The sequence below is a fragment of the Phormidesmis sp. 146-20 genome (assembly GCF_052939475.1).
Window position 1 is genome coordinate 1 of sequence record NZ_JBJPHT010000011.1, and the last position, 57,671, is coordinate 57,671.

Sequence of the window (57,671 nt, forward strand, 5' to 3'; positions counted from 1 at the left end):
GGGGCAGAAGTGCTGAATAACGAAGCGAGAAAACTCCATCGAATTCACGTTAATTCAGGCAGCCCCCTAAATCTCGCACGAGTGAGGTTTGAATCAAAATCTTGTCTGAAAATCACCCAGAATTGGCAACTTGGGGGCAGAAGCATTGAACATCGAAGCGAAAAACTTCTATGGAATTGCCCATTGTTTTATGACAAGTAGCTTCTCAGTTGTTGGGCTAAGGTCTGAACATGGGGCGGTTTTAGTAGAGATAGATGATTGCCCGGTACTTGGTGTAGTTGAATATTATTTGTCAATGCACTCCAGCCTAGTGTAGGGTCTTGTCCCATCGCATCCGAGTTCTCAACCGCTTTGAATAAGATAATGCGATCGCGATAAGATCGCGGCGTATAGCGGTAGGCAGCTTGAGCGTTGGCATAGACAATCTTTAGGATAGAAGCGATCGCAGATTCGTCTAGTAGCTGTAATCGGGCTGCTTCGGGGATCTGACGGGCGATCGATGACCACTGCCAGCGAGCAAACCGGGGGTTGCGGGAATGAAGCCAATTAGTCGCCAATGCACCATAGTCGAGTAAAAACGGCAGCGTAGACCAGAGGGCAGTTCCAAAAAGAAACTTGAGACTCTGATAGAGCGATAGTTTGTTGCAAGGAGCGGGAGTATCGAGCATCGCTAATAAACTAATCTGATGGCCTGCCTGAGTGAGTTGTTGCGCCATCTCAAAGGCAACCAGCCCACCAAATGACCAACCCCCCAAAAAATAGGGCCCTCGCGGCTGGAGTGTCTGAATCGCTCGAATATAGTAAGCCGCGATCGCTTCGATTTGATTCAGGGGAGAAGATTTTCCATCTAGTCCCAGCGGTTGAAGTCCGTAGAAGCTGCGATGACTGCCCAAATGATGCGCTAGTTCGAGATAGGGAAACACAACCCCAAACATAGGATGAACACAGAAAAAAGGCTGTTCACTGTCACCCAACGTTAGCGGAACAAGGGGCGATCGAGCTTCTGTGAAGGATTGTGCGATTGTTGGATCAGAGGGTGATTCATTCAATTGGTCGAGGTGGTGAGCAGTGTGGGGTGTAGATTCTGGAGCCAAGCGTTTGCGCCGATAAGCAGACCGATTAAGCTGAACTAAGGGAGGGATTTTAGTTTCTAAAGCACTGTCGCGCAAGGTTTCTAGAATGGGAGCAAGTTGAGCGATCGTGGGAGCTTCAAACACAGTCTTTAAGGGCAGTTCTAGACCCAGAGCATCGCGTACACGAGAGGTCATCTGGGTGGCTAGTAGGGAGTGTCCCCCTAGTTCAAAAAAGTTGTCGTGTGGGTTGACTTGCTTGAGCCGCAGGAGTTCTTGCCAAATGTCAATCAGGGTTGATTCTGTTTGAGTTGAGGGCGCGTTTGATGGTCTTGCTGTTACTTTACTTAGCGGTGGAAGGGCGCGGCGATCGACTTTACTACTAGCCGTGAGAGGCAGCGTTTCTAATGGCACAAAGGCAGAAGGCACCATGTAGTCAGGTAGCGTCTGTCTCAGATATTGACGGAGATCAGGAATGAGTTGACGAGCAAATTGAGACTGAAGTGGGTAGTTAGTGTAGTGGCTCCAGGATTGGTCAACCTGCTGAGAAGTAGATAAGTTGATTAACGCAGTAACGCCGTGCCGAACTAGCAGAACATCATAATCCCCAGCCTGAGATTGTCTTGACCAGGTAATCTCGACAGTGTAGGGTAGTACTGTTTCTAAGTCCCACCATTGTTGGGGGTCGATCGTCGTAGCGTTTTGCAACTCGTCGCGGAGTCGTCCCACGGTTTTTGGGGCTGATTGAGTGCGTAACCAGTTGGCAGCTTTGACCGCAGCATTGACTCGACTATTCGCAACATTCGTAATTAGCAGAATTTCTGGTTTAGTTTCTACTAGCTGCTTTTGAATGTCTTCAACCGTAATTGCATCGATCCAACTAATTTTTTGGATGGGAGGCAGCGGTGTTTGCGGCTTGTCTTGTGCGTCTATATGCAGCAAAACGTTATAGCGAAACTGGGTCATCTCATTGTGGCTACGACCGCGTGAGAGACGAATTTGTACTTGTCGAACTTGAGGAAATTTGTCTTGCAGCGCATCAAATAGCTTGGGGTCGATCGCGAGTTCAGGTTCTTCAAAGCATGATCGATTCACAAGCTGTTGAAGTTGAGTGCGATCCATTGCTGCATCTGCCTGACAAAATTGCGCCCAGGTATGAAACGCCGTTAGTAAAGGGAGACTTCGCACATCGCCCACAAACAATACACCGCCCGGAGCTATAGTCTGAATGGCTTTCTCTAACACCTGCATTAGATAGTCGGCGCTGGGAAAGTACTGCACGATCGAGTTCAAGATCACTACGTCAAACGATGCAGCATCAAGGTTCTCAAAGTTAGTTGCAGTTCGCTGGAGTAGTTCTACTTGAGGAAGCGTTTCTAGTTGCTTTTGAATCGACTCTAGCGCTACTTTCGAGAAATCTGTTCCCACATACTTCTGGCAGTGCGGGGCAATTTGAAACAGCAGTAGGCCCGTACCACAGCCAATTTCTAACACTCGTTTGGGATTGAGCGCAAGTATTTGCTGAACGCGATCGCTCACCCACTCATGCATCTGATCAGAGGGAATCGGCTTGCCTGTGTAGCTGCTGTTCCAGCCTGTCAGGTTGAATTGGGAAGTAGAAGTTGGGGATTGATAGGTTTGGTTGTAGAGGGCTTGCCAGTGTTGAAGGTGTTGGGTTTGTAAAGCTTGCTGAATATGGGAGCGATCGAGGCTAAAGTAAGCAATCAACCGTCCATCAGATGGCTCTTTGGAAGCGACAACTACCGCCTCTCGAATCGCTGGATGACGCTGTAATGTGGCTTCGATTTCACCGAGTTCTACTCGAAAACCTCGGATTTTGATCTGGTGATCAACTCGACCCAAAAACTCAATGGTTCCGTCAGAATGGTAGCAGGCACGATCGCCCGTTCTGTAAAGAGTCGAGTATTGGGTACGAATAAATCGCTCGGCGGTTAGTTCGGGTCGATTGAGATAGCCACGAGCAAGCCCTGCACCTCCAACATATAGTTCCCCTGGAATGCCGACGGGGACAGGATTTAAGTTAGCATCGAGAATATAGACCTGAGTGTTCAAAACGGGATGACCGATCGTTAGGGGACAATCACCTGGATTCAGCTTGGCAACAGTTGCCCAGATAGTTGTCTCAGTTGGGCCATAGGCATTAAAAAAGTGGCGATCGACTGCCCAGCGATCGACGACCTGACTAGAACAAGCTTCTCCACCTGTGATCAACACTTGAAGAGCAGGAAGCTTTGCCGCTGGTAAAACAGCCAATACGGCTGGAGTGAGTAAGGCATGAGTGATCGCATTGTCTTCTAAAAATTGCACCAGAGCGGCTTCTGGTAACTGTGTAGGAGAAAGATACAAGGTAGCACCAGAGCCAAGAGCTAGGACTATCTCAAACACAGAAGCATCAAAGCTCAGAGAACTCAATTGGAGAACTCGACTACCACGAGACGGGTGAAAGAGAAGCTGTTGGGCGGCAACCACATTACACAAGCCACGATGAGATAAAAGAACGCCTTTGGGAGTGCCTGTAGAACCAGATGTGTAGATGACATAGGCAAGCTGATCAGGACTTGAAGAGACTACTTCACAAGGTTTGAGGTTAGTAGGTGACGGCTGATCTAAACAAATAATTTTTGCTTGTAACGGCGGCAAAGATTGAACTAACCAGGATTGAGTCAGCAAGATCGCCACCTGAGTATCAGACAACATAAAGTGAAGTCGATCGCTCGGATAAGTTGGATCAAGCGGCACATAAGCTCCCCCGGCTTTGAGGATGGCTAAAATTCCGACTATCATATCCAGCGATCGATCGACACACAGCCCAACGAGAGAATTCGCCTGAACTCCCAGGTGTTGCAGTGTTTGTGCGAGAAGGTTGACTTGTTGATTGAGTGCTTGATAGGTGAGCGATCCTTGTGCAGATACAACGGCGATCGCGTCTGGGGCTTGTTCTACCTGTGTCTCAAAGATTTGATGGAAACAGCAATCGGGGATAGCTTTCGAGGGGATTTGGTTCCATTGGACAATTTGCTGCCGTTCTGGGAATGTGAGTAAGGGAAGGTCTAGCAGTCGATCGTCTGGGTTGGCAACAATGCCTTCTAGTAGCGTTTGATAATGTCCAATTAGGCGGCTGATTCTGTCACCCTTAAACAAATCAGTACTGTAGGAAATAAAGCCACCTAAGCCTTCCTGAGATTGCCACAAACTTCCCAACCCGTGAGCAGGTTCCCAAAGATGTACTTCTAGGTCAAATCGAGTGCTAGTGGATTCTAAGGGGGCAGGTTCCAAGCTTAATCCAGGTAGTTGCAGAGATTGCATCGGGGCATTCTGAAGCGCAAAAGCTACTTGAAATAGAGGATTGCGGCTGAGATCTCGATCTGGCTCAAGTTCTTCTACTAACTTCTCAAAGGGTAGATCTTGATGGTCATAAGCTTCTAGGGCAGCCTCCTTAACCCGTCCCAGCAATTCCCGAAAGGTTGGATCTCCTGATAGACTCGATCGCATCACCAAACTATTCACAAAAAAGCCAATCAGCCCCTCTAATTCGCTGCGATGACGGTTAGCAATGGGAGAGCCGATCGCAATGTCTTCCTGCCCCGTGTAACGGTATAACAGCGTTTGAAAAGCTGCCAGTAAAGTCATAAATAGAGAAGCGCCGGATTGTTGGCTAAGGTCTATTAGCTTTTGAGTGAGAGTCGGTGAAAGTTGTAGTGGATAAGTTGCGCCTCGATAGGTTGGGACAGCAGGACGTTGAGCAGTTCCGCCAATCGAGTAATCATTGGGCAACTGTAACTCTGGCAGATCATCTAGTTGCTTGCGCCAGTAGGCTAGTTGTTTCTCTAAAATTTCGCCCTGTAACCAGGTGCGCTGCCAGCAGGCAAAGTCAGTGTATTGAATCGGTAGCGGTGGTAAATCAGGCGATCGCTCTTCAACAAATGCTGTGTAGCAACAAGCTAGTTCTCGAACTAAAACTCCTAATGACCAACCATCAGCAACAATGTGATGCAGCGTTAATAATAAAATCGACTCAGTTGAACTAAGCTGCAATAAGGTTACCCGCAACAGTGGGTCGGTCGTTAAGTTAAACGGATGTTGAGCTTCGATCGCTGCTAATTGCTGGCAGATATGTTCTCGATCGCTGACCGCCACAGTCTGCAAGTTAACCACTGATAACTTAACTTTTCCATCAGGCTCGACGACTTGAACTGTTTGCCCGTCTACAATTGTGAAGGTTGTCCGAAGGGCGGTATGACGGCGCACAATTTCACAAAACGATCGCTCTAATGCAATTTGATCGAGGGTTCCAGTGAGGCGAATGGCAGCAGGCACATTGTAAAAAGGATTATCGGGTGTGAGTTGGTGCAAAAACCATAGCCGCTGTTGAGCAAAAGATAGCGGAAACACACTTCCCTGAGAGGTTGGTTGGATTGTGATTGGTTGAAGCGCACGCGATCGCAGGTATGCAATTAGTTCAGCTTTGCGATCGACTAACGCTTGGCGCAAATCGGCCGTCAGAGTTCCTTCGGGCGCATTACAGCGCAGCCGCATTTGGTCTGAATCCTGGTCGATCGAGATTTGCACATCCAGGCTTTCTAAATAGGAAATAAACTCAGCGATCGATGTCATAGTTCTATTTCCTCACGTCGTTGCGCTGGGGTCTGGGTTGGTTTGAGAGCTTCAATTTTGTGGGCTAATTCGACGATCGTGGGAGTTTCAAACACAGTGCGAAGCGGCAATTCTATCTGAAATCGATCGCGGATGCGGGAGACAAGCTGGGTGGCTAGTAGAGAGTGTCCGCCTAGTTCAAAAAAGTTATCGTGAATGCCAACTGATCGACCTAGTAGTTGAGTCCAAAGTTCGATTAAGGAGGCTTCTAGCGAGTTAGTTGGTGCGAGAGTTGAATGCGGTTCAGCGATCGGAGGAGGAGGAAGCGCTTTGTGGTCTACTTTGCCATTGGCAGTTAGCGGAAGCGTGTCTAACGTGACAAAGGCCGCAGGCAACATATAAGTAGGGAGTTTTGTTTTAAGAAACGATCGTAGTTCCCGTTCAGCCAACATCTCTAAGCCTTTGGGAACTACATAAGCAACTAGCTGTCGATCAAGGTCTATTTCACGCACAACAACTACAGCAGACTGTACGAGCGAATGCTCCATGAGAACTGTCTCAATCTCGCCTAACTCCACCCGAAAGCCACGAATTTTGATCTGATGGTCTGTTCGTTCCAAAAATTCGAGATTGCCATCCGCTCGATAAAGGGCACGATCGCCAGTTTTATAGAGCCGTGAGAAGGGGTTAATAAACCTTTCTATTGTCAACTCCGGACGATTTAGATATCCCTGTGCTAGTCCATCTCCACCTAGATAAATTTCGCCGCTCACCCCCGCTGGCACTGGATTCAGACTGTCATCTAATAGATAAACCTGAGTGTTAGCAACCGCTTGACCAATCGGAATCGTTGTTGCATTCTCCAAAATAGCCTCGACTTCATACCAGGTAGAAAAGGTTGTATTTTCGGTTGGCCCGTAGACATGAATTAGATGTTGAGGCTTGCCTTGTTGTACGACCGATCGCACTCGATCAACATTCACCATCTCGCCACCAAATAGCAGGTACTTCAGCGATCGAAAGGCCGTCGGAATCTGGCTCACCGTTTGATTGAACAAGGCTGTCGTTAGAAACAGTGTGTTAATCTGCTGCTGCTGCAATTGGGCGACAAACTTAGTTGGCGAAAGCGTAGTTTCTCGTTCAATCCCAATTAGTTGTCCTCCGTTGAGCAATGCGCCCCACACTTCAAAGGTGGCTGCATCAAACGCGAGATTAGCTACCTGAGCAATACGATCGCCCGGTTCTATCTGTATATAGTTGGTTTCACACACCAGCCGATTGACGGCTTGATGCGGCACCATGACTCCTTTGGGCGCTCCTGTTGAACCAGACGTGTAGGTCACATAAGCAAGCTGACTTGCGGTGCAGGGAACAGACAAATTCTCATCCGACTCTTGAGCGATCGCATCCCATTCTTGCTCCAGACAAATGATCTTGGTTCTATCAGTTTGTACTAACTCTACCCAGTCTGATTGAGTCAGAACTACCAAAATTTCGGCATCCTCTATCATAAAATGCAGGCGTTCTGGAGGATAGCTGGAGTCCAACGGAACATAAGCGCCTCCTACTTTTAGAACTGCCAGCATTGCAGCGATCGCTTCGACCCCTCGCGCTAGACAAATTCCTACCCGCATTCCCGCACTAACTCCCAGTCGCTGCAAATATCGCGCTAGTTGGTTACTGCCCTGATTTAACTGTTGGTAAGTGAATGATTGATGGTATTGAACAGCGATCGCACTGGGTCTTTGCTGAACCTGCGCCTCAAATAGTTGATGAATTCCCACAGTCGGATAACTGGATTGATTACTAGCCCACTGCTGTAACAAAGTCTGTTGTTCTGTAGGAGTTAATAAAGGAAGCGCAGAGAGAGGGGTGTCTGGGTTGGCAACAATGCTTTGTAGTAAAGTTTGAAAGTGCTGTCGTAGCGCTGCGATCATCGTTGAATCAAACAAATCAGTGTTGTAGACAATTACGCCACGCAATCCGTCTGACTGCTGCCAACCTTCGCCCCAGAGGTTTCTGAAGTTGTCTGCACACTTCCAAACATATAGCTCCAGATCAAAGCGAGAAGTTTTAGTTTCTAATGCGACTGGACTCAGCACTAATCCAGGTAATACAAGCTGCTCGATCGGGGTATTTTGTAAAGCAAAGACCACCTGAAAGAGCGGATTTTGACCCAGACTACGAACGGGCTGCAAACCTTCTACTAGCTTCTCAAAGGGTAAATCCTGGTGATCGTAGGCTGCCAGGGTAACCTCTCGCACTCGGTCTAACAGTTGCCGAAAGGTTGGATCGCCGACTAGATTAGTTCGCAGTACCAGACTGTTGACGAGAAACCCAATTAATCCTTCTAGTTCGCTACGGTGACGGTTAGCAATGGGAGACCCGATCGCGATATCTGTTTGTCCCGTATAGCGATGCAATAACGTCTGAAAGGCTGCCAACAGTGTCATAAACAGCGTTACGCCCTCTTGGTGGCTTAGGGCTTCTAGTGCAGTGAGTAATGACTGTGGCAGTTCTAGTAGCTGGCTGGCTCCCTGATGGGGTGACAATGAAGGGGCGCGCGATCGAGAAACAACACCGGGCAAATTTAGAATCGAGACATCCTTTAATTGCTGTTTCCAGTAGCGTAGTTGGCTGTTCAAAACTTCTCCCTGTAGCCATTCTCGCTGCCAGTGGGCAAAATCTGCGTATTGAATGGGTAAGGGTGGCAACAAAACCGATTTGCCCTCGGATGCATACAGTTCTCCTAATTCTTGAATCAACACCCCACTTGACCACTCATCAAAAATGACGTGATGCAATGCTATTAGCAGCAAATGTTCTGTCTCCTGCAACTGCCATAATTGCACGCGAAACAGGGGGCCTTGATCAAGTTGAAAAGGCTGCTCAATCTCCTGCCAGATCTGCTCTAGAGCAATGCCTTCGCGAGTGTTAGTAGGTAATTCTTGTAGATCAACAAACCTGAGCGGCACAGTCAAAGGAGCAACGACCTGAACTAACTGTCCATCAACAACTTCAAACGTCGTACGGAGGGTTTCGTGACGGTTAACGATCGCTTGAATGCTCTGGTAGAGGTGCGATCGCTTCAGCAACCCTGTCAGCCGAAATACAAGCGGAATAATATAGAGAGAATTTCCAGGAAGCAGTTGTTCGATAAACCACAACCGTTGTTGAGCAAACGAAGCGGGAAAGATCAAGACATCTTCCTCAAGCTCCTGGTTTGTTTGATCTAAAATCATTCACACCTACATCGGGCAACCTCACTCTGTTGTAGAAGGAAAAGCGGCTCAGGAGTTATGCTCTAAGGTAGATTTTGACGAGAGGATGTGTATTTTTTTGTTGCATTCCTGAGAACAACCTTGCATTTCAAATGCTTCTGTAAACAGCTTGTAACAACTTCTTAGGCTCGAAAGTTAAATAACTTGCAATCTTGGCTGGCGGTTCAAACCGCGCTTACCAGAACGAAGTCTGCACAGACTAGAAGAGATGAGATCTAACGAACTACTGTTTAAGGAATGAGAATTAAATAAACGTGAATTCGATGGAGTTTTCTCGCTTCGTTATTCAGCACTTCTGCCCCCCAACCCCCCAATTTTGGGGACTTTGAGACAATATTTCTCGTTCAAAGTCCCTCACTTGTGGGGGATCTAGGGGGCGAAGGATTACGGCAAGTACAGATCAATTGACTTATGTATACACGGTAGATCCTAACGCTAGGGGATGATACTGTAACGTTTCTGCACAATTGATCACGATTTTTTGCTGCTTACTGAATTTTAATCGTCCTGATCATCAGATGGCTCCATGCCCATGATTCTCGGCGTACGCCCATAGAGGCGGTCTAAGACTCGCTTAACTGAAATGCGCTGCCACTGTTGTCCCCGTTTAGTCTGATAGCCATTTTGATTGAGCCAGTCCGCAACCTGCTGGAGTGATTTTCCAGATTTGTGATGTCGGCGAATCAACTCCACAATCTGCTGTTCGTCAGGATTCTCGACCAGTTCTCCGTTGAGCGATCGCTGTCCAAAGGCAGGAGATCCGTAGCCAGCATAGCCACCCTGAGCCGCTTTTGCGCGTCGTCCTTGTTCTAGCCGTTCCCAGATCTCACGGTCTTGAAAATTCTCGGCAACCATCGTTTCTAGTAAGATTTACTAAAGTTGCATCTCAAAGCAGTTTCAGATTGCTCTCTAAGTTGAGATAGCAGCTTTTGCAGTCTATGACATTCTTACTAAAATAGAGTGTTCTAAACAACGGATTTTTTAAGTAATTGTTGGGCCCGATCGATCTCTTGCGCCGTTCCTTCGACTATCAGGAGAATATTGCCGTTGGCGACCTGTTGGCTGTACTTTTTGGCTTGTTCAGAAGTGAGTCCCAACCCAATTAAGGCACCGACTAAACCACCCGCCGCCGTACAAATGCCACCACTTAGCAATGTGAATGCGATCGCTGACGATAAGACCACTTGACCCACACCCGGAAGCGCCAGCAGTCCTGCTCCCAACAACAGTCCGGATGTTCCGCCAATCAGATTGCCTAATACAAACCCTTTTTTTAATCCGGTTGCGGTGCCTGTGATCGCTCCAATGGGGGAAGCAGCAAGGTCAGATGAGACAGTACTCTCAGTGTATTCTCCATCGTGACCGATTAAGAACGCTTGTGCGATCGGGAAGCCAGAGAGAACCAGGCGATCGAGTGCTTTTCCGGCTGTCTCGCGGTTAGAAAACAATCCAATGACTCGCCGACGCTGATTTAACACATCCCTAAACATTGCTTTTTCCTAACAGCTAAGAATTTTCTGTATCTTTAACTACAGTTTATCTGTTTTTCAGGAAAAAACTAGGGCTTAATAAGCGAGTGTCATCAAACTTTAACAACAAGACTCCTGCTAGAAGAACGAAATCTACTTCCCCTGATCGACGAGACCCTTAAAAGTTTCAGTCTGCTTTCGCAGACTTCGTTCTCCTAGGCGCGAATTCAATTCGCCAGCCTGTCACTCCCATTAAAAAAACGTCAGTTCGATAGAATTTTTCGCTTCGTTATTTTGCACTTCTGCCCCCCAACCCCCCAATTTTGGGAGACTTTAAGACAAGAATTCCAGTTCAAAGTCCCTCACTTGTGGGGGATTTAGTGGGCGTTCCCGAATTTGCAGTCGGAGCGAAGTATTTCGTCGAATTCACATTAAAAAAACGATCGCAGATTCTACACTACGATCGCCGCAAGACAGATTAGACAATCAAGGGTTCAGTGTCGCGGGGCGTACATCATGACTAAAACGCCTAGAAGCGCAATCCAGCCGCCCAGCCAGTCAAACTTGTCGGGAGGCACTCGATCGACCAGCCAGCCCCACAAAAGGGACAACACAACAAAAACCCCACCATAAGCAGCGTAGGCGCGTCCAAAACTGACGGGTTGTAGCGTGGGAACTACGCCATAGATAGCCAGAATGATCACACCTAACACCGCAAGCCAGATGCTTTTTCCTTCGCGTAACCATAGCCAAAACAAGTAGCCGCCGCCAATTTCGCACAAACCTGCAACGACAAAGAACACCAGAGACTGAATCATTATTTTTTGCGAGAATCGCTGAGCGTGGCAGGTTCTTCGATCGTCAAAGCCGCTTCATTTTCTTCGCTGGTGCGAATGCGGACGGCTCGACTCACTGGAATCACAAACAATTTACCATCTCCGATCGTTCCTGTTTTGGCGGTTGAGACAATCGTATCAACGACCTGATCAGTGATGTCATCATTCACAACCATTTCGATTCTGACTTTGGGGATGAAGTCGATCGTAAACGGCTTTCCTTCCATGTCGAGCAGTCCCAAAAAAGCGAGTGGTCGTCCTTTTTGTCGCCCAAATCCTTTGGCACCTGTGACCGTCATTCCCTGGATTCCTAACTTAACTAAGGCTTCTTTCACCGCATCAAGCTTAGAAGGCTGAATGATTGCGAGAACTAAATTCATGGGTGGCTCCCCTTATTGGTTTTGCGGATTGTTTAGACATTAGTTCAATGAGGTGATTTTGCTTCGTTGTGAAGCGCTTCTGCCCCCAAGCTGCCAATTCTGAGGGACTTTAGAGCTTGCAAAACGTACTACTAACATTTGAAGAATCGGTACATTTCGCGTAGCTCAACACACTCTACAGACAGTTACTTGAGACAGTTACTTGAGACAGTTACTTGGAACTTACTCGATCGCGCAGTGGATGTCTCACATCAGAAGGGAGAAACAACGGTTTGCCTTTGAGTAAGCTATCGCCAATCAGGTAAGCAAATCCAGCGACAAAGAAAGCGATCGCAATGCCGATCGCAGTGATCGAATTAACTTGGGCATTCCCAGATCCGGTCAAGCCGTAGTAAAAAATGCCGCAAACCATCGCCAGATTCATCACCAAACCCAGGATGGGAATCACGATCGTTTTGATGGGATTGTTTTCGCCATCGAGCAGATGTTCAAGCGTTGCAACTAGCGTGACTCCGCAGGTAATGCCATACAGCATAAAGGTGCCAATGTTGGAGACCAAAGTCACGATCGTCACGTTATCGACACTCTGAACTGCATAGGCCCCAATTAACGCAGAGAGTCCTGTCAAAAAGTAGATGCCCAAAAATGGCGTGTTGTAGCGACCATGCAAAAAGCCGAATACAGCGGGGAGTTCTCGATCGGCTCCCATTGCGTAGCTGATTCTGACTCCGGTAGACAGGGAGGAAAGCCCGGTGCCAATCAGAGCCATCACCACAGTACTTGCCATGATGATCTGCAACAGAAACCCATTACCAAACAACAGTGTGTCACCGAGAATTTTGGCAATATCTCCGATCGGGGCCCCTGATGCCAGCGCAGCCGCAAACCCAGTCACCGTCTTGCCGTCTACAACAGCCGTAAATTGATCTCCAATAAAAAAGTTAGCTGCAAAATACTCAAAAAAGTAGCAGATACAAGCCTGAATAAACAACGATAAAATGACACCCCTAGGAATATCTCGCCGAGGATCAACGGACTCTCCAGCCATCGCAGTCGCTGACTCAAAGCCAACGAGCAGGAGAATGGCGATCGTCGCCTGATAAATTAGTCCAACCAAATCATGGGGAACTACAACGCTAACCGCATTCGCATGTTCATAATTCACATTGGGATGACCCAGGCGATACACAATCATCAACAGTCCTAAGAATGTCAATGATGCAATTTGAACGACGTTAATGATGATGTTGATCAACGTAGAACCTGTCACGCCCACTAAAGCAATGCTGCCAATCAGACCCGCAAAGACAACGCAAATCAGCGCCTTACTGAACCAATCTGAGGCAAAATTGGGGTTAAACAGTTGCCCAATATAAACGACCAAGGTTCCCATAAAGCTGACCATAATGCCGGGATACACCCAGTAGTAGAGGTGCGCTGCCCATCCCGTGACAAACTTAGCCAGTCGCGCTAACCGAAAATGCTTATGTTCTTCCTTGGCTAAAATCGCCGCCTCTGCGTAAAAGTAAGAACTTCCGGCCCCAGCTTCTGGATAAGCCTTAGAGAGCGTTGCATAACAGCTTGCCGTCAGCATGGCGATGATTGTAGCGAGCGCGATCGCTGCCCACATGTTTTTAGCAGAATCGGGAGGCGCTTGCAGTTGGTAGGTTGTCCATAAAAAAGCGCCTGGTGCAATCAGGGCCATTGCGTTGATGGTGATCCCCACCAGACCGAGGGTTGGCTTGAGTTCGCCACCTGTTGAGTTAGTCATAGTTCGCTGTTACATCCGTCTGGAAGTTGCACAGACAATCTTTGGGGGTGACGCAGTTTGAATCAGTATTGCTCGCTACAAGAAATAATTTTATTTTTTCCTGATTCTCCTAAAAATGAGTTGGTGCATAGGTTTGGAGAGAATATTAAATTTATCCTGAGTGTTATTTGTTACAGCATCCTTCCAAAAGATTAATTTGTAAGAAGTTTTCAGTTTTTCCTATATTTCTCGACAGATAGTGATGTGCGATACAAAAACCTGAGAGTTCTGTTTCTACTATGTATCGAGTACAAAGACCTTCACAAGTCTGTAGCATTGATTGGATGAGAGTTTGAAAGTCAGGTTTGTTACAGTTGTCTAGCTTATTGGTCTAGATCATTCTCAGAACTGTTAAATTGTTGCTAAACAGAGCGGGTGTTGATCGACTGTACCCGTTGTGAGTTGAAGCATCCAGTCGTGTCTGGAAAGTGCTTTCTGCCAGTCTGAAGGAATGGGCGCGATCGCAAGAACTTTCCCTAATTTGGGGTTGCCAGGTTCTCGTAGTGCGCTTAGTAAATTCAGGTTGACCGTTGGCGAATACTTCTCAGACCTTTCCTAAGCGGGAAGTGTACGAGAGGGAGGACTCAGAGGTGCTATTTTCTTCCTTTTGTGCCCTAGTTTACCAGGAGATTTTAGTGCATGGAACAACAGCCTAATGGTTTGGGAGTCCAAGAAACTCTTCAATCTTCTGAAGAGAAGCACCCCAAAAAACACAAGAAACACAAAAAACACAAGGAGCCAGCGATCGGAGCCTCGATCGAGCCGTCCCCAACTTCAAGCGAGCCGCCCAAACTCAGCACAAAAGCATACGAAATTGAGCTTGTTCGCCTGCAAACCGAACTGGTGAAGATGCAATACTGGATCAAACATACAGGCTATCGCCTGATGATTTTGTTTGAAGGACGCGACGCAGCCGGAAAAGGAGGCACCATCAAGCGCATCGCCGAGCCGCTCAACCCGCGTGGGTGTAGAGTTGTCGCTTTAGGAACGCCGTCCGATCGCGAGAAAACCCAGTGGTACTTTCAGCGCTATGTCGAACATTTGCCCGCCGCAGGTGAGATTGTTTTGTTCGATCGCAGTTGGTACAACCGGGCTGGTGTTGAACATGTCATGGGCTTTTGTACCGATCAGCAATACAGCGAGTTTATGCAGTCGTGCCCTGAGTTTGAGCGAATGTTGGTCAGGTCTGGCATCATGTTGCTCAAGTATTGGTTTTCGGTGAGCGATGACGAACAAGAGCGACGGTTTCAGTCTCGCACCATTGATCCCGCTCGTCGCTGGAAACTCAGCCCAATGGATTTAGAATCGCGCGATCGCTGGATGGAGTTTTCTAAAGCCAAGGATACAATGTTCGCTCATACCAATATTCCCGAAGCGCCGTGGTTTACTGTAGAAGCCAACGACAAAAAACGCGCCCGATTGAATTGTGTGAGCCACCTTTTGAGCAAAGTTCCTTACACCGATATGACTCCCGAAGCGATGGAGTTACCGCCTCGCCGTGTCGCGCCTGATGACTATGTTCGTCCCCCTCGGAATGAGCAGTTTTTTGTGCCCCAGACCTACTAGTTTTTACCCCCAAGGACAATCATTATGAGTCATGAATTGCGTGTTAAGGCGATCTCTCAAGTGACCGATCGTACGCCTCTGCCGTCGAAGGTGCCGTCTCGTCTAGAAGCGATTTGGGCAACGGATGTCTTTACGTTGAGCAAAATGCAGGCGTGTCTTCCCAAGGATGTGTTTAAGTCGGTACAAAAAACGCTGAAGACAGGCGGCAAGCTCGATATTTCGGTCGCGGGAATCATTGCTTCTGCGATGAAAGATTGGGCCATTTCTAAAGGCGCACTCTACTACGCTCACGTCTTTTACCCACTGACCAATGCGACTGCCGAAAAGCATGATGGCTTTATCTCGGTACAAAGTGATGGCTCGGTAATCTCTGAATTTGCCGGAAAGGTGTTAGTCCAGGGTGAACCGGATGGCTCATCGTTTCCCAACGGGGGTCTGCGGGCGACGAATGCGGCTCGTGGCTACACCGCTTGGGATGTGACCAGTCCCGCCTATGTGATGGAAACCGACAACGGGATGACCTTGTGCATTCCCACCGTGTTTGTCTCCTGGACTGGAGAAGCGTTGGATAAGAAAACGCCGCTTTTGCGCTCCAATTCAGCGATGAATAAAGCTGCAACTCGTGTGCTAAAGCTATTGGGATACGCCGATGTAGCCACGGTCAACTCAAGCTGTGGAGCCGAGCAGGAATACTTTTTAGTGGATTCTCACTTTGCTCACAATCGCCCTGATTTGTTGCTGACAGGTCGCACCCTGTTTGGCAAATCGGCCGCCAAAGGTCAACAGTTTGACGATCACTACTTTGGAGCAATTCCTGAGCGCGTTCAGGTCTTTATGCAGGATGTTGAAGAACGGCTGTATCGGTTGGGCATTCCGGCAAAAACCAGACACAACGAAGTGGCTCCCGGACAGTTTGAAATCGCCCCATTTTTTGAAGCGGCGAACGTTGCCAGCGATCACCAACAGTTGCTGATGACGATTCTCAAAATCACTGCCAAGAAGCATGGGTTTGTTTGCTTACTGCACGAAAAGCCGTTTGCGGGCATCAATGGGTCTGGTAAGCACGTCAACTGGTCGGTGGGCAATCCGACTCAGGGCAATCTGCTTGATCCTGGTGACACACCTCACAAAAACCTTCAGTTTCTCTTGTTCTGTGGGGCAGTGATTCGCGGCGTTCATACCTACGGTTCACTGTTGCGGGCGGTGGTTGCAACGGCAAGTAACGATCACCGATTGGGGGCTAACGAAGCGCCTCCTGCAATCATTTCGGTCTATCTAGGATCTCAACTTGAAGAAGTGTTTGAGCAGATCGCCAAAGGAGACGTTAAAGATTCTGCTCACGGTGGAATGATGGATCTCGGTGTGGATACTCTGCCCATTTTTGTCAAAGATCCGGGAGACAGAAACCGGACTTCACCCTTTGCTTTTACGGGTAACCGCTTTGAGTTTCGGGCGGTTGGCTCTGGTCAGTCTGTTTCGGGGCCGCTGGTGGCGATGAATACGATTTTGGCTGATTCGCTCACCTGGGTAGCTGACAAGCTAGAAGCCGAACTGTCTAAAGGCGCAGAGATGAGTGCTGCGGTGTTTGCTGTCCTCAAAGAAGTGATGGAGAAGCACAGCGCGGTAGTCTTTGGGGGCGATGGCTACTCTGAAGAATGGCACAAACTGGCTGAGGAGCGGGGTCTTCCTAACCTTCGCACGACGGCGGATGCGTTACCTGTGTTGAAAGACAAGGCGATCGAAGAACTGTTTGATCGCATCGGAGTTCTCACCCCGGTTGAGTTGGAAAGCCGCTTTGATGTCTATGCAGAGCAGTACGTTCAGACGATCGAGGTCGAGGCAAAACTGGTTGTCAGCATGGCAAAAACCATCATCTATCCAGCGGCGATGCGCTATTTGTCGGATGTGGCCAGCACGATCGCTAACTTGAGCGGAATTGGGATTGCGATCGAGAAGGAACCCGCCGAAAAAGTGGCTTCTCTGATGCAGTCGATGATCGATAATGTCAGCAAACTCAGTGCAGCGATGGGCAAACACGATTTTGCAAGTTCAGAAGAACATATGCAGTACTGTGCGAAAACCATTCGTCCTTTAATGGATAAGGTGCGCGAGTATGCAGATGCGCTAGAAGGTGAAGTCGCAGATGATCTGTGGCCGATTCCTACTTATCAAGAAATGCTGTTTGTCAAGTAAGGAACTGTACGCCTCTCTTTAATGAGTGTGGTAGCGGTTCAGGTCACTCGATCGATTCGGTGGCTTGGGCCGCTTTTTTGGGGCTGCGTTGATTTCTGGTCAGGATTCATCTTTTCTCACTGGGCATTGCTGATTGGAGGGATGAATCTGTGAGAAGTGTCAAGCTTTTCGCCCCCTAAATCCTCCATTCTGGGGGACTTTGAACCTTGGGTTCCCCTCCGCTTTGGGGCAATTCATCCCCTGATTCAGCAACGCCATTTTTTACTCCCAATCCCATCCAACAGAAATTTTAGCCTTTAGCTTGCTTAGGGGGTACAATCGATGACCACACATAAAAGCTAAGTCAAAATCTACTACTAGAAGTTCAGCGAAACGACAACATACAAATTGAGATCCGAGCAAATCATTAAATAATTATGTCTTCAGTCAAAAGTCCGTTGCGCTATCCGGGTGGTAAATCAAAAGCGATCGCTCAGATTCTCCCCCACATTCCCTTGACCTTAAAGGAATATCGAGAACCATTTGTAGGAGGCGGCTCTGTTTTTTTGGCTATAAGACAGTTATTAAATAGTCAAGTCAAACAGTACTGGATCAATGACTTAAATTTCGATTTATATTGCTTTTGGGTTTATGCAAAAGATGAGATCGAATCGCTAGTAAATGAAGTCGATCGTATCAAGGAAAAATATACCAACGGTCGAGAGTTGTATGAGTACTATACCCGTGACGACTTGAAGCTGAGTGAGTTCGATCGAGCCGTGCGTTTCTTTGTGCTCAATCGTATTACCTTTTCGGGGACAGTTGATTCGGGGGGCTACTCTCAGCAGGCGTTTGAGCGCAGATTTACAGCGTCGTCTATTCACCGATTACAAAAGCTTTCTTTCTATTTATCGTCAGTTCAGATTACACATGGCGACTATGAAACGTTATTGTTTCAACCTGGAGAAGACGTGTTTATTTTCCTTGATCCGCCCTATTTGAGCGCTACAAAATCCAAACTTTATGGAATCAAAGGCAAACTGCACACCGGGTTTGAGCATGAGCGATTTGCAGACAATATGCGCCAATGTCCGCACAAGTGGTTAATTACCTATGACGATTCTCCTGATATTAGACAACTGTTTAGCTTTGCCAACATTACTGAATGGACACTGCAATATGGCATGAATAACTACAAACAGGAAGTCGCCATTGCAGGTCGAGAACTCTTGATCAAAAACTATAGCAATCCTAAATGAGTCATGAACAGATTTTTGTCGCTCCGTTCCAGTCCGCTTCGCCCCCTAAATCCCCCATTCTGGGGGACTTTGAAACTGGGGAATGGGTCTTGAAATCTAGGAAGTCTCTCGGCTCAAAGTCCCCCAACTTTGGGGGATTTAGGGGGCACGATCAAGTCTGCATTTCACGAGTGATTTAGGATTGCTATATTAACCAAAATCTATTAACCAAAACCTATTGATCTCGCTCAACTCCCACCTGACGCAAAACCTCCATTGGGCTGTGCTGCTTTAAGATCTGCATTTGCTCCTCATCTCGGACAAACAAAGTCCCCGCAAATCCGAGCGAATTAACAGAAATTGACTGAAAGCTTTCCTGCGATCGCGGCACCATCCACATCCACTCTCGCGTCGCCAACAGATTGTAAGCACCCGACGGACGATCGCGCCTCAACCCCACCGCTTTTAACAACCGATCGTAGCAATCTAATAGCGTCTCATCAGATGGCGTAGCAGGCAGTTTGACCAACGCATGAGCAAAGGGTAATTCTGAAACTGTAGCGACCTCTGGAGAACTGATCGAGGCAAATAGGGGCGCGATCGGAATCGATAAGCCTGCGGGCGCGATCGGAAAGGGCACCAGTTGCAAATGTTTGTGTCGTTGGCTGGCTCCAGCGTTCTTGCCAGCGTTGTAAAAAATCAGTCCGTCCACTTCAGAAAGACACTTCCAGGCAGCAGCAAAGTCTTGTCGATTGAGTAATGATTCCTGTTCCTCAAATTCTTTGGTAATGATCAACAAATGATGATCGACTACATTAAATTTATTGAGTAAACAGAGGTGAGTTTCTGATAAGTTGGCGATAAATAAGTCTTTTTCATAGGGTAAAAAAGGATTAAACTCAGCATTCGTTTTAGCGATTTCTTGTTCTTGTTTTTGAGCAATCTCTTTGCGAACCAGATTAGATAAAACCCGCACCAAAAAGCGAACATTTCCCTGCTGAACAAATTCATAATCTGTGGGAATTGACCGCAACGACCCACAAGCGATCGCGTGTTGTGTCTGCTCGATCACCCGATCCCATAACGCGCTAGATGGGTTTTTCTGAACATCTTCAGCCATGATCACGCCCAAGAGTTTGTCGTTCTAATTTTACGACTCGGCGATCGCACTTTGACCAGGAAGCGGCAGGATCAGCGTAAAAGTGGCTCCCTGTCCTTCTCCAAGACTTTCAGCATGAATCGTTCCTCCATGCAATTCCACTAGATGCCGAACGATCGCCAACCCCAACCCCAATCCTCCATAGGCGCGAGTTGTCGAACTGTCTGCCTGTCGGAAGCGATCAAACACATGCGGCAAAAATTCTGCACCAATGCCTCGCCCCGTATCGCTAACCCACAGCACAATCTGATCTTGCTGCCGGATTCCGATCGTCACCTGTCCGCCGTTGGGCGTGAACTTAATCGCGTTTGAGAGCAGATTCCATAAGACTTGCTGCAATCGATTGGCATCTCCCAAAAAGGGCACACTTTCAACCTCAAACTTAGTCTGAATGCGAATCTCTTTCGCCTCTGCGATCGGCTGCATTGTCTGGATCGCCGTTCCAATTAACGAGACCAGATCTAGATTAATCGGATTTAACAGCAGCTTCCCGGTGATCACTCGCGAAATGTCTAGAATGTCTTCAATCAACTGAGCCAGCGAATGGGTATTGCGATCGAGGGTTTCCAGGGCGCGGGCTGCCGTCTTTTCGTCCATTTTGCGCGTGCGGAGCAGCTTTGTCCAACCCATCATTGAGTTAAGCGGCGTTCGCAATTCGTGAGATAGGACTGAGAGAAATTCGTCTTTCATGCGGTTGGCTTGTGTCAATTCCTCGGTTTGTCGCTGAAGGTCGGTCAGCAGTCGCGATCGTTCTAGAGCCGCCGCCACCTGGTCACACATCACCTGCATCAAAGCCAATTCATCTTGATGAAAGCCAGGACGATTGCGAGTTCCAAACGAGAAGGTACCCAGCAAATGACCTCGCGATAAGAGTGGATAGCAGGCATAGGCCGTTAGTCCCAAGACTTGAATCGTCTCGGCTTTGGGATCGCTGGCGTGTTGCACATCTTCAAGAACGATCGCTTGTCGCTGTAAGGCCGCCGTTCCGCAGATTCCTTCTCCCAGTTCTAACCATTCTTTGGGCAATGCCAGGGGTGCAAGAATGCCATGACACGCAATCAGACGAAGCTTTTGGCCCTGATCATCGATTAAATAATTCAAATAAACTTCTAGCTGTAAATGATGCGAAAGCTGATTAAACAATCGATCGATAAACTCACCAGGCTGCTCTTGCAATAACAAACTACTCGACATGCCATAGAGTAAACCGAGGCGATCGTTCGTGCGCTGTAATGCCTCTTCTGCTCGTTTGCGATCGTCTTCAACACGCACGCGCTCGGTAATGTCGAGCAAAAATCCAATGCCCAAATTTCCATCTTCCAAAAGCGCAGTGCCGACCACGACTGGCACACGGGTTCCATCACGACGAAGATAGGCTTTTTCATAGGGGTCATGGCTACCGCGCTCCTGCATTTCTTCGCGGGCCCGATCGTCGAGGGGAAAATATTCAGGGGGGGTGATGTCTCGCCAATTGATTGCGCCCGTCATCGCTTCTTCGCGAGAGTAGCCAATCATGTTGAGAAAAGCGTCGTTTGCCTCCAGCACTTCACCGTTGACGTTGGCGATGATAATTCCAATGATGTTGGCATCCATCAGTCGTCGGAGTCGTGATTCAGTTTGGCGCAGGGCAGACTGCGATCGCTGTAAGTCAAATGCGGTTCGTTCGGCAAATTGTCTCGCTCGAATCTGGGATTGCACCAGTAAAAATAAAATAAAGCTTGCTAATGCGCTACCGATCAGAATGTAGGGCACCCGCCGCATTTCTGAGTCGATTTCTAGTTCGGGTCGCGGAAAGAAGACGAGTGTCCAAGGTTCGCCTGCGATCGTGATTCTTCTGACGGTTTGAAACGTATTGGATGAATAATCTCTGGGTGGCGCGTGCAACAACTTATCTGCGCGAACTTCTGAGCCGTCATACACCTGAAAGTCAACCAGCAGTTGTGATTCGTCGCCAAAGATGCTCCCCAGCAAATCGTCGGCCCGAAACGGACTATAGACAAATCCTTGTAGGGCGGCGCGGCGATCCTCCACAGTACCCGGAACTCGCCCCCCCTGATAAATCGGCATGTAGATGAGAAACCCAGCTTGTTTTTGAGCATCAATTTCCTGAATCAGCGTGACCCGCCCTGAAGCCGCCGGATTGCCTGTATCGCGGGCCTTCTCCATTGCCATCCGTCGAGTTGCATCGGTAAACATATCGAACCCGATCGCAGCTTGATTGCGAACATCGGACGGTTCTAAATAGAGAATGGCATGATATTCACTGCGAGGAAACGTGGGGCGCACTGCAAAATTTTCAAGTCCCTGGTTTTGCATTTCGGCAATCAGATCGGGAAGCTGATCCGGCAAGACTCGTGCAGAATAGCCAATGCCTTGAATTCCGGGATAGCGCCGTCGCAAATCAAGTCGATCGACATAGGTTTGAAAGTCTTGCCGACTGACACTTGTACTAGCAACAAATAATCCACTACTAGCCCGCAGCAAAGCAGTATAGGTTTCTAGCTGGTTTTCAATCTTACTTTGAGTTTGCTGGACGGCATTTTCAAACCGCAGTTGATCTTTTGCTCTAGCTGTAATAAAGGCATAATAAGAATAAATGGCCGTTAGTAGAAGCGTTCCCATCAGAATAAAGGATGGAAGCCATCGGCGTTGGGGTCGATCAAAAGCCACGAGTTACTCCGCTGTTATGGTGAGGAGATTAAAGAGAAGATTAAAAATAGGTTGGGCAATGTATTTCTATAATTTCTATACAAATGCTCGAAAGGTGTAGATGAACTTTATATCAAGCGTTACCCTCCAGGAATACCAAATTAAATAACCATCAATGTTGTAGCTGCGTCTATTCAGCGATCGCTTCCACCCTACTAATTGCACAAAATAAATCAGCTTGACTAATGTTCATTACTCTAGCCTAGAGAACTTAAATTCGTCACTTATATAGAGTCATATAGATTAATCAGTTTGATGGTAATCAATGGTTTGGGCATCTAGCTTTTGGGCTACCAAAGGTCGTCTCTGAGGAATGGAAAACGCTTTTGTTACCTCACCCTTTAGGTCAAAAAGGTTGATTTAGAGAAATTTATCTGCAAGTCCTGTACCTAATGGATTGCTGATTTTCCCACTTTGGGGAGAGGAAGATATACCTTGATTTAACTAGTCTGACTAAAGTGCATAGATTTGGTAACTAACGATGCGTTTTAGATGTTATCTCTACCACGATCGTGACTAGATCTCAATGCAGGGGTTATCAGTATTGACCGTGCTGTAGAAGTACTAATTTCAAAGCTTTTAGTTGCACGTTACAAAAATCAAAGGAGATTGTAAATGAAAAGAATCATTGATGGATTGAAAAACGGCTCGACGATCGCAGTTCAGTCGCTTTTGACGATTGTCTTGGCTGTAGCGCTGTTGGTTTCTCCCGTGTTTCAGACCAGTTCGGCTCAGGCTACGCCTCAAGTGACGGGCGATCGCGCAACCGATAAAATGATCCAAAAGATCCAGCAAGATGCTGAAGATCTGGGAGACAGCCCCGATCGTCCGATCGGCCAAACTGGACTCAAAAACATCAAAAAGCTGGGCGAAAACATTAAAGAAACGGTTGATCTCAACGTCCGTCAAAAGGGTGCAATTTATAACCCCAACGAAGACAACAAGATCGAAGCCCTAAAGCAAGCGCAAAAGGAAACTGAAAGAAACGCCAAGTAATTCAACGTCAGTTCGATGAGAGTGACTCGCTTCGTTTCGATCGGCTTCAGCCCCTAAATCCCCCAAAATTGTGGGACTTTGAACGAGAGATCTTGTCCAAAAGTCCCCCAGGATTGGGGGGTTGGGGGGCTGAAGTGCTGAATAACGGAGCGGAAAAACTCCACCGAATTCACGTTAATTCACACGTTAATTCAATTACAGAATTGCAGCTTCGACCACTTTTCTCAAGGCAGAGGGCGAGTGTTATCAATTTCTCTTCCCTAGCAGCAAGACCCTTTGCTTGCAATCGTTTCCTTACACCCCGAACCTTTTGTCTCACCAGGCTGACGAATTGCGTCTCGCGAACAGTCGTACACTTGCGCCGACGCTAACGGAATTTCTTGGTAAGGCGGCACTGCAATCAAATCGGCATGATAGGGACTGAGCGAATTGGTGTAAAGCTGAAAAGTTTTGTCACACACCGCCGATCGCTCTCCTCGATAAAAAGTGTGCCCATCGTCGTCCTGCACTGCCTTCCACGGCCCTTTGTAAATGACAGCTTGATTGCGCTCCCAGCAGTCTCCATCTTTGCCCTTAAAAGCTCGAACGGTGAGCGATCGAAACTCAATGCCATCGACCACTTGCCAGGGTTCGGTCTGACGGGTGAGAATCTCGATTCCGTGAAATCCAGCTTGCTCAAACATTTCCAAAAACTGATTTTCTCGAAAGGCTCCTGCGATACAGCCGCTCCATAGATCAGGATCATTCAAAATCGCTGGAGTCGGATCTTCATCACACACAATGTCAGAGATGACCGCCCGTCCGCCTCGCTTCAAAACACGATAGATCTCCCGAAAAAGCTGCTGTTTGTCTTGAGGACGCACCAGATTTAACACACAGTTAGAAATCACCACATCTACACGGTCACTCGCGATCAAAGGATCATTTTGGCGCAAGCGATCGCATTCCATTTCAAAATTTGCAACCTGGGCGATCGTGGCGATCGGATGCTGATCTAACCAGGCTTGAGCGACATCGAGATCAAGCGCCAAATCTTGAATCTTACCTTTGACAAACTGCACATTTTGATAGCCCAAAGTCTGTCCAATCTGATCGAGATATTTGCGCGACAGGCTCAACATTTCATCATTAAAATCAACGCCAATCACCCGCCCCGCTGCACCGACTTTTTGCGCCAGAATATAGCAATTTTTCCCAGCGCCCGATCCCAAATCAACAACCGTTTCGCCCTCATTCACATAGCGAGTCGGATCGCCACAGCCATAATCTTTTTCGACGATTTCTTGAGGCAAGATTTTGAGCAGGCGATCGTCATACCCATCCGTCGGACAGCAGAGCGCCGCTTGAGGTTGACGGGCACCCGCTTCATACCGTTCTAGTACAGCTTGTTCAACATCATAATCCAGGGGTGTCATTCCCGTTTGAGCGTTTGTCGCAGTTTCAGTCATGGTTGCATTTCCTTTATCTAAGTTAAAGCACTCATTTAGTGTAGTGGTTTGCATTGTTAGAAAGGAAACCCCGACCGTCTAACATCGTTTTGCTTGGGATCAAGCATTAAATAAACGTGAATTCGACGAAATACTTCGCTCCGACTGCAAATCCGGGAACGCCCCCTAAATCCCCCACAGGTGAGGGACTTTGAACTGGAATTCTTGTCTTAAAGTCCCCCAAAATTGGGGGGTTGGGGGGCAGAAGTGCAAAATAACGAAGCGAAAAATCCTATCGAACTGACGTTAAATAACATCGATAACGTTTAAAGAAGATACAACAAAGCAGAAGCACCGACCCCTTGCGGGTAACTCAAAGAGATCAGCACTTCTGCAATTCGCAAAGAACTTAAGGGTTAAATGATTTGACTACTCCATCGTGAAGTAGCGAAAGGATTCAACAATCCAAAAACTTCTCTTAAAGACAGAGAAAACGTGAGGAGCAGCAAAGTCCTCTGTTTTGAGAGAAGAATTTAGTAAAGTTCTTCTTCCTGGTGGGTCATGATCGTGCAATCAGAGGTGGGGTAAGCCACACACGTCAGCACATAGCCTGCCTCGATTTGGTCGTCATCCAAGAAAGACTGATCCGACTGATCAACCGTACCCGCCGTGATCTTACCTGCACAGGTCGAGCAAGCACCCGCACGGCAAGAATAAGGGAGATCCAAACCCTGCTCTTCAGCAGCATCCAGAATGTACTCGTCTTCGGGAACGTCGATCGTCGTGTTCAGCCCTTCGGCCTCATTAATGAGCGTGACTTTAAAACTAGCCATCCGGTGATCCTCTCTATAGTGGAAACGGCACTTAAGCCATCTGAAAGCATAACTTCTGCGTTACCTACTAAAGGCTTGCTTGTTGAGTCAGCTTCAATTCTGATACTACGGGAAAACTTTCGCTTTAAACCCTCCATTTACCGTTGCAGTGAACGGGATTCGTAATAAAAAGTGCTCATTTAATCTACTTATACTTATGGGACGAAGAGAGTAAGGGGTGAGGGAGGGCTTTGCCCCGCATTTGCGAGGAGGCGTGGGGGGGGTTTAGATAATGGCGAAGCGGTCTGTTGCGTCAATTAAGGCACTGCGAATTCCTGGCTCTGTCATTGAGTGACCTGCGTCCGAGACGACGATGAAATCCGCGTGGGGAAGGGTTTTGTGGAGATCCCAGGCAGAAATCATTGGGCAGACGACATCATAGCGACCCTGGACAATGACAATCGGCAACGCCTGAAGACGATCGCTGTTTTGCAAAAGTTGGTCATCAAAGTCAAAAAACCCTTTGTTGATAAAGTAGTGGCACTCAATGCGGGCAAACGCTTCGGCAAACTCATCTTTGCCAAATCGATGCTGCAATTCTGGATCAGGAAGCAGTTTACTCGTGGTGCCTTCCCAAACCGACCAGGCGCGAGCCGCTTCTCGCCGAATCATCCCGTCCTCACTGGTCAAGCGTTGATAATAAGCAGAGAGTAAGTCTCCCCGCTCACCTAAAGAAATCGGCTCCAAATACTTCTCCCAGGCATCGGGAAACAGATAACTCGCCCCTTCTTGATAAAACCAGAGAATTTCTTTACGCCTTAGCAAAAAGATGCCTCTCAGGATCAAGCCCAGACAGCGATCGGGGTGCGTTTGACTATAAGCCAACGACAACGTACTGCCCCAACTGCCCCCAAACACGACCCATTGGGAGATTTGAAGACGCGATCGCAGCCTCTCAATATCGCGCACCAGATCCCAGGTTGTGTTTTCCCGCAGTTCTGCATGAGGCGTACTTTTACCACAGCCTCTCTGATCAAAAATCACAATCCGCCACCGCTGCGGATCAAAATATTGCCGATACAAAGGAATACTGCCCCCTCCCGGGCCGCCATGCAGCAACACAACAGGCTTGCCATCCGGGTTGCCCGACTGCTCAAAATAGAGCGTATGCAGGTCAGAGACTTGAAGCATCCCCGTGTCGTAGGGTTCGATCGGGGGATAAAGTTCGCGCATAAGACAGCCCTGAATTCTAGACAACTGATCTTATTCTCATCCTCTCGCGAAGCGTGCCGCCAGCGGCAACCCCTCATCTACGTTTCAGTCCTTTCAGCCCCCTAAATCCCCAATCTGGGGGACTTTGAACTGGGACATTTAATTTACTCAAAGTCCCCCAATTTGGGGGGATTTAGGGGGCGAAGATCTCAGCGACGCATGGGATACTCCCGCTTCTTACCGCCGCAAACTCCGTGGATCAAGCGCATCTCTCAAGCCGTCTCCCAACAGGTTAAAGGCCAAGACCGTGAGAATAATCAACAAAGCAGGCGGCCAAATCAGCCAGGGTTGCAGCACAATAATCGAAGCGTTAGTCGCCAGTGATAGCATATTTCCCCAGGACGGATCGGGCTGCTGAATGCCCAACCCAATCAAACTCAAAACCGACTCCGCCACAATAAAACTCGGAACCGACAGCGTAGCCGAGATGATTACATAGGTCGCCGTCTGCGGTAAAACGTGGCGAATGATGATGTAGAGCGGCTTTCCTCCCATGGCCCGGGCCGCCTGCACAAACTCTCGCTCCTTAATCGACAAGACCTGACCACGAATCACTCGCGCCAAACCCGCCCATCGAATAAAAGAAGTAATGAGAATAATCAGCAAAAATCGTTGTCCGCTAGACAGTCCCACCGGAAGCACTGCCGCCAGCGCAATCAATAAGTAGATATCTGGAATCGTCATCAACACTTCAACCAGGCGCATCAAAACGCTGTCGATCGCTCCCCCAAAGTAGCCAGAGATCCCCCCCACCAACATCCCCAACGGAAAGGACAGCGCGATGCCGATCAGTCCAATACTGAGGCTAATCCGGCCGCCATGCACCAGACGACTAAATTGATCCCGCGCCTGCTCATCGGTGCCAAGTAGATTAAACTTTGCGCCGCCATCTGTCCCAAACAAATGCAGGTTGCCAGGAATGCCAGAAAATAGCTCGATTTCGTCAAATTTGGGATCGCTGAACGAAAAGCGAGTCGGCAACGGTAATTTGACTTGAAGGAATCGGTACTCGTCGCCCTGCACAAATAACCTCAGCCCAGAGGGTTTGGAGCGATCGACCTTCAAAGCCCGATCGCCCGTCTGCAAATCGACTGCGCCCTGAGTGGTGGGATAGACGTGAGGGCCAATAAATTTACCCGATTGGTCAGTCCAATACACTTGACTCGGCGGCAAGAGTGCCCCATCCGTCTGCGAAACGTAGGGATCATAAGGGGCTACAAATTCTGCTGCAATCACGGCTAGATAAAACACCAGCAGCAGCACGCCTCCAAACTTGGCGAGAGAATTCTTTTTGAGTCTTTTCCACCAATCCATAGCGTGTCAGAAGTAAGGGTTTTGAGAATTTACTGCTCGCGGCTAGAAACGATAACGCGATCGTCCTCTTCGTCAGAATCAACCGACAGGATGGGTTCCAGAATACTATTTTCCACAGCTTCTGAGAAGATCGAGCCACTTTGAGGCGGCAGCATGGGATTCATAATAATCTCAACGATCGTTCTCACTACACTGGTCAACGGAATCGCCAAAATAACACCCAGCAGTCCGGCAACTCTCGCACCCACCAATAGAGAAGTCAAGATAATGACGGGACTCAGCCCGGTGAGGTTGCCCATAATTCGAGGCGCGATCAGGTTGTCTTTGACCTGCTGAAGGGCGATCGCTGCCCCCAACGCTTGCAGAGCCAGCCACCAGTCGATAAAGGCGATGACGATACAAACGGTGGCAATCCCCAAACTTGCTCCAATAAAAGGAATCACCTCCATCACGCCAATAAAGACCGCAAACAGCAAAAAGAACGGCACCCTCAGCCACCAAAACGCCAGCGACAGGGTAACCGCCATAAACAAACCCAAGAGCAACTGCCCAGAAGCAAATCGCTGCAAACTATCTCTCAGAGATTCCGTCAGGCGTTCTCGAATCGGAGCAGAAAAAATGCTGGTGAGTCCTTTCCAAATTTTCTCGCCGTCCAACAACAGATAGAAGGAGATCACCAAAATTAGAATCAGATCCAACACCCAGTTGAAGGTGCCCAGAACCAGGCCAATTCCTGTGGAAGCGATCGTTTTTACCTGTCCCTGTACCTGAGCAGAAAGCTGTTGCTCAAAAAATGAGAGATCGAATCCTAAGTGACGCGCCTGACTCCAACTTTGTAGCTCGTTTAGCTGCTGTTGACCCGATTCGACCAGTCCCGGCAGGTTGGTGACGAGTTGTTGTGCCTGAGTGAAAATGCGAGGGGCGATCGTCAGTCCGGCCAGTCCCAAAACGAGCGCGGCGACGAGGTAAACAACAGCGGCCGCAATTCCACGAGGTAAAACGGGGCGAAGGCGATCGACCGCATAATTGAGCAAAAAGGCAATCAAGCCAGCCGTGACCAAAACGCTAATCAGTTCGCCAAAGTAAGTTAGCGCATTCAGCGTCAACCATCCTGTGACCAAAATCAGCAGCCAGGTGATCAAAAACTGTTGAATGGGGGAGAAAAAGCGATCCATGAGCAGCTTGGGGGCGAGGGTCAATCCGTTTATCGAGAATTTGGGTAAAAACCCCGTCCTTCTGGGACGGCTTTACCGATATTTTTGCTAAAATAGCAATAAGTCGCCACAGGGCATTGGGAGACTTTAAACGGACGTGGAGGGATGGTAAGACTACTTCGGTAGCGCATCTCAGTGAAGCGTCAAGGAATCCTCGATCCTTTAGAACGAGGAGGTATGTCAACAACGTTAACTGATTGTGGGACAGGCTAAATGCAGAACGATCGCTGCTCTGGCTGTCCCGCCCTCATCGTCTGCTTTCATCCTAGATTATTCGTCGATTATTCGTCCGGCTTTTCGTGTTCGACGACAAACACATTGGAATATAGATTGGCAATAATTTGTTTGCCCTGCTGAGTCAGTGAGAGATAGTACAACGCATCTTTGACATAGGGATAAACGCCATGCCAATAAAACTTGGGATAGTTGCGGCGCAGATCGCCAGGGTGACGATATCCCAGAGCTTGATTAACGCCTGTTTCTTCAAACTCGTAGTAGAGGGCGCTGATTTTTTTGAGATAGCGAGGGTCACTGAGTTGTCCGATTAAATCAGACGCGCGAATTAAACCGGGGTAGTTAACAGTGTCTTGGTGATCTTCGGCAGCGGGGACGGGGAAGCGGGTCAGCTCAATATTGCGTTTGACCAATTCGGCATCAATCAGCTTGTGCCCACCAAATCGTTCATCAACAAAAAGTTTGGCGCGATCGACGTGGTAAGGAGTCAAAGCGGCATCAGAGGCACCAGGCGCTAAGGAGACCATTTTGCCATCTCTTCCGGTGGAGTAGGTTCGCCCATGATCTTGACGACAAACGCCTTTGACGTAGCCAATGTCATGACAAACGAGCGAAATGATGAAGTGGAGCCAATCTTCACACGAGACTCCGCCTTCTCGAATATGGCGACCCCGCAAAATTTCTTGACCCACGAGGGTGACTAAAATCGAATGTTCGACGTTGTGATAGAGCGCATCACTGTTAGCAATATTCTCCATTGCCATTGAGCCGACCCAGCCGATAATGTCTTCGTAGTCAGACTTCCAACCGCCGTAGGTGCGACGATAGCCATCTTTGAGCTTGTTAACAAAATCATCAATCAGGAGTTCTGTGGCGTTAAACATGGCGGGGCTGTTGACTCGGTTGGGCAAGCGATCGGGTAACTCATCTTAGTCTTCCCTTTATTTTGATAACTTCCGCGCATTTTGGGGAGGGAGAAAAACACAGAATTTGAGCGAAATTGATTCTAAACATCCTCCAACCGATTCACCCGATCGCAGGATGCCAACTGATTCGATAGAGCTTATTGTAAAGTAATTCCCTGAACTGACTGACTCGGCTAACCCTTCAAAAAAGTTGTAAATTCTCTATGGAACAATTTTGGTGAGAACAATTTTGTAAGTCCTAAATTGACGATCGCATGACAAATTCAACGTGACAAATCAAAATTTGGAAAACGATAGAAATTCCAAGGCAATAAGTTCTGGCTGACTAATCAAAGTCCTAGATCGAAAGTGCATTTGAGAATTGTTCACAAATTTGATCGAGCAGTGGTCTCTAGTACGTTGTGGGTAGCGATCGCGATCTATTTTTTGTTTTTGGCGAAACTGGCGATCAACGGTGGTTACTACGATGACATTGCCGCTGTCATTAATTTCAACACTCATCACGGCAAGCACGAAACGATACGCCAAAGTAGCTATACAATAGTGAGAAGCGATCGCGGGTATAGTTTAGTGGCAAAATGAATGCTTCCCAAGCATTAGTTGCGAGTTCGATTCTCGCTACCCGCTTAGGTTCTGACTGAGTACAGCCTTTGATTTTGAGTAACACTTCTCCAACGTAAAGTTCTCCAACGTAGAGTGACCTTCGCAAGTACCAGGAGCGATCGAGATGACCCTCGCCACCCAACAGCGCCTCAGTTTCGAGGATTATCTTAAATACGACGATGGCACTGACACCCGCTATGAACTGGTCAATGGAGAACTGATTCCGATGAGTCTTGGTAGCGGACAACATGGAGAAGTCATTCACTTTATTGAGAAGCAGTTGAGTGCAGAAATTGAGCGATCGAGTTTGCCCTGGGTCGCACGTCAGGCAGTCATTGGCATTCGGATTCCCCGTGGCTACCGATGGGATACGTCTCGAATTCCTGATGTAACCGTGATTCCATTAGAACAGTGGCAAACTTTACGTAACCGTGAGGCCGTGATCGAGCTAAACGAAGCGGCCCCCTTACTGGTAGTAGAAGTGGTCAGTGAATCAACCAAAACCGTTGACTATCGAGCAAAACGGCTGGAATACAACTTTCGCGACATTCCAGAATATTGGGTGGTCGATCCTCTAGAGAGCAAAATCACTGTCTTCACACTGGTCGAGGAATTTTATGAGGGCAGTGAGTTTAGAGGCAACGATCGTATTCTCTCCGCTACTTTTCCAAAATTGACGCTGACGGTGGATGAGATTTTGACTGCGACATAGCCCCGTAATGTTTGCAAAAAGAAGTGAAAACTCTGGTGTGTAGAGAGAACCGGGGTGCGTTATGATAGTGCTTCTGAACTCTCGATCCGTCCAAACAAATCTCTTGCACTAAAATGTGAGAGAGGTGAGGTGTAGGCTGCACAATTTTGTGTGCATACGCATCGGCAGGAGGCGAACTTTTTACGGAGATACCACTGGGAAACTATTAGCATGGCCAATCAGAACACGTTAGCTATTGATGTCGGCTTTACTCACGAAGATTTTGCGGCGCTACTCGACAAATACGACTACCATTTCAGCCCTGGAGATGTGGTGGCTGGTACCGTGTTTAGTTTAGAGCCAAGAGGCGCTCTGATTGACATTGGGGCCAAAACGGCTGCCTATATTCCCATTCAGGAAATGTCGATTAACCGGATTGATAGCCCCGAAGAAGTGCTGCAATCCAACGAGACCCGCGAATTTTTCATCCTCGCAGACGAAAACGAAGATGGTCAACTCACCCTCTCGATTCGTCGGATCGAATACATGCGAGCATGGGAGCGAGTGCGCCAACTTCAAGCCGAAGATGCAACGGTGCGATCGATTGTCTTTGCCACAAACCGAGGCGGTGCCCTAGTGCGAATCGAAGGGCTACGGGGCTTTATCCCTGGTTCTCACATCAGCACCCGCAAGCCCAAAGAAGAACTCGTCAGCGAAGAGTTGCCTCTAAAGTTTTTAGAAGTGGACGAAGAGCGCAACCGTCTGGTTCTCAGCCATCGTCGTGCTTTGGTTGAGCGCAAGATGAATCGTCTGGAAGTGGGCGAAGTGGTGATCGGTACAGTGCGCGGCATCAAACCCTACGGTGCATTCATTGACATCGGCGGCGTGAGCGGTTTGCTACACATTTCTGAAATTTCTCACGATCACATCGACACGCCCCACAGCGTCTTCAACGTCAACGACGAAGTGAAGGTGATGATTATCGATCTCGATGCAGAGCGCGGTCGGATTTCGCTTTCGACTAAGCAGCTTGAGCCAGAACCCGGTGATATGGTGAAAAACCCCACCGTAGTTTACGAGAAGGCTGAGGAAATGGCTGCTAAATATCGTGAACAGATGCAAATCAATCAACAAGGTGGTGCGGCTCCAGTAGCGGCGATCGAGGTAGCCGTTGAACCCCCTATCGACGTTGAAGTGCCTGATGCAGTTGAAGAAATTGAAGATCTGCCTCCAGCGACTGAAGAAGAATAAGGCAGGCGTTTGATTTGAGACTTTAGAGACGGGGGAGCAATCCCTCTTTTTTTTGACCGTTTTTTGACTAATTTTGGGGGTGAGTTTTGGCGATCGTTCACTGTGGGTCGAATGTGTTCTCGGATGTTCAGGCGATTTTGTTTGACAAAGATGGGACGCTGGCCGATTCTCAGCAGTTTCTCAAAGTTTTGGCAGAGCGGCGATCGCATCTGATCAACCTCCAGGTTCCCGATGTGCAGTCTGCTTTGTTGGAGGCGTTTGGTGTGCGTCAAGGTCAACTTGATCCCGCTGGACTGATGGCCGTCGGCACTCGACTCGAAAATGAAATCGCGGCGGCAGTCTGTATCGCCCAAACAGGACTGGACTGGATCGATTCTAAAACGATCGCGCAGTCTGTCTTTGAGGAAGCCGATCGCTCCTTGCCCCGCAAAGCGTCTTTAACTCCCCTGTTTGAAGGAGCGTTATTCTTGCTCAAGTCTTTGGCTGCTCTGGATCTCAGGCTGGGGATTCTCTCGGCTGACAGTGACGAAAATGTGCGGGATTTTGCCGACTATTCTGGAATTTCGCCCTATCTGCAATTACAAATGGGAACATCAGGCGGACTCAGTAAGCCCAACCCTCAACTGTTAAAAATGGCTTGCGAAGCTTTGAGCGTCTCCCCAGCGAATACGATCGTCATCGGAGATTCTCAAGCCGATATGCAGCTTGCCCGTCGAGGAGGCGCGATCGCTGCGATCGGGGTCACCTGGGGAGGAACCCGCCGAAATAGCCTCACTGATGCGAACGTCGTAGTTGATCAGTTTGACGAAATTCAAGCCTGGGCGTGAGTGCGTGACCTGTAGTAGTCAAAAAAATGTTGCTCAGAAGCTCTCTGGGGCTTGGGTGGCTCAGTGGCGCTTCTGGCAAACCCCTGAATTTTTTTAAACAACTCATCAAAGTCGATCGGCTTGCGAATCAGATCGTTGACCCCAATCTCAGAGTAGGGAAGGGTAGACAACTCATCGTGGGCAGTCATAAAGACGATCGGCACCCAGGAAGACTGGCGGATGCGCTGTGCGACCTGATAGCCGTTTAGCCCTGGCATCATAATGTCAAGCAGCACCAAATCTGGTGGAGAGGCTTGAAACTGATTTAAAGCGCTGGTGCCATCGGTAGCAGACTCGACGAGGTAGCCTTCTGTCTCTAAGACGGTTTGCAGCAGAAATAGATTATCTGCAACGTCGTCAACAATAAGAATTCGATAGCTGTGGGGTGGCATCGTTAAAAAAGATATTGAAAGGGGATAAGAACGAACCGTATTGTGTCTCTAACTAGGTATAGTTTTTATCTAAGCTGTAGATCTCTCACTCAAGGTAGATTTCAAGGCTCTGGCAAGAGATGTTTATCTTTTCTTAACAGTTTCTTTATCGGAATAAGTAATTTCACTCTTTCTTTGTCTGCTGCTTTTCAGGTCTCAGATTCAAAAGAGTATTTGTGATCATTGTTAGAAGTACGATCGTCTGTTAAACAAAATCGTTCTATGTAAATTTCAAGCATTGATGGTGCGTTTCACTAACTCAACACACCCTACCTGGTTAAATTTAGGGTTCTAATGAGATGTCAGAATTTCTGCTAAAAGATCCCCAACTTTTTGAAGAAGCCAGGGATCTCATATCAACTTTTTGAAGAAGTCTAGAGTTCAGTCTATTGTCCAGATCTTTTTATAGAAACTGTCTCAATCTTGGTTGGCAGTCCTGCGGGATCGGTATCTTGACCAAACCACATTACAGCGTAGTGTTTGTAGACAGCAACTCCTACAGCGTTCCACTTCATTGCTTTCCAGCGTTCTTGATTGAGCATCACATCATTGTGCGCGGTGTGATCTTGCCATCCCTTAAAGGCTTTCTCAGCGGTGACATTTTCTCCATAACTGATGTAGGCATTCTCAAACCCGTAGCTGGGATAAGCCGTTTTTAGCCGCTGTGGGGCTGACCACATACAAGGATAAGTTTGGGCATCGTGGGCATCAAAGGCGCAGTTGCTCCAGCTATGGGTGAGCTTGTCTAGATTTTCTGCAAGGTCTTGGGCGTGGCGGTTGGCAACCAATGTCAGGGACTTTGAGAGCGGAATCGGTGGCAAATTATGTTGCGCGCGGTACTGGTTGACCAACTGGTGGAGCTTGGCTTCTTCGGGTTCTAGATCATCGCCATCGCAAGCCGCCGCCAACAAAACTTTTTGCTTTTGGCACACTTCGCCTCCAGACTTTCGGGCAGTTACCTGCGCCGTAGTGGGGGAAATTAAAGCAATCGAAATTAGGGACGCAACGACCCCTGCGCCCGACCAATATTGGGTTAAATTCATGTCAATTTCCGGGTAGTGACAACAGCAGTCAGAGGGCGACTCACTTCATCAGTTCTGATTGAGAAGCGATGCTGTTAGACGATCGGGAAACACACTGCAAGAAGAGAATTCCAACCGCATTTTTTCCGAAGTCAGTGATAATGTCAACCTCTGTTTCTACGTCTGAAGTTTTCCCCGGAACGGCGGAAACTAACGGTTTTTAGGTGGCTTTGAGAGAATTAGGAATTACTACGGACTATATTTTTATCAACAAATGTTGATACTGTGCGGACACACTTCATCTAAACTTTGCAATTGCTGAAAGATACATTTTTTCTCACGATCGTCAACCACGAGATCTACATTCAGGCAGACGACAAATCCTCGACAGGCTACTGGTTTTCTAATCTCCAGTCTCGTAACGAGGGATACAGCGACTCATATCGATGCCAGGCAGCTTCTAACTCAGAGTTTGGCGGTTGGGGAAGAATTTCTTCAAGAGCAACCACCATTTTTGGAACCGTGGCAAAGGTGTAAGTTCCAGTTCCCAGCCCTGCGAGAATGGCCGCTCCTCGTGCAGAAGCTGCCGTAACGGTAACAGGGTGAAGGGGCAATTGCAGAATGTCAGCTAAAAGCTGTTTCCAGGCAGGCTCGATCGTGCCGCCTCCAGCCAGTCGTAGTGAAGTGGGTGTGATCCCTGTTTCTCGTAGTGCACGGAGTCCCTGACGCAGCGAAAAAGCGACCCCTTCTAAAGCAGCCCGCATCAGGTGCGATCGCGTGTGGTGCAAGCCCAGTCCAACCCAGCTTCCTCGCGCATGGGGATCAAGATGAGGCGTGCGCTCTCCGGTCAGGTAGGGTAAAAACGTCAGTCCTTCGCAGCCTGGAGACACCGTAAAAGCCTCTGCGTAAACTTCTGACCAACTCATGTTCAACAGATTTCGTACCCATTCCAGGGCGAGTCCGGCGTTTTGCAAAGCAGCCAGGGCATACCACTGATCAGGCAATGCCGATCGATAGAGATGCGTGTGGTAGTGGGGGTGGGGAATCGGCTCAGATCGCAGGGTGGCAATTTGGGCGGCGGTGCCGATCGTGAGTTGAACGATTCCAGGGTCGAGTAAGCCACTTCCCAATAAGGCGGCGGCGGTATCTGCGGCCCCTGAGATGACGGGAAGACCGATCGGCAAATTCAAAGATTCAGCGGCTGCGGGTGTGAGATAGCCTGCGATGTTGTGAGACGCGATCAAGGGGGGCAACCAGTCTGAGCGGAGGTTGAGTCGATCCAAAACTGAAGTAGACCAGCGATCGCTCAACACATCAAACAGCAGCGTTCCAGAAGCGTCTGAAGGTTCGGCGGTGGCGGTTCCCGTGAGGCGAAATCTCAGCCAGTCTTTGGGTTGGAAGGCCCAGCGAGCGATGGTGTACAGCGCAAATTCGTGTTTTTGTAGCCAGAGCAAACTGGTGCCAGCCATGCCTGTGGTGATGGGATTGGCGAGGCGATTTTGCAGGTCGAGGATCGCATGATATCGATACAACTGCTCACTCGCGCGCGTGTCTGCCCAAAGAATCGCAGGGTACAACGGCTGACTGTTGGCATCACTCAAAACGACTCCGTGCATCTGTCCCGATAGCCCGATCGCTTGAATCTGATTGCCCCGATTTTGAACGGCCTTTCTGACGGCGATCGCAACGGCTGACCACCAATCTTCGGGATTCGTTTCGGCCCATCCAGGGTGAGGCGCATTGACCAGATAGGGATGAGAAGACTGGGCGATCAAGGTGCCGTCGATCGTCATCAATAGCGCTTTGACTGAGCCTGTCCCCAAATCAATTCCTAACAGCATAATTTTGAGGGTGTGACATACTGATTTTGGGTATGGCTGAATAACAGTGAATCGTTGGGAAGCGAGATTTCTGGCGGCCCCCTAAATCCCCCACGAGTGAGGGACTTTGAAAGTCCGAGAGGCCTCCAGAAGGGGGATTGTGAGGCGAATTCAGACCATTGTTCAGCAACACCTAATTTTATTGTGGTTCAAAATTCGAGATGGCTGATCCGGTAATTGTATTTGGCAGCATCAATATGGATCTGGTTGCCAGAGTGCCTCGATTGCCAATTCCAGGAGAGACGCTTTTGGGACAGGGGTTTTCGACCGTTCCGGGTGGAAAGGGGGCGAATCAGGCAGTCGCGATCGTTCGCTTGGGAATTCCTGCAATCATGGTCGGACGAGTGGGCGGCGATCAGTTCGGAGAAAACTTATTGAATGGGTTGAAGGCAGCAAAAATTCAGACAGAAGATGTTTCAACGGATACTTCGGTGAGTTCTGGCATGGCGCTAATCGCAGTAGACGATCGCAGTGAAAACCAAATTATCGTGATTGCTGGCGCGAATGGGAACGTCAATGAAGAGGATGTTACTCGATTAATCCCTCATTTATCTCACGCAACGGCATTGTTATTACAGCTAGAGATCCCGATCGCAGCGGTAAAACTGGCAGCCCAAGCCGCAAAGAAAGCAGGCGTTACGGTAATTCTCGATCCGGCTCCTGCATCCGAAATTCCCCTTGATTTGTATCCTTTGATTGACATCATCACGCCCAACGCTGTGGAAGCGGAACAATTGGTAGGGTTTCCGATCGACAGCCCTTCTCTCACCTCTGAAGCAGCAAGCGTTCTGCAAAAACGAGGAGTCAAAACGGTGATTCTCAAACTGGGTGCCAAAGGTGGATTTTGTGCAACGTCAGAGGAGGCTTTCTTTTTTCCGGCTTTTGAGGTGGAGGCGATCGATACGGTCGCTGCGGGAGATGCCTTTAATGGAGGACTTGCCGCCGCCCTCGCCGAAGGTCATTCCATCCGAGAAGCCGTAACTTGGGGAGCCGCCACCGGAGCGCTATCGACGACAAAATCAGGGGCGCAGGGAGCATTGCCCGATCGGGAGGAGGTGATGAAGCTGATGGGAAGGGATGAGGGATGAGGGATGAGGGATGAGGGATGAGGGATGAGGGATGAGGGATTTTGGGCGTTGCTGAATCAGGGGATGAATTGCCCCAAAGCGGAGCGAAACCCAAGGTTCAAAGTCCCCCAATTTTGGGGGATTTAGGGGGCGAAGGATCTGTAGCATTAACAAATTGATTTGGTATCACTCCTCACTCCGCCAATAGTCAATGAGCTTACGCGCAATGCTGATTTTAGAAGGAATTTCTGGCAAGTTGTGTTTGTGAAACCAGGCGGCTTCGGCGATTTCTTTGGGGTCGATGATAATCTCACCACTGGCGTACGTTGCTGTGAATCCGATCATCAAGGAGTTGGGAAAAGCCCACGGCTGCGAACCAAAGTAGCGAATGTCTTTGATTTCGATTCCGACTTCTTCGCGAACTTCACGCACGACAGTTTCTTCGAGTGATTCACCCGGTTCGACAAAGCCTGCCAACACGCTGTACATGGACTTGCGAAATCGAGGCGCACGAGCCAGCAACACTTCTTGACCACGAGAAATCAACACAATAATCGCAGGAGATAGGCGCGGATAATTGACCAATCCACAAGCAGGACAACGTTTTGCCCGATCGCACTCAATCTGAATCATCGGAGTCGCACAGTGCCCACAATATTGATGAGTCCGATCCCATTCCATAATCTGCACGGCTCGACCTGCCAGCGAGAACAAATCTTCGTCCACCATTTCGTAGAGTTCGCGCAGTCCTTGAAAGGTTAGATCGGGGGGAGCAATGGTCGCTTTGTCGAGTTCCGCAGAGTAGCAGGGAGCGCCGTCTAGCGTTCCTAAAAACTGGGTGCGAATGGGTTTGAGTCCGATTTCGGTCAGATCTGTCAGCTTGGGAATTTCACTTGCCGTTTCTGTGAGATGTACCAGCAATTTGTTGCCTACAAACGCAAACCAGTAAGCAGGTTGAGAATCGGGGGGAGGCGTAGTGCCAGAGAGAAAAGTTCGCATGATTGTAGGAGTCGATCGCCCCTCATGGTAACACTGAGAAAATTCGTAAACTGGCGATTCAAATCGCGGCTATTAGAGCGAAGTCCACCTCCGTGGACTAGTTGGTACGATCGCTTCTTAGTGTGCAGAGGCATACTTTGTTTTGATAGCCGCGATTTGAATCGCCAAGCTGAGAGAATTTAGGCTTCACGTCTGTCTTTCTCACCACCTCGTGCTGACCCACGATGTATTACCACCATCAACACAGCCAGAGGCAACAGCGAGACGGGAATGGCTTCTAAGCCTGCACGATCGGCGACCCAACCCACCGCACTAGGAATGGCCGCTGCCCCAAGCGACGCAATACTTGCCAAAAACCCGATCGCTGCGGGAACGATCGACGCGGGAACTCGCTGCGGCATCAGCCAAATAATCGTCGGGAAAATAGCAGCCAGCGCAAATCCACTTAAAGGCAAACTCCACCCCTGATCGGGAAATTGCCACCAGGTCACTAAACCAATGATCAGTAAGGTGAGCGAAACGTCGATCGTGCGAATTGCCCCCCAATATCTCACCATCTGTCCCATTGCTAATCGTCCCATTGTCAGACCAAACCAATAGCCACTGACGCTATAGCCTGCGACCCAGGTGGGAATGTCTCGGCTGACGTGTTGAACGGTGTAAGCCCAACTGCCGATCGAAGCCTCTACCCCCGTGTAAATCAGCAGCATCAGAGCAGAGAGTAGCACGATCGGCATTCTTAGCGCACGACGTAGATTAGTTTTAGAATTGCTGGCAGCAACCGAAGAAGTCATCATCGGTTGATACTGGTGCAACACTGCCCAACTCATGCCAATGATTAACAAACTAACTAGAGATGCAATCACTAAATAAATCTGTCGCCACTGCAATCCCAATGCTAAAAGAGTCGTCGCGATCGTGGGCCCCAACAACGCCCCGATTCCATAAAAAGCGTGGAGCATTCCCATTAAGTTAGCGTTGCGCTGATTGCTGGCGATATAGGTGTTGATCCCTGCGTCGATCAGTCCGATTCCCAGTCCGAGAAGCAGTCCGACTGTGACCATGATGGGCCAATGAGTCGTAAAAGCGTAAAGGCTGAGGGCACTGGTGAGGGCGATCGCGGCCATCCAAATCATTTTCGCCAATCCCAATCGACTACTCAGTAAACTGCTGGTCAAGGCGGCGGTGATATAACCTGACATCTGACTGATAAAAAGCAGCGTTACGGTTGCGGGCGTTAGCTGATAAGTCGTGAGAATCGAGGGCAACAAAACGCCTAAGCCACCTTCTGCAATGCCGATCGCGATAAACGCATAAAACGAAAGGGCAACGCCAATCCAGGCAGGATAATTTGAACGAGATGTAGCCATGATCTTCTACACAGAGTAAGAATCTTCAAGGGGGTAGGGGGTAGTTCTTGATTGACCCCACACCCCACACCCCACACCCCACACCCCAGAACCCCGCACCCAAATTCTCATGAATCAAATAGGACTGCTATATGGTAGAAGTTTCTGTGTGGAGCGCGTTCTATCATCAGGCAGAGAGGGGAAAGCCAGCGCTAACAGCCACGCAAAAAACAACGCTGTGCCAATCGCATAGATCCACACGTCATTTAGTCGTCCGATTACGAAGGAGAATAATCCGAAGAATACGGGAAACAATGGCAGTAGAAGAAATATGAATCCTAGCTTTGGTAGAAAGACGATCGCTAGCGTGAATCCTGCCACCAGAGCCAAACTTTCGGTCAACCACCAGCCGACTCGTCCGATCGCGCTTCTCTGAGATTGAGCCATTCCCGATGCCAAAAACCAGGGAAAACAGGCCAGCGCGATCGGCAACCAAACCGCCAACCGAGTCGGAATTAGCCACCATTGCAGCCAAACCACTTGAGCCATCGCCCCAAACGCCACCCAAAGCAGCCCAAACAGCGCAAAACCCAGACCTAGTGACCGTCCGCTCAAACGTGGCCACCGAAATAGAATCGCTAACCACACCAATCCGGCAATCAAAAACCAAACGCCAACGGCACCCCCCACTTGAACGCCGCCCAAACTTTCTAAAGAGACGACGGGATCTAAAAGCTTCAATCCTAACGATGCCACGCCAGATGATGTCGCTAAACCGCCCCAGGTTTGCCACGGAGACAGCTTGAGATCCACCGTTTCTGACGCAAATTTAGAGGCAAGCAGTCCCAAAACAATCAGCCATCCGGTTAGATGGAGCGCGTACCAGATCATGCGGCGATCGACATAGCTACTCTCAATCTGTTGCCCAAAGGTCGCATCTAACCAGCGTAAGGCCGCCTGATGGCTGACGGCGTTAAACAAAATGGTGATGTGTTCGACATTGGGAACCGTGATCAGTTCTCGTGCTTTGCCTGCGGTAAATTGAGCGTTTTCGCCTCCGGCTGCTGTCAGCAATTTTTGGGTGTAGGGAGCTAATCGACCTTCCCAGGCTCCAATTTGCAGTTGCAGATTTTTGGGCGCGTTGGGGCTGACATTCTGAGCGGCAGGAGAAATGGCGATCGTCGCCGCAAATCGATCCACATCCTCAACGCCTGCTTGAATGACAACTGCACTGCCCATTGAGTGACCGAGTAGCGCCAGGCGATCGCGATTCACTTCAGGCTGTTCAATCAGCACATTGAGGGCAGTTTTCAGGTTTTGGGAGAGGTCAAATCTGGTGAGGGGGGCGGGGTTGGCTCCATGTCCATCAAAATCCCACAGCATTGTGGCATAGCCTGCATGAGCAAGTACATGCCCATAGCTCAACATCAGTTGTTTTGACCCCGCAAACCCATGAGCAATCAAGACTCCAGGCGCTTGTGTCGCTTGTTTGGGTGCCATATAGATCAGAGGAACGCCATCCCGCTCTAAAGAACGAACGACTAACCCCGATCGCGCCTCAACAATGCCCCACCACGAAGACAGAATGAGGGCGATCACCAACCCCAGCCAACCCCAGCGTTTTAACCAATTCATGAAGATTATTTGTGCAGTTGTTTTAGTTTAGCGAGTGATCAGCCGAGGACATTAGACCGGAGACTGAAGACCGGACTTAGACTATTCTCATCCCTCCTCGCGAAGCGGAACAAAGTTCTCCCTCATCTTCCGTCGCTGTCGAGTGAGGATGCTCATCACTTCGCCAAACGAGGGTGCAGGGAGTAGAGGACTCCAGTCTGTGGCATTCGCAAATCGTCGAACGTGCAGGTTTTGGATCGTCTCAGTTACGCCGTCAGAGGAACCGATAATTAACACGCGCAGGATTTCAAACTCATCAGAATGAGGAATCGCGACATCAGGTAAAAGATCCTGAAGCGGAACGCGAAGCGAAGTAATGGTGAAACGGGGAATGGAATCGGGAAGGAAACGGCGTTGAATCAATTCTAGGAATGCATAGGCAAAATCGCACAGCCAAAAGCCAGCGTTTAAAAGACGCTCTGCCATAGAAATACTCCAAAATTTAGGTCTCCGAAGAAACCCAAAAAACTAGCCGCCCCAAAGAGCAGAACAAATCGGAGCAGCCAAAGGAGTGATAAAATTCTCCATTAGCCCTCTTGACTGGCATCAGCAGTCTTGCGGGTTAGCTGCCCTTCGTTGGTTGCTACAACTTGGGGCGGCGACAGACTAGATTTTTTGGGCAGCCAGACAACTTTCCTGTGACGAAAAGATGTCCTTGATTTGAGAGAATATCTGGAATTTTGACTCACGTCAAGTAAATGTTGCAGGGCGTTGCCGAACAACTGGATCGGATGCCGATCGGTTTAGAATTGTGAATTAAATAAAATCGGGCGCTGCTGATCGGAGGGATAAATCTGTGGAAAGTGTCCATCTTTTCGCCCCCTAAATCCCCCAAAATTGGGGGACTTTGAACCTTGGGGTTCCCGCCGCTTTGGGGCAATTCATCCCCTGATTTAGCAATGCCTAAAATCGTTGTCTAAATATCACAAATATCGATGTTATTTGATTCTCGATTCTTAATGTCTAGCTTGCATCGTACGATCGCTTCCACCAAACAATTCACATCTCTTAACCTCTAAAACGATCGCTCGTCATACAATTTTGTACCATACAGATTTGTACCCTAAAGAAAACGCGATTGTGAGGAACCACTCATGCCTTTAGATCTCTATCAACTGGATGCTATTACCGATTTTGATGAAGCGATCGATCGTCTTGATGACTACGTTGCAAAACTGGTTGAGGAGTTGGTTGAATCACCAGAAGGCAAGGCGTATCTCAAAGCTCATCCTGATGTGGAATCCTTTGGGGGTTGGATTCATCAACTGCTTTACTTTGGGTATTCCTATCGATCGGTAACATTGCCACACTTCAAAAAGAGCGATGTCGAGGTAATTCTCACAGAGTTATTTCCGGCTAAGGTGACGTTGCTTAATCCAGATGAGGCAGATACAGCAATTCCAGAATTGACGGCTTTTTGGCAGTTTCTCAAGCGACAATACAAGCACGCGAATGCAACTAAAATTCTTACTTTTCTTAAAAAAATTCAGCCTGAGTTTAAAGCATTAATGACTGACTCCAATAACTTTGGTATGGCAAAATCCATCTTTATGTCAGGCATTGAGTCAGGATTTGATATGACGACTCAGGAAGGGTTGCAGGCGTTTCAAGAACAACATAACCAAAAGATTCGAGAAGCAACCACGCCGCCTGGGTTTGGTAAAGTGCTGAAGAACTTAAACCCCGGTGAGAATACAACCTCAATACAACAACAGCTACATAATCTGCTGAATACAATGGCAAGTGCCATGCTTTCTCAAGCGGATGATCTGTTTGAACCTGCAAGGAGTCACTCCAACGATTCTGACCGCCCCAACCTAGAATCTTCAGGCGATACCTTTAATCGGGGACTCCAAACATCGATGTGGGAAGCAACTGCCTCTGAATTACCACCCTTGTCCGAGGAAGCGATCGCACTTCTCAAACAACAATCGATCACCGAAACAACACCGGGAACGATCGTGCGCGACTTCCAAACTTTAATAGAGTTTATAGGCGATGGGATTCCTGTCAGTGGAACACATCAATTGATTTCAACGGTCAAAGCTCTAGCAGATCTCAATCAACGTCTGAGTGATCCGATCGCAATTGATCTTCAGCGTCCTCAACAAAAATCTTATCCGCCGATCAATGCACTCTATCTGCTATTACGCACGACTGGATTAGGGCAAGTAGTCGGTCGTGGTAAGAAACACTTTCTCGTGATCGACCCTGAGTTATTGCAGTCCTGGAATAGTCTAAATTTGACAGAACGCTATTTCACTTTATTAGAAGCCTGGTTAATTCGATCAAGTTCAGAAACGCTAGGAGATGAGCGAAGCTACATCAATGAAGGAACGCAATGTGTTCAAGACTGGCGGTTCATTTCTCAAGAGAAACACTTTAGTCGCTATGCCGATCAGCAGACATTAAATTATCATCCCGGCTATCACAATCTGGCACTGCTTAAGCTATTCGGCATGATGGAGATCGACTCTGACAAGCCGGAAACCGGGAAAGGTTGGCGAATTAAGCGCATTCAAAAGACGGCGATCGGCAATGCTTTGATGCAGGTCATTGTGCCTTTCTACCTCGAAAGTGGTCTGATGTGGGAGTCGGAAATCAACCCAACGCTGCCCTTTGGCGAACTGCAACCTGTCCTGCAACCTTACTTTCCAGAATGGCAAAACAATCTAGCAAGGCTCACTCGTAAAGGGCGATCGGGCGTGTTTGTCTTTAAGGTATCTCTGGGCAAAATCTGGCGCAGGCTGGCGATTTCGAGTGATTTAGTGCTGAGTGATCTAAGCAGTTTGATTTTAGAATCGGTGGGCTTTGATGAGGATCATTTAGATATGTATCAATACAAAAATCAGGTGGGTCGATCGGTAAAAATTTCTCATCCCTATGTCGAGGAGTCTCCTTCGACCAATGACGTGCGGGTGGGCGAGTTGCCGATCGCTGAGGGAACGTCAATGCTGTATGTCTTTGATCTTGGCGACTGGTGGGAGTTTGATGTGCAGTTAGAAAAAGTTGAGGGTGACGATCGACAAGGCTACAGTGCGATTCTCGAAAGTCACGGTGCCGCGCCCAAGCAATATCCCGATTGGGACGAAGAAGCTTAATCGGTTCGCTGCGGTGTTTGGCGCTTCTACTCGCCAACTGTGCAACTTTGGGGGACTTTGGAAATAAGCGTTTCGGAGGTTCTGCACCTATGAGGAAGTCAGCAAGGAGCGTATTTCAACGAATGCCCGTCAACAAAAGCGCCCCCGCAGACCAGACCACTTAAACCGTGAGATATTGGTGAACTAGCGCGTCTGTCAATTGAGAAGTCTCGCCCTTAGCCACGATCGCGCCCTTTTCCATAATGAAAAACTTTTGAGCGAGTTGCCGAGCGAAATCAATCTTTTGTTCGACGACGACAACAGTGATGCCTTTTTCGTGATTGATGCGTTTGAGCGTCTCCTCAATTTCTTGCACGATCGACGGTTGAATGCCTTCGGTCGGCTCGTCTAACAGCATAATTTTGGGATTGCTCATCAAACCACGCGCGATCGCCAGTTGTTGTTGTTGTCCGCCGCTGAGTAGTCCCCCTTGACGATTGAGATGCTGCTTGAGCATCGGAAAAAACTCGAAGATCTCATCGGGAATCTTGCGAAGCTTCTTTTTGGCAGCAGACATCCCTAGCTTGAGATTGTCTAACACCGACAGATACGGGATAATTTCTCGCCCCTGGGGAATGTATGAAATACCATAGCGGGCCCGTTTGAAGGTGGACACTTTGGTAATCTCATCTGCATCAAAAACAATGCTCCCCGACAGAACTTTATTCAACCCAATGACACTTCTCAGTAAGGTGGTTTTGCCCACTCCGTTGCGACCGAGAATGCAAGCAATTTCACCTTGTTCGACGGTCATATTGACCCCAAATAAGACGGGAGTCTGGTCATAGGAGACGGTGACATCCGCGAGTTCAAGCAGCATTGTCGATTTGTTCACGACCTAGATATACCTCAATGACTTTTGCGTTTGACTGAATTTCTTGAACTGATCCTTCGGCTAACTTTTCGCCCTGGTGCAGTACGACAATTCGTTGAGCAATTTGTTTGACAAACTCCATGTCATGCTCGATCACGACAACCGAATGAGTTTGAGCAATAATCTTGATGATCTCGCCTGTGGCATAAGTTTCGTCAGCGGTCATGCCAGCCGTAGGCTCGTCAAGTAGGACAACAGTCGGATCTTGAGCCATGACCATGCCAATCTCGACCCATTGTTTTTGCCCGTGGGAGAGCGAAGAAACTTTGGCAAACCCTTTGTCGAGTAGTCCGATGCGATCGAGCACCTGTTCAATCTTTTCTTTCTTAGCGCGGGTCAGCTTCGATCGAATTGCCGCAAATACGCCATGTGAGCCTTTGAGCGCCAAAAGAAGATTCTCAAACACCGATAGCTCATTGTAGACATTGGGGTTTTGAAACTTACGCCCAATTCCCATCCGAGCAATGTCATAGGGATTGTAGTTTGTAATGTCTCGCCCGTGATAGTAGACGTGACCTGACGCAACGGGAGACTTGCCCACGATCGCATCCAGTAGCGTACTTTTCCCGGCTCCGTTGGGGCCGATAATCGTGACAATCTCTTGATCTCCGACCTCCAAATCAATGCCTTTGAGCGCTTTGAAGCCTGAAAACACAACTTTGAGATCTTTGACCGCCAAAACAGGTTCGCCAGAATTCAGGGTTGTGGAACTCGAAATCGAGGAGGCTGCTTGCATCGCGTGTATTCCTTAATTGCTATGTGAGTGAGAAACCGCTTACCGTTTGTTGTGTCCGCGAAGCTTATCCACAAATTCCATTAATGGCGTGTACCAATCGAATAAGCTGGCTCGTACAAACCCCGCAGTAGAACGCGAACCCATCAAACTAGTCATTCGGTTAGCTTCGGTAAAGCGAAACTTTTTGGGAAGCAAACTCATCAAACCATCAGGTAAAAACAGCACCACCAGCAAGAGAATGATGCCGACAATTAACTGCCAATCTTGAGTAATGCGATCGACCGAGTTTTGTAACTGTCCCAGCAAAATGGCCGCAATCACCGGCCCAAACAGCGTTCCACGTCCGCCCACTGCCACCCAAATTACAACCTGAGTCCCAAACGCAACCGCCAGATAGACCGGAGAAATAAACTTGTTGAGCGGCACAAACAATCCGCCTGTGATGCCTGCGATCCCTGCTGAGAGCGTCCAGATAAAGATCTTAAAGCTGGCAACGTCATAGCCTAAGTAGGAAATCCGCTTCTCGTTTTCTTTGATCGATCGCAGAATCAGACCGAAGTTCGATTGAGTTAACCACCAGCTTCCAGCAATCACAAAGGCGGCAAAAAATAGAATCATGTAGTACAGTCCCAGTGGCGGCACGACGATCCCAAACAAGCTTAACTTTGAGACATCTGTGATCCCGTTTGTTCCCCCGGTGTAGGCTTGTTGGCTGACAAAGAACGTCGTCAGGGCCGAAGAAATCGCCAGGGTAATAATCGTGATGTATACCCCACTGACTTTAGAGCGAAAGATAAACCAACCAATGATGTAGGCAAATCCCGCAGGGACGGCAACCATTGCGATCGCTGCGATCGGAAAGAACTGTAGCGGTGCAATAAACCAGGGTAGCTCCTTGAGTCCATTCCACACCATAAAGTCAGGCAGGGTGCCCCCGTAAGTGTTGGCGGCGGCTGACAAATTGAGCTTGAGGTAATACGCCATCGCATAGCCGCCCAGGGTAAAGAACACCCCATGAGCAAAGCTGAGAATTCCAGTGAATCCCCAGACCAGATCAAGCGAAACCCCCAGCGTGCCAAACAATAGCAGTTTCGCCATCAAGTTCGTTTGAAAGCCACCCGCAACAAGCGGGAAAATGCACAAAATGAGCAGCAGAACGCCACTCGTCACAATCAACTTAGTTGGAACATTTGTAGCTTGTCGAATTCGCCCAATTACTTCTGTCATTGCTATTAGCTCCGCTTCTGAACCGTAAACAGACCTTCGGGGCGATAGCGAATCAGCACAATCACAGCAGCTAACACAATGACTCTGGCAGAGGGATCATTGAGCAAGTAAGCGATCGCTGCATTCGATTGCCCAATCAAAAACGCACCCGCCAGTACGCCCACTAACTTATCTACGCCTCCCGTCACCACCGTCATCCAGGCATCTACGAGATAATCCTGTCCCATTGGGGGAGCCACACTCTTGAGCGAAGAAATCACCGTTCCGGCAACGCCTGCCAGCCCACATCCATAAGCAAAAGTGGCCATATCAACCAAACTGGTATTTACGCCCAGACACTTGGCCATTTCTCGGTTTTGGGTCACAGCCCGGACTTCTCGACCCAGTGAGGTGCCATAGAGCAAGTAAGCCGTCAGCGCCAACAACAATAGCGCCATAAAGACAATAAACAGCCGATAGACCGAAATCTGAATCGCCTGGTCGCCTACTTCAAAGGGTGTCCAATTGCCGCGAATGTAAGGAGGTGCTTTGACGTACTTTAACTGAGCCGTAAAGATCAGTTTGACCACGCCCTGAAGGACAATACTCAACCCCCAGGTTGCTAACAGCGTTTCGAGGGGTCGCCCATACAGTCGGCGAATGATGGTTAATTCGACGATCGCCCCCACCAGTGCTGTAAATAAAAACGAGAATGGGATCGTCAACAGCAAATCCATCTTGAAGTTACTCTGAAGCACAAAGGTTGTGTATGCGCCCAGCATAATGAATTCACCATGAGCGAGATTGATAATCCGCATCACACCGAATGTAATCGCCAGCCCCAACCCCGTCAGTAACAGAATCCCGACGATCCCCAATCCGTTGAGCAGTTGGTTGGTAAAGGCGATCGCATCAAACCCTTTATCTGTGGGAGTTGACTGTGCTAGATAGCGTGTTGCGTCCGCGATCGCAGACATCGTGTCTAATATCAGAGTGTTCATATCCCCTCGAATACAAATCGATCAAAATTTAGACTCCCCAACTTCAAGTCGAAATCGGAGAGTCGGGTCAGCCTACACTTTTAGAAGCTCGACTGGCAGATCTTTGTTGGTTTCAACGATCGGGTTGCCGCGCTCATCCGGTGTTTTGTGAACACAGGTGCGACCTCTATAAAGCGCCTGACTCCAGGGAATCGGCTTCACGGCGGCCTGCGTTGCAAAGATAATCTCTGCCTGTCCGTCTGCTTTCCACTTACCAATCCGAGAGTAGAGGAACGTATGGTAGTTGTCGGGATCAACTTTCACAGTCCCTTGAGGCGCTTTGAAGACCTGTCCACGGGTCGCTTCTCGTAGGTTAGAAGTCGTGAGTTCTTTCCCTTCTTTGGCACATTTCTCCATTGCTTGCGCCATAAAAAAAGTTTGGAAGTAAGCCGCTTCCATGACTCCATTCGTCACCCGATCCTTGCCAAACTTCTCCTTAAACTGTTCCACAAACGCCTTGTTTTCGGGCGTGTCTACCGTTTGGAAGTAGTTAAAGCTGGTGTAGTGACCTTCCGCAAACTCTGGCCCCATTGCCTGAATTTCTTCCTCAGTCGTGGGATAAGCCATGATGGGAATGTCTTTGGAGGTGATTCCAGCATCCTTTAGCTGCTTGTAGAAAGCAGGAATACTGTCCCCTACTAGGTTGCTGAGAATGAAGTTAGGTTTCGCCTGCTTGATCTTGTTGATGATTGTAATGAACTCAGTCGTGCCCAGGGCTGCATATTCATCACCCACGACTTCGCCGCCCGCTTTGACTAGCTCTGCTTTGGCGATCCGGTTACTTTCTTTGGGATAGATGTAGTCAGAGCCGATAAAGAAGCCTTTTTTGCCGAACGTCTTGGCGCAAAACGGAATGGAGTCCGTGATCTGTTGGTTAGGAGCCGCTCCGGTGTAGAAGACATTAGAACTACACTCGTTGCCTTCGTAATAGACCGGGTAGTAGAGCAGCTTGTCTTTTTCCTCAAACACAGGTAGCACCGATTTGCGGCTGGCAGAGGTATAGCACCCCAACACACAGGCAACCTTATCTTCATCAATCAGCCGCTTGGCCATCTGGTTGTACAAGTCCCAGTTAGAGTCTGGGTTGACTACTACCATGTCGATCTTTTTGCCATTGATGCCTTGTTTGCCTGACCACGGCCCTTTGCCTTCATTAATTTGCTCAACGGCTAAGAAGGTCGCATCCTGCAAAGATTTTTCGACGATCGCGATCGTGCCCGTTGTGGAGTAAAGCACCCCGACTTTGATGCCATCACCAGAGGGGGAAGTACCTGCTGCTGGGCTACTGGCCGTTGTCCCTGTGTCGCCTCCTCCACCACCAGAGCAAGCCGCAACAACCGTACTGCCGATCGCCAAAGAACCATATTGAATAAACCGACGACGGGTAATTCCGCCTAAAACAATCCGGGGTGTACGTGACTTCATTAATTGAAATTCTCCTTGTCTAACAAAACTCACACCAAAAGAAACCTTGCGATTTTGCGAAATGCTCCCTGAAGAATCAGTGTCCAATCATCCAGGGGCGGCTGCCAGCATGATATTGAACCTGGGGCGCTTTGGGTTCTCGATCGCGCTTAACTAACTGTGGCTCCCGGCTTTCCTGCTTTAGTCGAAAGGTTCCAGAGAGAACGGCCGGGGGCGAAAAAATTCGTTTCCCTGGCGTGTCACAGTCTGGACAGGGGGCAGGATTGCTGGATTCGACGAGCGATCGCCACACGTCAAACAGACCACAATCATCACATCGAAACTCATAGAGAGGCATAGGCTCGTTACTCAGAAGTCAGCACATTCAAACAATAGACTGGTGAATGCCAGATAGCAACTCATTAGACCGGAAGAATGTTTTGATCGAAGATCGCAGTGGGAATCGCCAGAGTACAGCAAGCATTTGGAATATCTACAATCCCGCTTACTCGACCTTCAACAGGCGCACAGCTTAGAAGTAGATAAGCCTGCTCTCCGGTAAACCCAAACTTTTTGAGATACTCGATCGCATTCAAACAAGCTCGACGATAGGCAATATGCACATCCATAAAGTACTGTTTGCCCGAAAACTCATCAACTGAGATTCCTTCAAACACCAGGTACTCTGAGTAGTTTGGCTCAACTGGGCCCGGCTTAAAGATCGGATTCACCATCGCGTACTTTTCCATGCCGCCTTTGATGATGTCTACATGCAGATCAATAAAGCCAGACATCTCGATCGCGCCACAAAATGAGATCTCGCCATCTCCCTGTGAAAAGTGAATGTCACCCATTGATAGCTTTGCACCTTCCACATACACCGGGAAGTAAATGCGCGTGCCTCTCGACAAGTTTTTGATATCGCAGTTGCCGCCATGTTCTCGCGGAGGGACGGTACGGGCCGCTTCGGCTGCGACGCGATCGTACTCCGACTTGTCTAGGGTGCCTAAAATCGCGTTTGTCGGGTTGGGCAATGCTGCCAAAACAGGAACGCCATCCAGGTTGATCCCGGCTCCATAGGTGCGGCGATCGGGCTGGCTGGTCATCAGTTCGGTTTCTCGCTTGTTCCACTTGGCGAGTAGCTCATGAGAAGGGGCACAGCCAATCAGCCCAGGGTGAGTAATCCCCGCAAACTTAACCCCAGGAATGTGGCGAGACGTGGTGTAAATTCCTTGAAAGTCCCAGATTGCCTTGGCGGGAGCCGGGAAATGATCGGTTAAGAAGCCGCCGCCATTCTTTTGGTCAAAGATGCCTGTAAAGCCCCATTCATCTCCTTGCAGAGCGCCAATGTCTACGAGATCGACCACTAAAATATCTCCTGGCTCAGCCCCGTTGACCCAAATTGGCCCACTCAACACATGCACCACGGTCAAATCAACATCTCGAACATCGTCGGGACTATCATTGTCTTTGATTTGTCCATCTGTCCAGTCTTTGCATTCAATCCGAAATACATCGCCTGGGTTGACCGAAACAACGGCTGGAATGTCTGGATGCCAGCGATTGTGTCCCGGTAGATCTTGCTGATCCATCGGCTTGGTCAGGTCAACTTTGAACAGCGTTTTAGGCATTAGCCTCTCCTCAATTTTAGAAGCGTCTACGGTAATGAAAAAACTCCGAATTCACTAGACGGTAAGTGGGCGACCTCTCTCACGAATTTGCCCTTATGTCTAGTCAAATGATTGATGATTAGAGTAACTTGAAACTGATCAACAAGTTGCAAAATACGTCGCAAAATACACAGTGAAACTTTGAATCTGAGGAAGGGTGACACTTACCTGAGTGTGGGTCAGCGGTTAAAACCTTTAGAAACTCGTACTCTGCCATCCAATACCAGTTTTGACCCTAAAAGTGCCATTTGCTAAGGAACGATTTATGCTTACTGTGCTGCATTCGCTAATTGCTTGATCTCTCAAGATTCTAGAGATAGAAGAACTAGAGTTTTGTGCTCAAGTATACAGTTCATTATAAATTAGTTGACTTTAATGGAGTGAATGATTAAGCAATTAATTACTAAGCAACAGCAAGGCTACTCAAGGGTTTGACTTTGCACCCGCACAATGAGGTTCAGCGTTTCACTGGATGTCTCCACTACTTCAGGCAGGTTGTCTTTTATCACAGTAGGGGGGCCGTTGCGCGATAAAGTTGCCCGGTTAGGCTAAGAATTGAATACTATCTAGAAGCCTTAGAAGATAGTCAGATCTTAGAGCTTTTACCGACTAACTAAAGGCGAGAATGTTTAGAACAAAGCATATTACTAACTTGTAAGAAACCTGTAAGAAATTGCTGCAAAAAGTTATGTAGTAAGCCTAACTCTACGCAATGTGCATTTGGGCGTTTTTGAGCTAATCTACTCGGAGCAATTCTGCAATCTCTCGTATGTTCTAGCGGGCAAGTAGCGTTTTGAGCGCACCATCAATAAATTGAGTATCCACTAAATTTACACCGCCGCCTGCAAAGTGTCCCCACACTGACTTAATGGCGCAGAACTCGGCATTGGGCATAAACTTTACTTCATACTCATTATCTTCGGGCGGGAAGTAGAGATCCATCTCGGCAGGCATGACGATCGCTTTTGCCTTAATCGCTCCGAGTGCTTTCTCAAAGTCACCGTCAAAGCCAGGAGTGTTGCCAATATTGCCGTTTTGCCAAGTCCACAGCATGGTCAGTAGATTATTGGCATCTTTTTTAAGAAAAAATCCTTCCCAAAATTCCACCAAAAAGTCTTCTAGCGACGAGTAGCCTTCTTGCAGATAGACCTTCTCGCGGTAAAACGCCTGAGATAGCCCCCAGCCTGCATAGACTCGTCCCACGGCTCGAAGTCCAGTTGTCGGTGGCTCATCATACCAACCGCCCTGATAGGCAGCGTCGGCTTGTAGGGCAGCCTTCACGCCCTCTAGAAAAACAATATTGTGCAAGCTCGTCTTTGCAGACCCACAGAAGGGCAAAATTCGTTCAACCATCTCTGGATAGCTGACAGCCCACTGATAGGTTTGTCCTGCGCCCATCGACCAGCCGACAACCAGCGCAATCTTCTCAATGCCAAATTGTTTGGTGACTAGCTGATGTTGAGCGCGAACATTGTCGTAGAAGGTGACATTGGGAAATCGAGCTTTGTTGTAAGGCTGAGGCGTGTTGCTGGGCGAGGAAGATAGCCCGTTGCCAATCATGTTGGGAATGATGATGAAATACGTCTGAGGATCAAGCGCCATACCTTCCCCGATCAGCCATTCATTGTCGTAGTGTTGACCAGAGTACCAGGTTGGGTAGACGATTACATTGCTTTTGTCAGCATTCAGAGTGCCGTAGGTTTTGTAGGCAAGCTTTGCGTTTCTCAGCGTTGCCCCTTGCTGAAGGGAGAAGTTCCCTAACTCAAAGATTTCGTAGTCAGACATTTTGAGCAACTCCCATTAGACTTCCTGCATGAATACCTGGCGATTGAAATCGCTGCTATCAGAACAAAGTCCACCTCCGTGGACTAACGGTTAAAATTGCCTCTTTAGTGTGCGAAGGCACACTTTGCTCTTGTAGCCCCGACTTTAGTCGGAGGGCATCTATGATTCGTGCAGGAAGTCTATTCTAAAGAATTTGTCCTGCTGATTCACTAGCCTTTGAATTATGGAACTATTTGCGTTCTTCTAACTATGTCTAAACATATCTAAAGTGCAATCTCGTAACTGTTCAGGTTCTAGAATGTTTCGTTGAGCAGATATTAGATTTCTTCGTCTCCAACCTTTTCTGAAAACGAAGAAATCTCACATTAGACTAGCTGCTGGTTGAAACGGGAACGGTCGCAGTCTGAGGCTTCTCGATCGACACCGTAGGAACCTTTTGAGTGGGTAGACCCTCGATCGGGCATTCTGCCGTACCCACAGTGGGACGAGTCAAGGCTTCTACTTTCTCCTTAGCCTTCTTAGGATCTAAAATCCATTCGCGATAGAACTCATACGGACATTCCGCCATACCCTCAGAGCCATCCCCAGAGTTGAGCATTCCGGTGTAGCCACGGTGCAACAGTTTGAACAGATGGTTTTGAGACTGAGCATTCTTACGGAAGTCACGAATGGCAAACTTAGACAGCGCAGCGTACTGAATGCCATTTTCTTCTTCGCCACATTCGCCCAAAGTCCGCCCATCAAATCCAACCACGGCTGAATGCCCAAAGTAGCTATACACGCCATCAAACCCGGCAGCGTTAGCCACAGCCACATAGACATTGTTCATCCAGGCCATCGCCTTGGAAACCATGATTTGCTGTTCCTTAGCGGGATACATGTAGCCCTGGCAGCGAATAATCAACTCTGCACCCTTCATCACGCAATCACGCCAGATCTCAGCATAGTTGCCGTCATCACAAATGATCAGACTGATCTTCAAGCCTTTGGGCCCGTCTGAAACATAGGTGCAGTTGCCAGGATACCAGCCTTCGATCGGTGTCCAGGGCATAATCTTGCGGTACTTCTGAACAATCTCGCCTTGATCATTCATCAAAATCAGCGTGTTGTAGGGCACTTTGTTGGGGTGATCTTCGTGCCGTTCGCCTGTGAGTGAGAAAACTCCCCAGACTTTGTTTCTGATGCAGGCTTCTGCAAAAATTGCGGTTTCTTCACCAGGAATGCTGGCCGCATTTTCCATCATCTCTTTGGGGTCGTACATGATCCCGTGAGTGGAGTATTCTGGGAAAATTACGAGATCCATTCCTGGTAATCCCACTTTCATCCCGTCAATCATTGAAGCGATGTTTTTACAGTTTTCAATGACTTCTGCTTTGGTGTGCAGACGCGGCATTTTATAGTTAACGACTGCAACTCCAACTGCATCATCACTTGAAGAAATATCGCCGTGATAAGACATTCTGACCTCCAATCAATTTCCATTCAGAGTAGTAATCCGTGATCTGAAACTTAGAAGACTAATTAGATAATCTCCCTGCAATCACAAATTTTTGATCTTTAGCAATGCTGGCGATCGCGCTTTGTTAATCAATGCGATCAATTCGGTGTCACCAATCCATTCATTTCTAATCGGTTCTTGATGACATGCAAGCCATCATAGAGAATGGGACAGAGGAATTTTGTATCTGGTTTTACAGTTAATAGTTAATCTCTTAACTATTTTTAGATAGTACAGATTTTTTTGACTCATCTGCATAATTCGTCCAGAGAATCAACAGTGTGAGGCTGTTTCAGCAATAAAAAAGTTACCGATTTGCCGATCCTTCGCCCAGGATGGTCAGAAATTTTCGTGCCAGTTCGATAAACTTTTGCCGCTCTGCCTGGTCTAGGGTGTCGAGCAGTTTGGAGAGTTGGTAGTGATCTTGGGGCGCAATCCAGTCTAAAAATTGTTGTCCTTTAGCAGTCAGCCTGACCCTGAGCGCCCGACGATCGGAGGGGTGATCATCTCGTTCAACATAGGCTTCTTGCTCCAATCCATCTAGTAGCCCTGTCATCGCCGCCCGTGACACACCACAGTGTTTGGCTAACAGCGAGGGACTCGCGCACAAGTCAGGCTCACCACTGAGATACATCAAAATCGAAAGCTTGGTTTGTGAAAGCCCCAGTTTTGCAGAATGTTCGTCAGTGAGCCGCAGCACAATTCTGGCGATCTGAGTAATCATCGACACTGTAGATAGCGCCCCTGTGTTTGGGTAGTGCAAAATGTCGTGAGTTACTTCCGTCACCAGTTGGCCCAGCGTTTCGATTTTTTCTCGGTGAGGCGAGTTCTTTGAGCTACTTGCAAGGGGTTGCTGATTAGCCTGTAGTTGGTGTAGCGATCGTTCGAGTTGTACGACTTTTTCGCGCTCTTGCAGTTCACTCGATCGCAGCGCCGCTTCGACTCGCTGATACTCGATGAGATCGAGTTGGAGACGTTGACCCATTTCTAACATCTGCATCAGGGTTGAGAAGGCTCTCAGAGCAGTCACTACGGTAATCAGCAGCTTTTTGGACGTTAATTCAGTTTTGAGTTTGTAATCATCAATTTCATAATTAACGGCGACAAAGGTTTCGGGAGCCTGACCAGGTTGTCCCGTTCGCAAAATAATTCTCACCGGTCGATTGCCCAACTCTTCGCGGACATACTGCACCACCTGCAATCCAGCATTCTCGGTTTCCATCACTACATCCAAAAAAATGATGGCGATATCGGGGTGCGATCGCATCAACTGTTTGGCTTCTTGAGCCGAATAAGCGCTAATAAACGTGAGGGATTTATTCTCAAAGGTCACATCACTGAGCACTAGCTTTGTGACTTCATGGACTTCAGCTTCATCATCCACAATCAAAATTTTCCAGCTTTTCTCAAGCGGGTTAATCTCCGTTTCTTCGGCAAACAAAATTTCTTCGTCTGCTTGGGCAAAAATCAGTTCGTCGCTTTGAGAATTAGGAGCTTGAGCGTTGTTTGACATGGACGAGCCTTCTGTAAATCTGCTAGATATTTGAGGACGGCTGTTTGCTTTAGTTAATGTCAATTTGATGACGTTTTTTCGCTTCACTGCTGAGTTCTTCTGCCTCCCAACCCCTCATTCTGAGGACTTTAAGACAAGCGTTCCGGCTTACGAGCATTGGTAGCACGATCGCTAATATGATGGTTCAACGGTTTTAAGGTTTTGGTAGCTTAATGATGAATTTTGCTCCCATAGAAGGTTGGCTCTCACACTGAATTTTTCCACCCAGCTTTTGAGTTACCAGGTTGTAGACAATATGTAATCCCAACCCACTGCCTCCCTGACCGCGTTTTGTGGTGAAAAAGGGTTCAAAGATTTTGCTCAAGTTTTCTAAGGGAATTCCTTGACCGTCATCAGCATACTCAAAAATGATCTGCTCCTCAATCTGCTCGAAGCGTAATGTAATATGTCCTTGTTCTCCGGGCGAGTAAGCG

At 48.4% G+C, this 57,671-nt stretch carries 43 protein-coding genes and 1 tRNA gene (1 of these 44 running past the window's edge); 11 read left to right on the forward strand and 33 right to left on the reverse strand.

Annotated elements, in window-relative coordinates:
- Positions 1–188: 188 nt before the first annotated feature.
- The 7 genes from ACKFKH_RS11430 to ACKFKH_RS11460 form a co-directional block, all read right to left on the reverse strand.
- Complete coding sequence (locus tag ACKFKH_RS11430) at positions 189–5,705, reverse strand: amino acid adenylation domain-containing protein (RefSeq protein WP_446858414.1); 5,517 nt, start codon at positions 5,703–5,705, stop codon at positions 189–191.
- Positions 5,702–8,926: a non-ribosomal peptide synthetase gene (locus ACKFKH_RS11435; RefSeq protein WP_446858415.1), complete on the reverse strand. Its 3,225-nt coding sequence runs from the start codon at positions 8,924–8,926 to the stop codon at positions 5,702–5,704. Before ACKFKH_RS11435 ends, ACKFKH_RS11430 begins: the two co-directional genes overlap by 4 nt.
- 537 nt (positions 8,927–9,463) lie before the next feature.
- Positions 9,464–9,820 carry a recombinase family protein gene (locus ACKFKH_RS11440; protein WP_446858416.1) on the reverse strand — a complete coding sequence of 119 codons (357 nt, stop codon included), beginning with the start codon at positions 9,818–9,820 and terminating at the stop codon, positions 9,464–9,466.
- A 110-nt stretch (positions 9,821–9,930) separates the two neighbouring features.
- Positions 9,931–10,455 (reverse strand): hypothetical protein, encoded by a 525-nt coding sequence (locus ACKFKH_RS11445; protein ID WP_446858417.1) that lies wholly within the window; start codon positions 10,453–10,455, stop codon positions 9,931–9,933.
- A gap of 473 nt (positions 10,456–10,928) precedes the next feature.
- A complete protein-coding gene (locus ACKFKH_RS11450) occupies positions 10,929–11,252 on the reverse strand; it encodes a YnfA family protein (RefSeq protein ID WP_446858418.1) in 324 nt (107 codons plus the stop codon).
- A complete protein-coding gene (locus ACKFKH_RS11455) occupies positions 11,252–11,650 on the reverse strand; it encodes a P-II family nitrogen regulator (protein WP_446858419.1) in 399 nt (132 codons plus the stop codon). Before ACKFKH_RS11455 ends, ACKFKH_RS11450 begins: the two co-directional genes overlap by 1 nt.
- Before the next feature lie 211 nt (positions 11,651–11,861).
- The gene (locus ACKFKH_RS11460; protein WP_446858420.1) at positions 11,862–13,421 is read right to left on the reverse strand and encodes an APC family permease; all 1,560 of its coding nucleotides are present in this window, start codon (positions 13,419–13,421) and stop codon (positions 11,862–11,864) included.
- A gap of 678 nt (positions 13,422–14,099) precedes the next feature.
- Here ACKFKH_RS11460 and ppk2 point away from each other — a divergent pair.
- The 3 genes from ppk2 to ACKFKH_RS11475 all read left to right on the forward strand — a co-directional run bounded on the left by ppk2 (position 14,100) and on the right by ACKFKH_RS11475 (position 18,457).
- A complete protein-coding gene (gene ppk2 / locus ACKFKH_RS11465; RefSeq protein ID WP_446858421.1) occupies positions 14,100–15,026 on the forward strand; it encodes a polyphosphate kinase 2 in 927 nt (308 codons plus the stop codon).
- A gap of 24 nt (positions 15,027–15,050) precedes the next feature.
- Positions 15,051–17,219: a glutamine synthetase III family protein gene (locus ACKFKH_RS11470; protein WP_446858422.1), complete on the forward strand. Its 2,169-nt coding sequence runs from the start codon at positions 15,051–15,053 to the stop codon at positions 17,217–17,219.
- A 416-nt stretch (positions 17,220–17,635) separates the two neighbouring features.
- Positions 17,636–18,457, forward strand: coding sequence for a DNA adenine methylase (locus ACKFKH_RS11475; RefSeq protein WP_446858423.1), 822 nt, complete (start codon positions 17,636–17,638; stop codon positions 18,455–18,457).
- A 214-nt stretch (positions 18,458–18,671) separates the two neighbouring features.
- Here ACKFKH_RS11475 and ACKFKH_RS11480 read toward each other — a convergent pair whose 3' ends face one another.
- Both ACKFKH_RS11480 and ACKFKH_RS11485 read right to left on the reverse strand, forming a co-directional pair.
- Positions 18,672–19,556 (reverse strand): ATP adenylyltransferase family protein, encoded by an 885-nt coding sequence (locus tag ACKFKH_RS11480; protein ID WP_446858424.1) that lies wholly within the window; start codon positions 19,554–19,556, stop codon positions 18,672–18,674.
- 30 nt (positions 19,557–19,586) lie between these two features.
- Positions 19,587–22,265, reverse strand: a complete 2,679-nt coding sequence (locus ACKFKH_RS11485) for a CHASE domain-containing protein (RefSeq protein ID WP_446858425.1) — start codon at positions 22,263–22,265, stop codon at positions 19,587–19,589.
- A gap of 654 nt (positions 22,266–22,919) precedes the next feature.
- Here ACKFKH_RS11485 and ACKFKH_RS11490 point away from each other — a divergent pair.
- Positions 22,920–23,300, forward strand: a complete 381-nt coding sequence (locus ACKFKH_RS11490) for a hypothetical protein (protein WP_446858426.1) — start codon at positions 22,920–22,922, stop codon at positions 23,298–23,300.
- A 260-nt stretch (positions 23,301–23,560) separates the two neighbouring features.
- Here the strand turns inward: ACKFKH_RS11490 and ACKFKH_RS11495 are convergent, their stop codons facing one another.
- The 6 genes from ACKFKH_RS11495 to ACKFKH_RS11520 form a co-directional block, all read right to left on the reverse strand.
- Positions 23,561–24,748 carry a methyltransferase domain-containing protein gene (locus tag ACKFKH_RS11495; protein ID WP_446858427.1) on the reverse strand — a complete coding sequence of 396 codons (1,188 nt, stop codon included), beginning with the start codon at positions 24,746–24,748 and terminating at the stop codon, positions 23,561–23,563.
- Between the two features lie 512 nt (positions 24,749–25,260).
- Entirely contained in the window at positions 25,261–25,560 is a 300-nt protein-coding gene (locus ACKFKH_RS11500; protein ID WP_446858428.1) for a ferredoxin, read from the reverse strand.
- Between the two features lie 264 nt (positions 25,561–25,824).
- Positions 25,825–26,772, reverse strand: a complete 948-nt coding sequence (pip, locus tag ACKFKH_RS11505; RefSeq protein ID WP_446858429.1) for a prolyl aminopeptidase — start codon at positions 26,770–26,772, stop codon at positions 25,825–25,827.
- 216 nt (positions 26,773–26,988) lie between these two features.
- A complete protein-coding gene (locus ACKFKH_RS11510; RefSeq protein WP_446858430.1) occupies positions 26,989–28,125 on the reverse strand; it encodes an ABC transporter permease in 1,137 nt (378 codons plus the stop codon).
- 29 nt (positions 28,126–28,154) lie between these two features.
- On the reverse strand, positions 28,155–29,300 hold the full coding sequence (locus tag ACKFKH_RS11515) for an AI-2E family transporter (protein ID WP_446858431.1): 1,146 nt from the start codon (positions 29,298–29,300) through the stop codon (positions 28,155–28,157).
- A gap of 320 nt (positions 29,301–29,620) precedes the next feature.
- On the reverse strand, positions 29,621–30,457 hold the full coding sequence (locus tag ACKFKH_RS11520; protein WP_446858432.1) for an Npun_R2479 family HD domain-containing metalloprotein: 837 nt from the start codon (positions 30,455–30,457) through the stop codon (positions 29,621–29,623).
- Between the two features lie 426 nt (positions 30,458–30,883).
- Between ACKFKH_RS11520 and ACKFKH_RS11525 the strand changes: the two genes are divergently transcribed.
- The 5 genes from ACKFKH_RS11525 to ACKFKH_RS11545 all read left to right on the forward strand — a co-directional run bounded on the left by ACKFKH_RS11525 (position 30,884) and on the right by ACKFKH_RS11545 (position 33,871).
- On the forward strand, positions 30,884–31,081 hold the full coding sequence (locus ACKFKH_RS11525; RefSeq protein WP_446858433.1) for a hypothetical protein: 198 nt from the start codon (positions 30,884–30,886) through the stop codon (positions 31,079–31,081).
- A tRNA-Gly gene (locus ACKFKH_RS11530) sits at positions 31,056–31,126 on the forward strand. Before ACKFKH_RS11525 ends, ACKFKH_RS11530 begins: the two co-directional genes overlap by 26 nt.
- Before the next feature lie 100 nt (positions 31,127–31,226).
- Positions 31,227–31,814: a Uma2 family endonuclease gene (locus tag ACKFKH_RS11535; RefSeq protein ID WP_446858434.1), complete on the forward strand. Its 588-nt coding sequence runs from the start codon at positions 31,227–31,229 to the stop codon at positions 31,812–31,814.
- Positions 31,815–32,024: 210 nt separating this feature from the next.
- Positions 32,025–33,044 carry a 30S ribosomal protein S1 gene (locus ACKFKH_RS11540; protein ID WP_446858435.1) on the forward strand — a complete coding sequence of 340 codons (1,020 nt, stop codon included), beginning with the start codon at positions 32,025–32,027 and terminating at the stop codon, positions 33,042–33,044.
- 86 nt (positions 33,045–33,130) lie between these two features.
- Positions 33,131–33,871 carry an HAD family hydrolase gene (locus tag ACKFKH_RS11545; protein WP_446858436.1) on the forward strand — a complete coding sequence of 247 codons (741 nt, stop codon included), beginning with the start codon at positions 33,131–33,133 and terminating at the stop codon, positions 33,869–33,871.
- Here the strand turns inward: ACKFKH_RS11545 and ACKFKH_RS11550 are convergent.
- From ACKFKH_RS11550 to xylB, 3 genes are all read right to left on the reverse strand, one after another.
- Positions 33,856–34,302 carry a response regulator gene (locus ACKFKH_RS11550; protein ID WP_446858437.1) on the reverse strand — a complete coding sequence of 149 codons (447 nt, stop codon included), beginning with the start codon at positions 34,300–34,302 and terminating at the stop codon, positions 33,856–33,858. The genes ACKFKH_RS11545 and ACKFKH_RS11550 overlap by 16 nt on opposite strands.
- A 425-nt stretch (positions 34,303–34,727) precedes the next feature.
- The gene (locus ACKFKH_RS11555) at positions 34,728–35,384 is read right to left on the reverse strand and encodes a CAP domain-containing protein (RefSeq protein WP_446858438.1); all 657 of its coding nucleotides are present in this window, start codon (positions 35,382–35,384) and stop codon (positions 34,728–34,730) included.
- A gap of 371 nt (positions 35,385–35,755) precedes the next feature.
- The gene (xylB, locus tag ACKFKH_RS11560) at positions 35,756–37,204 is read right to left on the reverse strand and encodes a xylulokinase (RefSeq protein WP_446858439.1); all 1,449 of its coding nucleotides are present in this window, start codon (positions 37,202–37,204) and stop codon (positions 35,756–35,758) included.
- Between the two features lie 200 nt (positions 37,205–37,404).
- Between xylB and rbsK the strand changes: the two genes are divergently transcribed.
- Positions 37,405–38,331: a ribokinase gene (rbsK, locus tag ACKFKH_RS11565; RefSeq protein ID WP_446858440.1), complete on the forward strand. Its 927-nt coding sequence runs from the start codon at positions 37,405–37,407 to the stop codon at positions 38,329–38,331.
- 165 nt (positions 38,332–38,496) lie between these two features.
- Here the strand turns inward: rbsK and nudC are convergent, their stop codons facing one another.
- The 4 genes from nudC to ACKFKH_RS11585 all read right to left on the reverse strand — a co-directional run bounded on the left by nudC (position 38,497) and on the right by ACKFKH_RS11585 (position 42,758).
- The gene (nudC, locus tag ACKFKH_RS11570; RefSeq protein WP_446858441.1) at positions 38,497–39,309 is read right to left on the reverse strand and encodes an NAD(+) diphosphatase; all 813 of its coding nucleotides are present in this window, start codon (positions 39,307–39,309) and stop codon (positions 38,497–38,499) included.
- Positions 39,310–39,488: 179 nt separating this feature from the next.
- A complete protein-coding gene (locus ACKFKH_RS11575; RefSeq protein ID WP_446858442.1) occupies positions 39,489–40,679 on the reverse strand; it encodes an MFS transporter in 1,191 nt (396 codons plus the stop codon).
- 114 nt (positions 40,680–40,793) lie between these two features.
- Complete coding sequence (locus ACKFKH_RS11580; protein WP_446858443.1) at positions 40,794–42,293, reverse strand: alpha/beta fold hydrolase; 1,500 nt, start codon at positions 42,291–42,293, stop codon at positions 40,794–40,796.
- 87 nt (positions 42,294–42,380) lie between these two features.
- Entirely contained in the window at positions 42,381–42,758 is a 378-nt protein-coding gene (locus tag ACKFKH_RS11585) for a hypothetical protein (RefSeq protein ID WP_446858444.1), read from the reverse strand.
- Positions 42,759–43,426: 668 nt separating this feature from the next.
- Between ACKFKH_RS11585 and ACKFKH_RS11590 the strand changes: the two genes are divergently transcribed.
- Positions 43,427–45,433: an IS1096 element passenger TnpR family protein gene (locus tag ACKFKH_RS11590; protein WP_446858445.1), complete on the forward strand. Its 2,007-nt coding sequence runs from the start codon at positions 43,427–43,429 to the stop codon at positions 45,431–45,433.
- A gap of 160 nt (positions 45,434–45,593) precedes the next feature.
- On the opposite strand, the gene urtE is transcribed toward ACKFKH_RS11590, so the two are convergent.
- The 11 genes from urtE to ACKFKH_RS11645 all read right to left on the reverse strand — a co-directional run.
- Positions 45,594–46,292 (reverse strand): urea ABC transporter ATP-binding subunit UrtE, encoded by a 699-nt coding sequence (urtE, locus tag ACKFKH_RS11595; RefSeq protein ID WP_446858446.1) that lies wholly within the window; start codon positions 46,290–46,292, stop codon positions 45,594–45,596.
- Positions 46,282–47,082 carry an urea ABC transporter ATP-binding protein UrtD gene (gene urtD / locus ACKFKH_RS11600; RefSeq protein WP_446858447.1) on the reverse strand — a complete coding sequence of 267 codons (801 nt, stop codon included), beginning with the start codon at positions 47,080–47,082 and terminating at the stop codon, positions 46,282–46,284. Before urtD ends, urtE begins: the two co-directional genes overlap by 11 nt.
- A 39-nt stretch (positions 47,083–47,121) precedes the next feature.
- Positions 47,122–48,309: an urea ABC transporter permease subunit UrtC gene (urtC, locus tag ACKFKH_RS11605; protein WP_446858448.1), complete on the reverse strand. Its 1,188-nt coding sequence runs from the start codon at positions 48,307–48,309 to the stop codon at positions 47,122–47,124.
- A 5-nt stretch (positions 48,310–48,314) separates the two neighbouring features.
- Positions 48,315–49,289, reverse strand: coding sequence for an urea ABC transporter permease subunit UrtB (gene urtB, locus ACKFKH_RS11610; protein ID WP_446858449.1), 975 nt, complete (start codon positions 49,287–49,289; stop codon positions 48,315–48,317).
- A 72-nt stretch (positions 49,290–49,361) separates the two neighbouring features.
- Entirely contained in the window at positions 49,362–50,753 is a 1,392-nt protein-coding gene (locus ACKFKH_RS11615) for an ABC transporter substrate-binding protein (protein WP_446858450.1), read from the reverse strand.
- Between the two features lie 76 nt (positions 50,754–50,829).
- The gene (locus tag ACKFKH_RS11620; RefSeq protein ID WP_446858451.1) at positions 50,830–51,090 is read right to left on the reverse strand and encodes an FmdB family zinc ribbon protein; all 261 of its coding nucleotides are present in this window, start codon (positions 51,088–51,090) and stop codon (positions 50,830–50,832) included.
- A gap of 64 nt (positions 51,091–51,154) precedes the next feature.
- The gene (gene fmdA, locus ACKFKH_RS11625) at positions 51,155–52,363 is read right to left on the reverse strand and encodes a formamidase (RefSeq protein WP_446858452.1); all 1,209 of its coding nucleotides are present in this window, start codon (positions 52,361–52,363) and stop codon (positions 51,155–51,157) included.
- 813 nt (positions 52,364–53,176) lie between these two features.
- Complete coding sequence (locus ACKFKH_RS11630) at positions 53,177–54,187, reverse strand: alpha/beta fold hydrolase (RefSeq protein WP_446858453.1); 1,011 nt, start codon at positions 54,185–54,187, stop codon at positions 53,177–53,179.
- 370 nt (positions 54,188–54,557) lie between these two features.
- Positions 54,558–55,646, reverse strand: a complete 1,089-nt coding sequence (locus tag ACKFKH_RS11635; RefSeq protein ID WP_446858454.1) for an aliphatic amidase — start codon at positions 55,644–55,646, stop codon at positions 54,558–54,560.
- Between the two features lie 346 nt (positions 55,647–55,992).
- Positions 55,993–57,198, reverse strand: coding sequence for a MarR family transcriptional regulator (locus ACKFKH_RS11640; protein WP_446858455.1), 1,206 nt, complete (start codon positions 57,196–57,198; stop codon positions 55,993–55,995).
- A 193-nt stretch (positions 57,199–57,391) separates the two neighbouring features.
- A protein-coding gene (locus tag ACKFKH_RS11645) for an ATP-binding protein (protein ID WP_446858456.1) crosses the window boundary here: on the reverse strand, positions 57,392–57,671 show its 3' end. 2,513 nt of this gene lie beyond the right edge of the window; 280 of the gene's 2,793 nt are visible here — the last part of the coding sequence; its start codon lies beyond the right edge, outside the window; the stop codon is at positions 57,392–57,394.

What these genes read in the sequence shown, in the direction of transcription:
- ACKFKH_RS11430 (WP_446858414.1), bottom strand. Translation starts at nt 5,705, where the DNA reads ATGACATCGATCGCTGAGTTTATTTCCTATTTAGAAAGCCTGGATGTG.
- ACKFKH_RS11435 (WP_446858415.1), bottom strand. Translation starts at nt 8,926, where the DNA reads ATGATTTTAGATCAAACAAACCAGGAGCTTGAGGAAGATGTCTTGATC.
- ACKFKH_RS11440 (WP_446858416.1), bottom strand. Translation starts at nt 9,820, where the DNA reads ATGGTTGCCGAGAATTTTCAAGACCGTGAGATCTGGGAACGGCTAGAA.
- ACKFKH_RS11445 (WP_446858417.1), bottom strand. Translation starts at nt 10,455, where the DNA reads ATGTTTAGGGATGTGTTAAATCAGCGTCGGCGAGTCATTGGATTGTTT.
- ACKFKH_RS11450 (WP_446858418.1), bottom strand. Translation starts at nt 11,252, where the DNA reads ATGATTCAGTCTCTGGTGTTCTTTGTCGTTGCAGGTTTGTGCGAAATT.
- ACKFKH_RS11455 (WP_446858419.1), bottom strand. Translation starts at nt 11,650, where the DNA reads ATGAATTTAGTTCTCGCAATCATTCAGCCTTCTAAGCTTGATGCGGTG.
- ACKFKH_RS11460 (WP_446858420.1), bottom strand. Translation starts at nt 13,421, where the DNA reads ATGACTAACTCAACAGGTGGCGAACTCAAGCCAACCCTCGGTCTGGTG.
- ppk2 (WP_446858421.1), top strand. Translation starts at nt 14,100, where the DNA reads ATGGAACAACAGCCTAATGGTTTGGGAGTCCAAGAAACTCTTCAATCT.
- ACKFKH_RS11470 (WP_446858422.1), top strand. Translation starts at nt 15,051, where the DNA reads ATGAGTCATGAATTGCGTGTTAAGGCGATCTCTCAAGTGACCGATCGT.
- ACKFKH_RS11475 (WP_446858423.1), top strand. Translation starts at nt 17,636, where the DNA reads ATGTCTTCAGTCAAAAGTCCGTTGCGCTATCCGGGTGGTAAATCAAAA.
- ACKFKH_RS11480 (WP_446858424.1), bottom strand. Translation starts at nt 19,556, where the DNA reads ATGGCTGAAGATGTTCAGAAAAACCCATCTAGCGCGTTATGGGATCGG.
- ACKFKH_RS11490 (WP_446858426.1), top strand. Translation starts at nt 22,920, where the DNA reads ATGAAAAGAATCATTGATGGATTGAAAAACGGCTCGACGATCGCAGTT.
- ACKFKH_RS11495 (WP_446858427.1), bottom strand. Translation starts at nt 24,748, where the DNA reads ATGACTGAAACTGCGACAAACGCTCAAACGGGAATGACACCCCTGGAT.
- ACKFKH_RS11500 (WP_446858428.1), bottom strand. Translation starts at nt 25,560, where the DNA reads ATGGCTAGTTTTAAAGTCACGCTCATTAATGAGGCCGAAGGGCTGAAC.
- pip (WP_446858429.1), bottom strand. Translation starts at nt 26,772, where the DNA reads ATGCGCGAACTTTATCCCCCGATCGAACCCTACGACACGGGGATGCTT.
- ACKFKH_RS11510 (WP_446858430.1), bottom strand. Translation starts at nt 28,125, where the DNA reads ATGGATTGGTGGAAAAGACTCAAAAAGAATTCTCTCGCCAAGTTTGGA.
- ACKFKH_RS11515 (WP_446858431.1), bottom strand. Translation starts at nt 29,300, where the DNA reads ATGGATCGCTTTTTCTCCCCCATTCAACAGTTTTTGATCACCTGGCTG.
- ACKFKH_RS11520 (WP_446858432.1), bottom strand. Translation starts at nt 30,457, where the DNA reads ATGTTTAACGCCACAGAACTCCTGATTGATGATTTTGTTAACAAGCTC.
- ACKFKH_RS11535 (WP_446858434.1), top strand. Translation starts at nt 31,227, where the DNA reads ATGACCCTCGCCACCCAACAGCGCCTCAGTTTCGAGGATTATCTTAAA.
- ACKFKH_RS11540 (WP_446858435.1), top strand. Translation starts at nt 32,025, where the DNA reads ATGGCCAATCAGAACACGTTAGCTATTGATGTCGGCTTTACTCACGAA.
- ACKFKH_RS11550 (WP_446858437.1), bottom strand. Translation starts at nt 34,302, where the DNA reads ATGCCACCCCACAGCTATCGAATTCTTATTGTTGACGACGTTGCAGAT.
- ACKFKH_RS11555 (WP_446858438.1), bottom strand. Translation starts at nt 35,384, where the DNA reads ATGAATTTAACCCAATATTGGTCGGGCGCAGGGGTCGTTGCGTCCCTA.
- xylB (WP_446858439.1), bottom strand. Translation starts at nt 37,204, where the DNA reads ATGCTGTTAGGAATTGATTTGGGGACAGGCTCAGTCAAAGCGCTATTG.
- rbsK (WP_446858440.1), top strand. Translation starts at nt 37,405, where the DNA reads ATGGCTGATCCGGTAATTGTATTTGGCAGCATCAATATGGATCTGGTT.
- nudC (WP_446858441.1), bottom strand. Translation starts at nt 39,309, where the DNA reads ATGCGAACTTTTCTCTCTGGCACTACGCCTCCCCCCGATTCTCAACCT.
- ACKFKH_RS11575 (WP_446858442.1), bottom strand. Translation starts at nt 40,679, where the DNA reads ATGGCTACATCTCGTTCAAATTATCCTGCCTGGATTGGCGTTGCCCTT.
- ACKFKH_RS11580 (WP_446858443.1), bottom strand. Translation starts at nt 42,293, where the DNA reads ATGAATTGGTTAAAACGCTGGGGTTGGCTGGGGTTGGTGATCGCCCTC.
- ACKFKH_RS11585 (WP_446858444.1), bottom strand. Translation starts at nt 42,758, where the DNA reads ATGGCAGAGCGTCTTTTAAACGCTGGCTTTTGGCTGTGCGATTTTGCC.
- ACKFKH_RS11590 (WP_446858445.1), top strand. Translation starts at nt 43,427, where the DNA reads ATGCCTTTAGATCTCTATCAACTGGATGCTATTACCGATTTTGATGAA.
- urtE (WP_446858446.1), bottom strand. Translation starts at nt 46,292, where the DNA reads ATGCTGCTTGAACTCGCGGATGTCACCGTCTCCTATGACCAGACTCCC.
- urtD (WP_446858447.1), bottom strand. Translation starts at nt 47,082, where the DNA reads ATGCAAGCAGCCTCCTCGATTTCGAGTTCCACAACCCTGAATTCTGGC.
- urtC (WP_446858448.1), bottom strand. Translation starts at nt 48,309, where the DNA reads ATGACAGAAGTAATTGGGCGAATTCGACAAGCTACAAATGTTCCAACT.
- urtB (WP_446858449.1), bottom strand. Translation starts at nt 49,289, where the DNA reads ATGAACACTCTGATATTAGACACGATGTCTGCGATCGCGGACGCAACA.
- ACKFKH_RS11615 (WP_446858450.1), bottom strand. Translation starts at nt 50,753, where the DNA reads ATGAAGTCACGTACACCCCGGATTGTTTTAGGCGGAATTACCCGTCGT.
- ACKFKH_RS11620 (WP_446858451.1), bottom strand. Translation starts at nt 51,090, where the DNA reads ATGCCTCTCTATGAGTTTCGATGTGATGATTGTGGTCTGTTTGACGTG.
- fmdA (WP_446858452.1), bottom strand. Translation starts at nt 52,363, where the DNA reads ATGCCTAAAACGCTGTTCAAAGTTGACCTGACCAAGCCGATGGATCAG.
- ACKFKH_RS11630 (WP_446858453.1), bottom strand. Translation starts at nt 54,187, where the DNA reads ATGTCTGACTACGAAATCTTTGAGTTAGGGAACTTCTCCCTTCAGCAA.
- ACKFKH_RS11635 (WP_446858454.1), bottom strand. Translation starts at nt 55,646, where the DNA reads ATGTCTTATCACGGCGATATTTCTTCAAGTGATGATGCAGTTGGAGTT.
- ACKFKH_RS11640 (WP_446858455.1), bottom strand. Translation starts at nt 57,198, where the DNA reads ATGTCAAACAACGCTCAAGCTCCTAATTCTCAAAGCGACGAACTGATT.